This is a genomic window from Fibrella aestuarina BUZ 2 (assembly GCF_000331105.1).
In the GTDB taxonomy this organism is placed as follows: domain Bacteria; phylum Bacteroidota; class Bacteroidia; order Cytophagales; family Spirosomataceae; genus Fibrella; species Fibrella aestuarina.
The window spans coordinates 3,205,480-3,262,440 of sequence record NC_020054.1; the positions used below are offsets into that span (position 1 = coordinate 3,205,480).

Sequence of the window (56,961 nt, forward strand, 5' to 3'; positions counted from 1 at the left end):
CCCATCCTGACGCTGTTTGTGCAGGGCAAAAGCTACCCCCACGCCACCCGCGACGAACTGCTGGACCAACTGAGCATGCTGCGGGCCCGCTTCACCACCTACGATAGCTACGCCAACGCCACGCTGACCGACGTCTTTACCGCCGACGAACTACGCGACGCCGGACGACTGACCGCCAACGAGTTGAGAACGATCTGCCTGATGAGTTCGCCCGGCGCGAAGTGGCAGGAAAAACCACTGCCAACGGCTGCGCAACTGGCCCCGGTCTATACGATCACCCCGCTCGACTACGACCACGACGGCCACCGCGATTTGCTGCTGTGCGGCAATACCACACAGGCCCGCCTGCGCTTTGGTCGGGCCGATGCCAACTATGGCGTGTTGTTGCGTAACGACGGAAAAGGAAACTTCACAGCCATTCCGCAGAAACAGTCGGGCTTTCGGCTCACGGGCGACGTGCGCAGTGTCGTTGCCGTTGGCAATCAACTGTTGTTTGGCATCAACGGGCAGCCGGTACGGGCATATGGCAGTCGGTAAGGGTGCGTTTAGGCTACTTTTTCTACCGCGTCAGGTACGTATTCGAGCAGGTCGCCGGGCTGGCAGTCGAGGGCCTGGCAGAGCGCTTCGAGGGTGCTGAACCGCACGGCTTTGGCCTTGCCGGTTTTCAGAATCGACAGGTTGGCCAGCGTCAGGTCGACTTTCTCGGCCAGTTCGGTGAGCGACATCTTGCGCCGCGCCATCATCACATCAACGTTCACAATGATCGGCATAGTGTCAGATGGTTAGTTCGCTTTCCTGTTGCAGTTGCGTGCCGTAGCGGAATACCTGTGCGAACGCGAGAAGAATCAGGCCTGCCCACAGCCACGACCAATAATCGGGCCCCGACCAAAGCCAGCCCTGATATGATACAAACCCCTGCGTTTGCAAATAACGCAGGGCGAGAATCGGCTGAAAAATATCAACCCCGTTTTTGAGTACGAAAGCACCGATGAACAACCAACCACTCTGTTGCACGCGCCGGGCTGTTCGTTCGCCAAAAAACTCCTCGTTAAGCAAATCGGCAAAGATTTCCCGGAACCACTGCGTAATGAGCATCAGCATGGCCAAATAGAAGATTCCCCATATATGACTAATCAGGAGCAACGGCCCAACAAACGAATTTAGATCAGACCAGCGGTGAATGGAAGCCCGCAATACGTAAGGGAGGCGCTTGTCGAGATTCGGCTCCAGGTACGTATACGGTTGGTAGGTGAGGTTACGTCGCCACTGTTGGGGTGATTCGGGTAGGTAATGGCCTTTGGGCCAGACATCCCCATAAAGCGGCACGTTGACGCTTAAGGCAAACCCCGATGCGGTGACCGGCTGTAACAGCCAGCGGTCAGGCATGCGGATAATTGCCGCATCCGGGTTAACGGCCAGAGCCGAGTCGATTTGCCGGGTCATTCGCTGCTGGTAAAGTAAGGCTTGCTGATGAGCCTCGTTAGGTATGTGGTCGGTCAGTGTGGGATGAAGTAGCCGCTGTAAGCTATCTAGTTGTAATCGGTCTACCAGCTGCAAATCGCCATCATAGTAACTCAGGAAGACACTGTCACGCGTGATTCGATGGATCAGCCCACCCTTCGAACTGATAACAGGAGTAGAAGACTCACTGCTCATGACAAACGGGTTAAGGGTCGTGTCGTAACGAACTCGCTGCTTATCGGGCGTGGCGTAGGTCTGCGCCGTGATCGTTAGCGGACCGGCGATGAAGGAAATAAAAAGAAGGGCGCCTTCCAGGTAAAGAAAAAACGTGCTGAGCAGGTAAAGCCAGCGTATAAGTCGGAGGTTTTTCATGTAGGCTATGAACGCTGAGGACTGATCAGATGGTTAGTTCGCTCTCCTGTCGCAATTGAGTGCCGTAGCGGAACACCTGCGCTAGCGCCAGGATGCATAGCCCCATCAGCGCGATTAGGCTCTCCAACGGTGGCGTGCCAATGTTCAGGTTGTAATTATCGGGCTGGCTTAGCCGATACCCGTACTGGTGCAGGTAAATGATGGCCCCTTTTTCGGTCAGCCACTTAGCTACCAGTACGCACACTGTATACACCAACATACACTGCCCAATGCGGATCAGGCGGGTGACCTGGACCTGATCAAAAATCTGGTTGCTGGCTATGTGCCGAAACAGTTTCATGAACAGGTAACTCAGGGTGAGGCTGAACAAGAGCGTGAGCAGCATACTGAGCCCGGAACACCACAACAGCGAGGGGAGCTTGGCCAGATCGGTGGGACCATTCAGCGAAAGATTCAGCCAGAGCGTATTCGTAGCGGGCTGGCTTCGACTCAGCGAGCCGGGTACGTCGAGCTTGAGGTCCAGCTTCGATGACTGCCAGTTGGTAAGCGCCCGGCTTTCCGAAGCGTCGGATACGTGGGTCGTTACGGGTTGGTTGAGCTGCGCCGAGATGTTCAGTTTGGCCGTTTCAGGCAAGCCTGTTACCAATACATAGGCCATGAAACCCAGGCAAAGGGTATACAGAAGGAGTTGTCCATAAAAAAGGCCCGTAAAAAGCCAGGACAGTAGGCGGGGGAGCGTTATCATTTTCATTGAGTTTAGTCTTTACTTCGGTAAACATCAGTAAATATTTATTGATAAACAATAAAAAATTATTGATAAGGGGAGACTTGAGGAGTTGTGAATCGCTTACCTAGTGTATGGATTTGTACTGCATTGGCATACGTGTAATTTTGACCAGCAAATTGTTTCTCTATGACTACGCAAACCCTCGACGCCACCACCCAACAACAGGTTGACCAATGGCTGTCTGGCCCTTACGATGCCGACACCAAAGCCGCCATTCAGCAACTGATCGACAGCGGCAACACCACCGAACTGACCGACTCGTTTTATCGCACTCTCGAATTTGGTACGGGTGGGCTGCGCGGCGTCATTGGCGTTGGCTCCAACCGCATGAACCGCTACACGGTGGGCGCCGCCACGCAGGGCTACGCTAACTACCTGAATAAGTCGTTCGCAGGCCAGGATATCAGCGTAGCCATTGCGCACGATAGCCGCCGGATGAGTCCCGAGTTTGCGCGCATCGCCGCCGACATTTTCTCGGCCAACAACATCAAGGTATACCTGTTCTCAGACCTGCGCCCCACGCCCGAACTCTCGTTTGCGATTCGGCAACTGGGTTGTCAGGGTGGCGTCGTCGTGACGGCCTCGCACAATCCGCCCGAATACAACGGCTATAAAGTATACTGGAACGACGGTTCGCAGGTGGTAGCCCCGCACGACAAAAACATTGTGGACGAGGTGAGCGCCATCAGCAGCGTCGACGACATTAAGTTTGAGGGCGTAGCCGACAAGATCAAGCTGATCGACGAAGAGATCGACGCACCGTACATCGAGCGGATCAAATCGAATGCGGTGAATCCCGACGTAATTGCCCGGCAGGCTAACCTGAACATTGTCTTCACGCCCATTCACGGTACGGGGATTACGCTGGTGCCGCGCGCGCTGGAAGCCATCGGCTTTACCAACGTGAGCGTGGTGGAAGCACAGGCCACCCCCGATGGTAACTTCCCGACGGTGAAGTCGCCGAACCCAGAGGAAAAAGCCGCCATGCAGATGGCGCTCGATCAGGCCAAATACCAGAATGCCGACCTGATTATCGCCACCGACCCCGACGCCGACCGCGTGGGTGCGGGGGCGCGGAACCACCACGGCGAGTTTGAGTTGCTCAACGGCAACCAGATGGCCAGTCTGATTATCTATTACCTGCTGCGCGCCTGGAAAGAAACCGGCAAGCTGACCGGCAACGAATTCGTCGCCAAAACCATCGTCACGACGGACCTGATCGACCGGCTGTGCGAGCAGTATGGCGTTACCTGCTACAATACCTTGACGGGCTTCAAATACATCGCGCAGGTGATTCGCGAACTAGAAGGCAAGGAGCAGTTTATTGGTGGCGGCGAAGAAAGCTACGGCTACCTGATCGGTGATTTTGTCCGCGACAAAGACGCCATCGCGTCGTGCGCCATGATCGCCGAACTGACGGCCTACGCCAAAGATCAGGGCCTGAGCCTGTTCGATCTGCTGATGGAGATGTACCAGCAAACGGGCTTCTTCTACGAAGCGCTGGTGTCGTTGACTAAAAAAGGCAAAGCCGGTGCCGAAGAAATTCAGCAGATGATGGCCGATTTTCGGGCCAACCCGCCGAAGGAAATCGCCGGTTCGCCGGTCGTGCGCGTCGATGACTACAAAGCCCTGACCACGCTCGACATGGCGTCGGGACAGACCACCGCCATCGAAGCGGGTAAGATGGGTATTGAAGCCTCGAACGTGCTGCAATTCTTCACTGCCGACGGTACGAAGGTATCGGCCCGCCCATCGGGCACCGAGCCGAAAATCAAATTCTACGTCAGTGTGAACGAGCCACTGCCAAGTGCCGAGGCCTTTGACGATACCTACGCCGCCCTGAAAGCAAAAGTGCAGCGCGTAACCGACGAACTGAACCTGAAATAGCCGAAGGTTCTCAATGAATCAGAAAGGGCAGCTCCTCGGGGTTGCCCTTTCTGGTTGATCAGGTACGTACCCCCGCCAGCATGCTCCCTTTAGGTGGTCCGGCATTCCGGCGGGGGAAACCCGCAACCAACATAACTGTACGCTATTATGACGTCGCTCTATATCATGGCTGCCATTTACATCGTAGCTGGCCTGCTGCATTTTATTCGGCCCAGAACGTACCTGGCGATCATGCCGCCGTACCTGCCTGCGCATAAGGCGCTGGTGTTCTGGAGCGGCGTGGCCGAACTGGCGCTGGGGCTGGCCCTGCTGCTGCCCGCGCTACGTACCTGGGCGGCGTGGGGCATCATTGCGTTGCTGATTGCGGTTTTTCCCGCTAATGTCTACATGGCAACGGGCGAAAAATTCCAGAAAATACCGGCCTGGGTACGTTGGGGCCGGCTTCCGTTGCAGGCCGTGTTGATCTGGTGGGCGTATCAGTATACCTGAGGCGCGCCAACATTCCGGCCCGATGGCAGTTAGTTGGTTGATAAACAATCCCTTCATGAGCTACCTACGAATGGCCCTATGCACCCTGGCAGCAACGTTGGCCGGGCGAGCAACCCACGCACAAACCCCCACGGCGCTCCCCGCCGATCGGCTGGCGTTTAGTCAGCAACGCTACAATCACACGCGCACGTTGGGACTCTCGCTGGGCGGCTACGCGCTGGCTAACATGGCCGTGAGTGGCCTCGCGATCGGGCAGGCCGAGGGTGAAGCGAAGTATTTTCATCAGATGAATCTGTACTGGAATGCCGTGAATCTGGGTATCGCCGGGGTGGGGCTGCTGGGCTTGCGTAAGCAACACCCCGACACCGAAACGCTGGGCAAGGCGGTGCAGAAACACGAGGCCATGAAACGCACCCTGCTCTTCAACGCGGGGCTCGACGTGGCCTATATCGCGGGTGGGCTGTACCTGACCGAGCGGGCCAATTCGCGCCCCGACCAGGCCGATAAGCTGCGGGGCTACGGAAAAGCCGTGATGGTGCAGGGGGCGTTCCTGCTGGCTTTCGACGTGGTCAACTACTTCATTTTCAAGAAACGTGGCGATCCTCAGCAGATTCAGCTCATCGGGCAGTCGCCGCTCGGAATGGGGGTCGTGGTTCCGATTCGGTAATCCGGCTGTTAACTTCGCCCCAAATTCTAGCTACCTCCTTCATCAATGCCGCAACCCAAACGCGCCAGTGAATCGCACACCATCATGACCGAGATGGTGCTGCCCAACGATACCAATACGCTCAACAACCTGATGGGTGGCCGACTGCTTCATTTTATGGACATTGTCGCCGCCATCGCCGCCCAGAAGCACTCCAACCGGATCGTCGTTACGGCCTCGGTCGATAATGTGTCCTTTGCCGAACCCATCAAACTGGGCAACATCGTGACGATGAAAGCGCAGGTGACGCGGGCCTTCAACTCATCGATGGAGGTATTTATCGAAGTGTGGGCCGAAGACATTCCGGCGGGCATCCGGGTGAGTACCAACAGCGCGTATTACACCTTTGTGGCCGTCGATCAGAGTGGGCGGCCTATCGAAGTGCCTCCCGTCATTGCCGAAACCGACGACGAAAAAGCTCGGTATGAATCGGCCCTCCGCCGCCGCCAACTGCGCCTCGTGCTGGCCGGCCGCATGAAACCCCAGGAAGCCACCGAACTGCGTGCGCTACTAGTAGGGGAATAGAGTCTGGAAAGTTGAAGCGAAAAGAAGTCCAGAGTCTGGAAAGTAGTTCTGGTGTTGCTGACGCATGACACGTAACAGAAACAGACTTTCCAGACTATACCGTAAATCCATCCCCCAGTTTGAAAATGGCTTTGAGGCATTGGGCCGTCAGGACGGCGTCTTCAAGGGCGTTGTGGAACGAATCTTCGCGCTCGAAACCGAAATGGGCGGCGATGGCTTTCAGGCTCAGGCCCTTGGGGGTGGGTTTGCCGTTCTTGCGCAGCACCCGGAACACAAAGTAACTCAGCGTGTGCAGATCGACGAGGGTGCGTGAAAACGGCCACTTCATCTTCTCGTTGAGGTAGGCCTCCTTCAGGAAATTGATGTCGTGCATGACGCTTTGGCCGCAGATCACTACGTCGCGCAGGAAGGGCGTCTTGTCGAGTTGATTGGGCGGCACGCGGATGTTGAGTTGTTCGCATATCCAGTTTTCCAGCGCGGGCAACACGTCGTAGATCATGGGCGCATCGTCGAGGTCGGCGAGCGAGAGGTTGTGCACCTGCTCGGCCGAGGCCGTGAACGCCTCCTCATTTTCGGGGTAAACGTTGGTGAGGTATTGACCCTTCTCGCGCCAATCGTCGTCGAATAGCACGGCCCCCAACTGGATAATCTCATTGTAGCCCGGATCGGGCCCCGACATTTCAAGGTCTAATACTAGAAAAGGCATTGGTTAATGGGTTGGCTACAGCCTTGGTGCTGAGCAAATAGAGAGAATGCTTATCTAACAAAAATAAGCGAAGCACGGAGTTATGCGAACTTTTCGACTTTACAATTCATTTGTATGTACAAGTATAGTCGACCAACAAACCATAGTTAACCATGCATTACGTAGTTACCGGCTCTCTGGGCCACACGGGCAAACCCATTACTGAAGGGCTGTTAAAAGCAGGCCACACCGTTACGGTGATCACGAGCAAAGCCGAAACGGCGGCTAAAATCGAGGCGCTGGGCGCTACGGCGGCCGTTGGCAACCTGGAAGACGACGCCTTCGTGACCGGCGCGTTCGCCAACGCCGACGCCGTTTACCTGATGATTCCGCCGAAGTGGGACATGCCCAACTGGCGCGCTTACCAGAACAAAGTGGCCGATCATTACATCGCCGCGATCCGGGCCAACGACATCCGGTTTGTCGTGTTGCTGAGCAGCGTGGGTGCCCACAAAGGCAGCGGTACCGGCCCCGTCGACGGGCTGTATGACATGGAGCAAAAGCTCAAAACCGTCGAGGGGCTGAACGTGAAAGTGCTGCGCCCGTCGTATTTCATGCAGAACCTGTTCAGCATGGCGGGGATGGTGAAAGGCATGGGCATTATGGGTAGCAATTTTGGCGACGGTCCCGTTGTACTCGTGCATACCGACGACATCGCCGAAGCCGCCTTGCAGGAACTGCTGAACCTTGACTTCACCGGCATTCAGGTACGTTACGTAGCGGGCGACGAACGCACAGGCGCCGAGATTGCCCGCGTGCTGGGCGAAGCCGTCGGGAAGCCCGAAACCCCCTGGGTGGTGTTCAGCGATGAGCAGAACAAGCAGGGTATGTTGCAGGCTGGCCTCAGCGAGGAAGTGGCGACCAACTACACCGAAATGGGCGCGTCGATGCGGGATGGCTCGATGCAGGCCGATTACCTGGCTAACCGCCCTGCCCTGAGCAAAACCAAGCTGGAAGACTTCGCCAAAAACGAGTTCGCGCCTGCTTTCAACGCCTGATAAATACGGCTCTTCTGGTTGTCAGGTACGTACCGGACGGGTGGAAACCACCAGCTTTTTTTTGCGCCTGATCAGACCCCTGACATACTGTTGTCAAGGTGGTAAAAGACTTTTGTCGGGTAATCAACTAGATTGACTCATGACAACAGAACAGGTTGCAAAACGGTATTATGAACTGATACAACAGCATCAGTACGAACAAATTCAGAACGAGCTTTATGCGCCAGATGCCGTCAGTATTGAACCTGAAAACGCCAGTGGTTTGCCACTGGTTGTTACTGGTATCGAGGCTCTACGGCAAAAGGAGGGGCTTTTCTTCACTCAGGTTGACGAATTATTTGGCAGTTACATGAGTGAATTAGTCGTATCAACGTTTTTCTTTTCTATGATGACCGGAATGGATGTCAAGATGAAGGGCAAAGAACGAAAGAAGAAAGAGCAGATCTGTGTTTTTGAAGTTCGTGACGGAAAAATTGTTAAAGAACAGTTTTTCTATGATGATTTCGCCTAATGTATGTGCACTGCCTTAGACAAAAATGGCTAACTCCAAGAGTTAGCCATTTTTGTTGCCAAACGTTTTTATAAGATACTGCTCAAAGGTCAGTTTATGCGGCTCGAACGACTCATTTGTACTGGTTAAGGTGTCAATATTTATGAGTGAGAAGGATCTAAAATCGTGTCTTAATCGGCAAAAAGCGACGAGTACCCATTCATTTTTCTGGTTGGCATACAAGGCAAATGGTTCCACGTCGCGGATTGATTGTTCACCTTTTTTGTTGGTATACTTGATTTGAATAACTGAATGTTCGAGCAGGGGCGTTTGAAGTTGAAGAAGTAGGTTACTTTTTGGTGATTCACTGATGTACGTATTGGTCACGCCCATCTGTTTCTCCAGTTTCTCCGTTTTAGTCTTTAAGGCATTAGGCAGTATAGCTTTGATTTTCGCGGTCACCGAGGCAAACTCAGCGATCAGCGATGTGTCATTGCTCGACTGAATGATAAGCTCGGCCGTCAGGAGTGCATTGGCCTCAGTTTCGGTGAGCATAATGGGTGGTACTTTGTACCCGTCTACAAGGCTGTACCCTTTACCCTCCTCCGTGACGATGGGCACACCGGCCCGTTCCAGCGTTTTGATGTCCCGATAGATCGTTCTAACACTGACGCCAAACTTAGCTGCCAGTGTTGTTGAATTAACCAGTCGTCTCGATAAAAATTGAATAAGGATAGCCGTTAGTCGAGCCAACCGTTTTATGTCATTGTCCATACTGAGCGAGCGAGTTTATAGGAATCAGTAATAAATACAAATAACAGAAGGAAAACCGCTAGCTGTTCATCGTTACTAAATAGACTATTGAATTAGCTATTCATCATGTACTTACTACTATAAGATAAATTATAGTCGAATGTCTAATTATTTTGCGGCGAAAGGCAAAACAATCAATCGAGTTAACTTCTTGTGCGAGTGAGACGGCGCAGTATGTTAAATAAGCATTATGAAATTTCTAAAAACCCATCTGACTTTGGCTGTACTTCTTATATCTATAATAGGTACAGTATTGACTACTAACTTCACTAATATTGTTTTCTCTTTGGAGAATTTTGTTGCACTTTGCTTGGTCATACTTATCTATGTCAGCGCGCTGATTGGCAGAAAGGTTGAGATTATAGTAACCGCCATCACATTGATTATCGGTATATTAAATTTTGCGATTTTTATACCGTACGATATTTATGGTTCGATAAAGTTGAACTTTGGCGGCGTAAGGACTGGGCCAACTATTCAATTATACTCATCTCTTATAACTTTATTCTGGCTATTTCGTGAGGTTGACTCGACACTCTTTGTGAAAAAATAATGCGGACAACGCTAATTAACAACGTACCATACGAGAAAGGACGTGAGAGACTAAATGGTTGGCTTAACTTACTGACGGCGACAGCTAGGACAACGGTTTTACAGACGGTTATTTCGGTCGGCTCTGCACCGTGAATACGGTTCGCTGATAGCCTGCGGCTCCGTCTGTTGAGAGGCCGTTGACCTCGATCAGGTACGTGCCGGTCTGGTCAGACGTGAAGAAGTCGGTGCGGGCGTTGCCGTTGACATCAACGGATAGGTTTGGCTGCCAGTAGAGCAGGGTGCGTTTGTCGGGCAGGCGGTTTTCGAACTGCCGGGCCGTCTCGTAACGGGGCGCGTAGAACTCACGCTGAAGTTGCAGCCCCTCGTAATCCAGCTTCACGACGTTAGCTGGCAGCGGAAAGCCAGACAGATCACCTCTGTACGTCATGAAACTGACAATGCCGTTGAACATGGCAGGCCCCATGCCATAGTTGTTGGAAACCACATCGATCTGCTGCACTTTCAGCGGGCTGAATTCCATTACCTTATCCATATCAAAAACCGGTACGCCATCCACCAGAACCAGCGAATTGTCGGTGAACAGCTCATTGAAGGGCAGGTTTACGACATTGAGTTGAAAACGCCCCTGCTTCTTTCGGGGCATCACCCCCCGCACATACTCCCGGAGCACTTCTTCCATGCGTGGAAACCGCGTATAGGCATCCAACTGGTAGCGTTCGCTTGGTCGTACGTAGAACGGCAGGCTGTCGACAATGGGCGCCTGGTAGCGCAGTAGCTGGTCGCCCCAGTAGGTTTGCTGCACCTGCATCGCCACCGACCGGCTAAGCAACGTCTCCTGCTGCGACTCGCTGACGGCGGGTTCGGGTAACGGTAACGGCCCAGAAACGGGCGCATAGGGCGGGCGGATCGTTAGTTTGTGCAGGCTGTCGGCGGGGTTGGTCTGCGCCAGAACGGTTTGGGCCCCCCAGAAATCACGCAGCTCGAAATAGACGCGCCCGGTGGTATCGCTGCGGGATACGTAGAGCCGGGTTGGCTTGCCGGGGGCTGAGAGGTACGTGAGCACGCCGGGAACGGGCTTGCCGGTTTGAGGGTCGGTCAACTGCCCTTCGACGAGTTGGCCATTGTACTCGGGCAGGTACCGAAAACCGGGCCGGGCTGGCGTCAGAATGTCGTTCCAGCGGAAGCGCCGCCAGCCCTGGGTGAGCATCAGCAGATCGGTGGCTTCCCGGAGTTGGGGTGAATCAGTTTGCCAATACGATTCGGGTGATTCGATCGGGCCGGGCAGATCGGAGGACAGCCAGAGATAGCTCAACAGGTGTTCCGACGGAGACGTGGCCAGTGAATCGAGTCGGTAGACGGCCATTGAGAGCGTAGTCGAACCAGCCTTTGCCGCCTCTGACCCCTGCACAGAGGCCGTGAGGGTGACTTTGAACCGGGTAGCATACGCCGCCTGATCTGTTTTCAGCGTAATGGCTAACGGATTGGTTGGTCTTTTGAAATAAAGTCGCTCGCCGATTGGCTGGTGCTTGGCGTCGAAAAGCGTCAGGTGCGATATGCCGTCGCCCAGCTTCGCTTTATCGATCCGAAAGGACGTTTCACGCTGGATTGGCCGGGCCTCAGCGAAATCAATAACTTGCCGGGTATGCGCAAACAGGTATACCACCGAGGCATTGGGTACGTTGGCTGTCACCGTGATCTGTAACTGATCGGCGCTGATGTCCTCCAGCCGCATCACGTACCCCTGGGGTTGTATGCTGGGTAGCGGTTGACTGAAGGTGCGGCCTTTTTCGTCCACAAACATGGCCCGGTAGGCCACGTTCCCACCCGGTGTTAGCGTAAAGCTCCCCTTGCCCAGATGCTGTGTTGTCAGTTGAGCCAAGGTGTCATTTTTCGCGTTCAACAGCCAGCCCCGGGCGTTAATACCCCGCCCTGTTTCGTCGGCCACCCTGAACGCAACCCGGCTGGTGAGCCCCTGCACCAGATAACCCCCCTCCGGGAAAAACTGAACATCGTAGCGCACCGTTTCGCGGGGGAGTTTCAGCCCCAGCCGCCGGAATGGATTGACAATCGTCAGGTTTTTCTCGAAAAAGTAAGCGGCATCGCCATTCTTCATCCAGTTGGTATAGCCCCGCAACCGGTACGTACCTGAGGGCAGCGTCGTCGGCAGCGATAACGCGCCGTTACCACCGGCAGCCGAAAGCGCAACCGCCGTTCGCAGCACCGACGTACCTGACCCGTCGAGCAGCTCGAGGTAGGCTACTTTGCTCAGGTCGAGCGGTTTGTGGTACGTACCATCGACGTAATACAGCTTGAACCACATCGACTCACCCGTCAGGTAAAAGGCCTGATCAGTATGGACGAACAGTTTTTCGGTCAGGGCCTGCCGCCGGTACGTATCAAACGACCGGAACAGCCAATCCGCGGAAGGAGTCGTTTGACCGACCGCTGCCAGGCGAACCAGCAGTAGTAGCGCCAGTATAGCGCCATTACGCCATGAGGTTATCTTGGTAGTCAGTGCGTTACGTGTGTCGCCGTATGGCCTGCCGATGATGCGCTTACTCATCCCAAAAATCGGGTTTTTTATTGATGCCCCCCTGCAGCCGGCAGTCGATGCATTCGAAGGTGGTGGTCAGATAGAGTGGTCCTGGCAAGCCCGATTCGGCCATGATTCCGGGCTGCGACTGCCGAATCTGTGATAACGTCAGCGTATCCACATCGCACAGCTCGTAGCCCGTGGTGGTGCGCCAGTTGGGCAGTTGGGCGCGTCCGATGAAAATCCGTTTCGTTGTTACATCGCCCGCCCAGAAAAAGCCCAGCACCAGGTCGGCGGGGTTACTGGTTGAGCGCATGTTGCCGGTAAGCTGTGACGGTTGCGGGTCGAACAGCGAACCAACGTTCTGGGTGAGTTTCGCGAGCTGATCGTAATAGTTGTACCCCGCCTGGGTAAGGGCGTACTGCCGGACCAGCAGGCTGTACCGCCGCTGAAATTTCATGGACCGGCCGTCAACGAAGTTGAGCGGAAACCGGTTGACGACAGCCTGACTTAACCGGGCGGTCGACGTCGTCAGGATGTTTTTAGAACCCGTCGTGCTCCAGCAGGTAAAGATATTGTCCTGCCGTAGCTCGACGTCTTTCGTCTTGTCATTGTAGATGTAGCCAGAGTAGTAGGCCGATGTATAGGCCCAGGTTTCGTCGAATTCCCAGCGGTAATACCGGGTGCGATTGGTCGGGTCGTGGGTCGATACGTTGAACTGAACGCCGTCGTTCTCCACCGTCCAGTGCAGGCTGTCGATGGGAGGCGTTTTCACTACAGGTACGTAATCGGAGACATAGTCGCCCCCGGCAGCCGTTCGGATGTGCAGCCGGTAGGTTTCGCCCGAGATGGGGGGTATGCCCGCCAGCGAATAAACGCCGCCGGGGCTTTCCTGCAACCTATAGATGGTGTTACCGGCGCTCTCGATCGTGACGGTTGCGCCGCTCTCGGCCGTGGGGGCGTTTTTGTCGCTTAGGTTCTGACTCCGGCTCAGCCGGATGGACGTGGTGGCACCGGGTGTGCTGTCGAAAAAGCCGTTGACAACCAGGTAGCTGGCAGGCGCGGCGATCTCAGGCGGGCGGTACGGATCTACGCAACTCGCCGCCAGCAGCACGAGCAACCCGCCCAAAACCCGTTGATATAGGCTGTTTTTCATCCGTAGCGCTTCGTTTTAGAATCGTCTCAGAATCTGAAGTTATACGTTATCGACGGAATGGGTTGCCCAAAAATCGACAGCTGATAGCCGTTGATGCTCCCGTTTTCCGACTTGAAATAGACCGAATAGGCATTGCGGCGACCGGTCAGGTTATACACGGCGATGGTCCACGAGCTGTGCGCCAGCTTCCGGACCTTATGATTGCCCTCGATGTTCATGGCAAAATCGGCCCGGTAATAATCAGGAATCCGATGCTGGTTTCGCTCCGAATAGAGTAACCGCAGCGCGTTGTCGACGGTGTATTTGGCGATGGGCAGCGTGATGGGTCGCCCCGTGCTGTAGGTGACATTCAGCGACAGGCTAAACCGGCGGTTGATCTTGTAGTTGCTGATAAGCGTAACGTCGTGGGGCTTGTCGAAACTGCTCGGGTAATACTGGCCCTGGTTGATCACGTCGGGCTCCGCCTGCCCGGTCGTGCGCAGAAACGTGCGGGCGTAGGTGTAGCTCAGCCAGCCATTCAGCTTGCCGGTCATCTTTTTTACCAGCACTTCCACGCCATAGGCTTTCCCTTCGGCAGCTACGACGTCGGTTTCGATGTGGGGATTGAGCAACAGCGTTGCCCCGTTCCGAAAATCGATGAGGTTCCGCATGGTTTTGTAATACGCCTCCACCGACAGTTCGATCGTATTGGTCCGGTTGTTTTTGTACACCCCCACGGCGAACTGATCGCCTACCTGCGGTTTGATGTTGGCGTCGCTTAATTTCCAGATGTCGGTGGGCGAAATGACCGTCGTGTTTGATAGCATCTGAATGTACTGGCGCGTCCGGTTAAAACTGGCTTTCACCGAGGCCGACGACGAGAGCGCGTAGCGGAGCGCGAGCCGATATTCGGGGCCACCGTAATTGTTGATCACCTGATTCCGCCCGTAGGCAATCGTGTCCGTGATGTTGTCAATGGTGCGGGGCTCTCCAGGTACGTATTGGAACCCGTTCCGCGGGCCCAGGTACTGAAAAAACGAGTACCGAAGCCCACCACTGACCGACAGGCGCGGGCTGATGTCGAACCGATCGCCGACGTACACGGCACTTTCCAGGCCCTGTTCGGTGCCAACGCTCATCGGTACGATCAGCGACTCGGCGCCCTGCGGCTGGAACGTACCCGGCCGGAGTTTGTAAAAGATGCTGCTGATACCGAAGTCGACCGCGTGCTGATTGGTTGGGTAAAGATTGAAATCCGCTTTTACCTGCGACTGATTGATGCCAAAATCGAGCTGGTAGGCGTTCACCGGATTCAGCACGCTCGACACCCGGTATTCATAACCGCTGTGGCTCGCCGTATACACGCTGTAGAATTTCTGGCTGAAAACGTGCTTCCATTTTAAGGTCGCCACTTTGTTCTGGTAGCTGTAAGCCGTATCGCTGCCCAGCGTAAACCGGTCGCGGCTCAGGTAGCCGGTCAGGTAAATTGTGTTTTTCTCGTCGATTTCGTGCGTAATGTGTGCGTTCAGATCGTAGAACTGAGCGTCGCTCTTCCGGAAGGCCGCATTCTGCAACTGCTTCAGCAGCCAGTCTGAATAGGTCGTTCGGATACCGGCGATGAACGACGTTTTGTCTTTCAGAATCGGGCCTTCCACGGTCAGGCGGCCCGTCAGCAGCCCGATACCGCCCGAGCCAATGAACTTCTTTTTGTTGCCGTCGCGGGTCTGCACGTCCAGCACCGACGACAGCCGGCCGCCGTAGCGCGAGGGCATGGCACTTTTATACAATTCGGCGCTTTTGATCAGGTCAGGGTTGAAGGCCGAGAAAAAGCCGAACAGGTGCGATGAGTTGTAGATGGGGGCGTCGTTGTAGAGGATCAGGTTCTGGTCGGTGGCTCCGCCGCGCACGTTCAGCCCGGTTGAGCTTTCCCCCACCGTTTTGACGCCCGGCAAGGTTTGGATAACCCGTAGCAGATCGGCTTCGCCCAACGCCGTAGGAATCTGCTTGACGCTCTTGATGTCGACGCGTTCCTGCCCCATTTGCAGGCCCGAAATATTCACGTCTTTTTCCGCCTCGATGACCACCTCCTTCAGGGCAATCACGTCGTCTTCCAGGTCAATGTCGAATTTACCGTCGGCGTACAGCACGATCCGGCGGTGGGTGTCTTTCAGTCCCGTACTTCGAATTTTTAACTCGTGCCTTCCCCGGGGCAGCGTCAGCGAGTAATAGCCAAACTGATCGGAGGCGGTACCGACGCGCGGATTGTCGATGTAAATGGCCGCCCCGACAATTGGCTCACCCGATGCTACGTTGCGGACGTACCCAGCCAGCGTAGCCCGACCGGGCCGGATGGGGTTGGTTCGTTTGCCGATCTCGTACAACCGGCTTTCAGGTTCGGCTCGTTGTTTCGGCCCTGCTGTCAGGTACGTAGCGCCCGTCGTATCGTCGTCGGTAGCCCCTCGCACGAAGAACCCGATGGGCAACTGCGTTCGGATGGGCCGGCCGGCGGTGATGTACACCTGCTGCTGGTTGTCGATCGCATAACTGAATTTCGTGCCGGCAACTAGTTGCGTCAGCAGGGCCTGTAGCGGTTGTTTGTCGGCGCGCAGGTTAACGATCAGGCTGTCGGTATCGGCCGGATTGTAAAAAAAGCGGTACGACGTCTGGGCCTCAACCGTTTGAACGAACTGGCTGAAACGTACCTGACTGAAATCACCGCTGATGAGCGATTCGGTTTTGGTCTGGGCAACCCCCGTGTTGGCGAGCCAGCTGATCAGGTACCCAACAAGAAAGAATCGGTAGAGTGGCGTCATAACCCGCGCGTTAATTCGTCATACCGTTGCGTTGTTCGGGCAATGGCCTGTTCCCGCCCTTCGTCTTTAAACCGAAGGTTGTTTTTTCGCATGAACCGGCGCAACTCCCTGGCCTGATCGGGGAACAGTTTCAAGAGGCTTCGCTTGGTTTTTACCTCGAAAAAGGCGTTCTGCTTCTGAACGATGAATCGGTCTTTGATCAGGTACGTCCCCTTATAGCTGCCGTCGTAAAGGTCTTCCTGAATGGTCTTTATGCGCTTGACCAACGCTTTGACCCGACCGTTGTAAATGACTTCATAAAAACCCGTGCGAACGCCCGCCAGGCTATCGCCATTGATCCAGGTAAACTGGCTGTTGCCCAGGGAGAAATGGCCCACTTTTTCCATGGGTACCTGTAGCCGGTAGCCACTCCCGGTGGGCTGAATCACCACCTGATCCCGGACGACATCGTACTGCAGTTGCAGATCGCGGTAGCGAACGCCATTGAGTTGCACCGTGCCCCGCTGTACACTATCCGTCCGGAAATAGGGGTGTATTTTAAGGCGCGGGTCATGCCCCACGTACAGATGGCCTTCGTTGGCGTGCGCCTGAACGGATAGGCGCTGCTCGTAGGTGCGAATGGCTTGATCCTGCGCCTGCTGAACGAACGTCGGCTGGGCCCGAGCGCCATGGATCAGAACGAACAAAGGGAATAGTAGCCACAGGGTAAGCCTACCGAGCGGCGAACAGCAGGAAGCAATCATAACGTCTGAGCAAACGATGAAACCGTATCCGGTTTGTACAGCACTAAAGAGCAGGAGCGGCGTTCCCTACTTTGAAGCTATCAGTGGCCAGGTAGCCCAACGTTCTGTTGATCGATGCGTTGCCGCCTGCTCGGTTGCTTGACGCTTACCGACCTGTTGTCGACGCATCGATCAATCGTGGAGCCTTCGCCAGGTACGAACCGGCGGCTCGATTGCTTTGCCTGCCTGTCAAAGTGTGTTTAGCGGCTATCCTGTCGATAGCCACCAGTTGCCAAGGGGCTATGAATGAGCGCCCACTGGAGGTAGTGCACCTATACGTATAGCCGGTAACCAAGTCGTTAAAAATCGAGGTGGCAGTTGGTCCAACCGTCGTCGAAGCGGGTGCCGAATTGCTTGTAGAAACCAATGGCAGGTTTGTTCCAGTCGAGGACCTGCCACATCATGCCCGTGCAATTGGTGGCTTTGGCCTGCTCGATGGTGGCGTCGAGCAACTCCTTGCCCAGGCCTTGCCCGCGGTGGCTTTCGGTCACGATGATGTCTTCCAGGTACAGCCGCTTGCCTTTCCAGGTCGAGTACCGATAGTAGTACAGCGCGATGCCGACGAGTTTGCGAGTCTGTTGATCTTCGGCCACCAGCAGGCCAAACAGCGGATTGGGGCCGAAGCCATCATCGAGCAGTTGCTCGGCGGTATTGGTTACCTCGTCGGCGGCTTCTTCATAGACGGCCAGTTCGCGGATGAGGTCGAACACCTGTGGAACATCAGCCTTCGTGCCGGTGCGGATTGTGATCATGAGTAGAGGAAGGGTGAAAAAGAATGAATAATGGACAATGGATAATGTATGATGAATAATGAACGATGGCGCTACAAAGCTATAGGTTGTGGGGCACGCTTACACATTGTCCATTATGCATTGTTCATCGTTCATTATTCATCATACATTATCCATTATACATTATTCATTCTCCCCCGCCATTTGTCCAGCGCGGCCTGGAAGTCGGCGGGGAGGGGGGAATCGAACTGAAGCCGCTCGCCGGTTCTGGGGTGGGTGAAGCCCAGCGAGCGGGCGTGCAGCGCCTGCCGGGGCAACAAGGCAAAGGCATTGCCGACAAACGCCTTGAACGACCCGTTGACGCTGCCGCGCAGAATGCGGTCGCCGCCATACATGGCATCGTTGAAGAGCGGGTGGCCGATGTGCCGGAAATGTGCCCGAATCTGGTGGGTACGTCCGGTTTCGAGGTTGCACTGCACCAGCGACACGAAATTCAGCGGCTCCAGGGTGCGGTAGTGCGTCACCGACCATTTGCCTTTTGTCTCGTCGTCGTAGATGGTCATCACCTTGCGGTCGGCAGCCGAGCGGCCAATGTAGCCCGTAATGGTGCCGTCGGCGGGGTCGGGTTGGCCCCACACCAGCGCCACGTAGGTACGTTCGATGCTGTGGTCGAAAAACTGCCGGGCCAGGTGGCTCATGGCGTATTCGGTCTTGGCGATCACCATCAGGCCCGACGTGTCTTTGTCGATGCGGTGCACCAGTCCCGGTCGGCCCTCGCCATTGCGGCCCGTGGGCAGGTTCTGCATGTGGTAAACGAGCGCGTTGACCAGCGTGCCGTCCCAGTTGCCGTGGGCCGGGTGCACGACCATGCCCGCCGGTTTGTTGACCACCAGCAGCTCGTTGTCTTCGTAGACAATATCGAGCGGAATGTCCTGTGGAATGACGGTGGTTTCGCGCGGGGGATGCGGCAGCGAGAGCACAATCAGGTCGCCGGGCTTTACTTTGTAGCTGGCTTTGGTGGGCTTGCCGTTCACCTGAATGCCGCCCGCGTCGATAGCCGCCTGCAGCTTGGTGCGGGTGGCGTTGGCCAGCTTTGAATCTAAAAACCGATCAATCCGCAGCATCGTCTGACCCGGATCCACCACAATGCGGTGGTGTTCGTAGAGGTCGTCGTTGTCTTCGGTTTCGTCGAGTTGTGTGTCTAGCATAGTGTCATTGGCACGCAGATGACGCAGATTGAACGTCTTTTCCAAATGGGTTTACGGAAGAATCGCTTCGATACCTATCAGGAAATCCATGTAAATCCGCCTGATCCGCGGGCTATAGCAAACCCAAAATTACATGCCTCTGCCTGATTTAGCGGCGCACCTCAACCAGATTGTCGGGCATTCGGCGCTCGACTACCTGCCCGACCCGTTTCCCGAACCTGTTCCCATCCGGCTCTTTCTGAAGCGCGACGATCAACTGCACCCGCTGGTGTCGGGCAATAAATGGCGTAAACTCAAGTACAACCTGCTGGCGGCGCGCGAACAGGGCCTGTCGACCATACTTACGTTTGGCGGGGCGTTTTCCAACCACCTCCACGCGACCGCTGCCGCGGGTAAGCTCTTCGGTTTCCAGACGATCGGGGTTGTACGCGGCGATGAACTCGCCCACCGACCCCTCAACCCGACGCTGACATTTTGCCGGGAGCAGGGGATGCACCTGCATTTCGTGAGCCGAACCGACTACCGGCGAGCCACCGACCCAACGTACCTGGTGGCGTTACAGGCGCAGTTTGGACCCTGTTACCTCGTGCCGGAAGGCGGCACCAATGCGTTGGCCATTCGCGGCACGGCCGAGATCATGCCTGAGATTGAACAGCAATGGCGCGACATAGAGTTACCGGAGGCGGCTTCAGCAGGTACGTTGCCGCATACGGTGGCGTGTGCCGTGGGCACGGCAGGTACGTTGGCCGGGCTGATCGCGTCGGCGCCTGAATCGGTGCGGGTGCTGGGTGTTTCGGCGTTGAAAGGGGCCGTCAATTTTGCCGCCCTGCCCAGTCCGTTGCCAGCCACCGTGCAGCTTAGCAATCAGTATGACTTTGGCGGCTACGCCCGGACAACACCCGAGTTGGATCGGTTTATTGAGGTCTTTGAGGAACGGACGGGCGTGCGGCTCGAACCGACCTACACCGGCAAGTTGCTCTACGCACTGTATGACCTGGCCCGGCAAGGCTATTTCCCCGAACAGGCCGGGGTTGTCGCCGTGCACACCGGTGGGTTGCAGATAAGGGGGTGACTGAAGCGGCTTTCAGCGAGAATCAGTCGTTATGACTTGATGAGTCAATGAGGCTATATGTTTTCTATAACGAAAAAAGATAAACATTTTATTTCAACTAGTTCCGTATTGAACACACCAGTTCGTTCGATCAAGCGACTTGCTTATCTTGCTGACTCAACGTGTAGACCATGACTTTAAAGCGGACCAATCTGTTAATTGCGACGGCTTTTCTATCCATTATTTTACTACTCAGCCTGACCACTTACCTATCCTGGCGGAGTAATCAGCGGGAGCAGCAGGTCAATGAACAAGTCCGGGATACATACGAAGTAATCGCCCAGATTGAACAGCTAACCAACGCGTCGCGTGATTTGCAAACCGACGCCCGGAGCTATGAATTGACGGGTAAACGGGAGTTTTTGCAGTCCTTTCGGGTGGCTAGTCAGAAACTGCCCCAACAACTAACCCAACTCGATCGGCTGCTGCGGCAACAACCACAGGCGCAGGCCCAGGTCAGGTTGCTGGGGCAACTGATCAATCAGCGACAGGGAGTTAGTCAGCAACTAATCAATCAACGGCAGGCGGCTGTTCCCCCCCAAACCGATGACTTACTGAAGCAGGGGCGGCAGTTGCTGTTTCAGATGCGCCCCATTGCCAAGGCTCTGACCGATCAGCAGCGGGCGCTGGTGGAGGCGCGGCTGCAACAGGCGCAGGCGGCTTACCAGACTACACAACAGCGCATTGGCCTGGCGACTGGCTCGGCCTTGGCCGTGATGGCCTTCATGCTCTGGGTGCTGTATGGCCAACTGCGGCGGCGGATGCGCAACGAAGCCAAACTGGCGCAACTCGACGTTGAACTGCAACACCAGCTGCAGCAGGAACAGGCGCATAATCAGGCGTTGGACCAGCTCAATCAGCAGTTGCGGCAGTCGAACGAAAACCTGCAGCAGTTTGCCTACATCGCCTCCCACGATCTACAGGAGCCCCTGCGCAAAATTCAGCAGTTCGGCGATCTGCTCAAGGCGCACTACAACGCGCTGGGCGATGCCGATCTCGAGCGCGATTACCTCAATCGGATGCAGACAGCCGCGCAGCGTATGTCGTTGCTGATCAGGGATTTGTTAGCTTTTTCGCGCATTTCGGTACAACCCGTAGCCGACACGGAGGTCGATCTGACAACGGTGCTTGAGCAGACGCTGGACAACCTGTCGGTAGCCATACAGGAAACCAACGCCCAGCTCACGGTCGGCCCACTGCCCAGGGTAATAGGGGAGACGTTTCAACTTGGGCAGCTCTTCCAGAATTTGCTATCAAACGCGTTGAAGTTTCACCCGCCGGGCAACGTACCCCATGTGCAGGTTCGGGCAAGTGAGCTTGCCGATTCGCAACTGCCCGCCACGGTAAAACCGGCTCAGGCTGCGGCGCGTTACTACCAAATCGACATCGTGGACGATGGCATTGGTTTCGACGAAAAATACCTGCACCAGATCTTTCAGGTGTTTCAGCGGCTGCATGGCAAGAGTCAGTTTGCGGGTACGGGTATCGGGCTGGCGATCTGCCAGAAGGTGGTGGTGAACCACGGCGGGGCCATCACCGCGACGAGCCAACCGGGTGGTGGCTCCTGTTTCAGCATCTATCTGCCCGTTCAGGCGTCGAAAGTCGACCGGCAACCGGCCTAATAAGCGTTACGCTATCGGAATAACGCTCAGCGTGCCGCTCCCTTCCATGTAGCACTGTTTAACCTCGTCGATGCGCTCAATGCCCTGTTGGCGCAGCAATCCCATAAACTCGTCTTCCGTGAGGAATTCGCGTCGGAGGTTTTGCTTCATCAGCACCCCATTTTTAATGAGCAGCGTCGGCTCCGGGTTGCTCAGGCGTTCAAACAGCGGCGAGCGAATGCCCATCCAGTTGATGAAAAAATCCCAGCCGACGAGCGTGCCCACGAGCGCGGCGCCTTCGGTAATGGATTCGTAGGTGCCCGCCATGGCGTTCTGGGCGGCGTCGGAGATGAGCGTGATCAGCAGAATGTCGGTGATGTTGAGCTGGCCGCTGCTCCGCCGCACAAAGCGCATGTAAACGAAGACGATCCAGTACGTAATCGTACCGCGGATAATCATCTCAAGGACCGAGCTGCTTGGCGTAAACATGCGCTCCCAATCAATCGAAATTAGTTTTTCCATGCCAGCCGGGTTACTAAACGTGCCATTAGTGCCATTAATCGTAACTGATTGACCAACTTTGGGGTTTAGAATTCTTAGTCAACACCATGCCTGCTCTACCACTCGACCGTTCACGGGAGCCCCGCTTACGATACCTCATCGACCATAAAACCAAGCCCCTGGGGGCCTTGGGGCAACTCGAAGCCCTGGCCTTGCAGATTGGCCTGATTCAACAAACCGAAACGCCCGCGCTTACGCAGCCGCATCTGCTGGTGTTCGCCGCAGACCACGGCATAGCGGCCGAAGGGGTGAGCGCTTACCCCGCCGAAGTCACCTATCAGATGGTGCAGAACTTCATCAACGGCGGGGCGGCCATCAATGTGTTTTGCCGTCAGCAGGGGCTTAGCCTGGTGGTTTGCGACGTGGGGGTGCGGGGTACGTTCGAGCACAACACGCCCGAGTTTGTCAAGTTTAAGGTGCAGCCCGGTACCCGCAACATGTGCCATGAACCCGCCCTGTCGATCGACGACTGCGAGGCCGCGATGGATGCCGGTCGGATGCTGGTGGATGGGGTGCAACACCGGGGCTGCAACACGGTCGGTTTTGGTGAAATGGGCATTGGCAACACCTCGTCGGCCGCGCTGCTGATGCATCGGCTGCTCAACCTGCCGCTGGCGCAATGCGTGGGGCGTGGTACCGGCCTGACTGATGCGCAACTGGCCCACAAACTCACGGTGCTACAGGCCGTTGCTGACCGATATGCTCACTTCACCAAACCAATGGAGCTACTCTGCGCGATGGGCGGGCTGGAAATCGCCGCTATCGCCGGTGGAATGTTGCGCGCGGCGGAGAATCAGATGGTGATTCTGGTCGACGGGTTTATTGCCACGGCGGCGTTGCTGGTCGCCCGTGCGCTGGACCCCGCCGTGCTGGACTACTGCGTTTTTTCGCACCAATCGGCTGAACAGGGCCACCGGCTAATGCTGGACGCCCTCAACGCGCGGCCCCTGCTTCACCTCGACCTGCGCCTGGGTGAGGGTACGGGCTGCGCCCTGGCTTACCCACTGCTTCAATCGGCCGTGGCGATGCTCAATGAGATGGCCTCGTTTGAGCAAGCTGGCATAAGTGAGAAACCGTAAACGGAAGGATGCGGTATGAATGATGAATTGGCTGACGCGCCAGCAATGTCCATGCGTCAGTCAATTCATCATTCATACCGCATCCTTCATCAATTGCTGTCCATGAAGACGCTGTTCTTTACTGCTCTGATGTTTTACACGCGGCTGCCCGTGCCCAAAGGCATCGACCATTCAGACGATAAGCTCAATCGGTCAACGGTATTCTTTCCGCTCATTGGCTGGATCATCGGAGGGATCGGGGTCGGGGCTTATTGGGTGGGTAGCGTATTGTTTCCGCCCGAACTGGCGGTGCTGTTGAGTATGATCGCGACGGTCTGGGCCACGGGGGCGTTCCACGAAGATGGCTTCGCCGATGTCTGCGACGGCTTCGGTGGGGGCTGGTCGAAGGCGCAGATCCTGACGATCATGAAAGATAGCCGGCTGGGTACGTATGGGACGATCGGGCTGGGGCTGCTGTTGGCCGTGAAGTTTTTTGCGCTGATGAAACTGCTGCCCGGCGAGCCGTTTGGCTGGCCGGTCGCGCTGAAATACATCTCGGCCCATAGCCTCAGTCGCTGGATCGCCACTACGGTCATTGCCGCCATGCCCTACGCCCGCGACGACGAGCAGTCGAAAGCCAAACCCATTGCCAAAGGCGGCATCCGGGGCTGGCCGCTGGTAATGGCTACGGTCTTTGGCCTGTTGCCCACGGCGGTGTTGTGTGTGCTGTCGGGCCTCTGGATTTACGCCCTGTTTCTGGTGCCGTTGTTTCTGGTGCGCTGGCGGCTCATGCACTTCTTCCAAAAATGGCTAGACGGCTACACCGGCGATTGCCTCGGGGCCACGCAGCAACTGACCGAAGTGATCACGTACCTGTCGTATGTCTCGCTGGTGTGGGTCAGCCTATAAACTACTTACTGTAATGACTATTTACCTTATTCGCCATACCGAAGTGGCCGTGGGCCGGTCGATCTGCTACGGTGGGTCCGACGTGGCGCTGGCCGATAATTATGCCGAACAACTGGCCCACATTCAGACGAATCTGGCGACCCCACCCAACGTCATCTGGGCAAGCCCGTTGAGCCGGTGTCGGCAGCTTGCTCAGGACCTCGCGCTGGCGAGCGAAGTCGCTGATGTTGTGGAAGTAAACTTCGACGATCGCCTGCGCGAGTACCACTTTGGCGACTGGGAGATGTTGCCCTGGTCGGACATACCGCGCGACGCCCTCGATCAGTGGATGAGTGATTTTGTCCAGTTGGCCCCGCCCAACGGCGAAACGTTTCAGGCACTGGCCGATCGGGTAGGTGCCTTTTGGCAGGAGAAAATCGAACCAATGGTCGAAAAGCATCCGAACGGAACTATATACGTTGTGAGTCACGGCGGTGTAATCCGAACTTTGCTCTGTCTGTTCCTCGACCTATCTTTGCGCAACGCTTACCGGCTCAATCTGGATTACGGGGCCGTCTGCAAGCTTACCTTAACTGGGTCTACCTACCAGATAGGGTACATCAACCGTTAAACAAAACAGCCGTTTCGAGCTAGAAACGCTTAACACTATACGTCACGTTCGTCAATGAAACCAATCCATATTCGCCTGACTACTGCCGCTTCTCTGGTCCTGCTCGTTGCCCTGTCGCGCACCATTCCTCACCCGCCCAACTTCACGCCCGTGATGGCGATGGCCCTCTTTGGTGGAGCCATGTTCGAGCGTAAATGGATCGGACTGGTGGTACCCGTGCTGGCCATGCTGCTAAGTGACACCTTGATCGGATTCCACGGTACGATGGGCGCCGTTTATGGCTCACTAGCGCTGGCCTGGGTGATCGGGGTGGTTGCACTGCGCAAGCCTACGTTCGGTCGGGTGGTTCTCAGTTCGCTGTCGGCATCGATTCTCTTTTTCCTGATAACCAATTTTGCCGTTTGGTACGGTAGCACCTTCTACCCGAAAACGCCGGGTGGGTTGCTCGCCTGCTACACGGCCGGTCTGGCCTTTTACAACAATCAGTCATTCTTCCTGAACGGTGTGTTTGGTGATCTGGCCTTCAGTGGGCTGCTCTTCGGTGGGTATGCGTTGCTGCAACGCCGTTTCCCGGTGCTGCGCCCGGCAACGGTCTAACCACCCATCGGTTCGCCTCAGTAACGCCCCGGCCTTAAGGTCGGGGCTTTTTTTGTGTCTAAAAAGTTACTAAATTTTAGTTAAGTATTTTTTTTAGTATATAGCAGGTGTACAAGTGCCGTAAGCTGTTGATTGGCTAGTATTTATGGCTACTTTAGGCGATGCAGTAGCTTCCTAAACTATTCATAAATACTTAATTGATATGGCATCCACGTTGAACCTGCGCCCTGCGCTTACCTCTGCCCGGATCGTTCTTTTGCTCACAGTTGGCAACGTCCTCATTCTTCTCTTGCGCAACTGGATTCTGGGCGGGTCTAATGAGTTTAATTTTCTCTTTCATAATCTGTTTTCCGGCTTCGAGCCGTTGCTGATCGCGTACGTGCTGCTGATCGTCAATCAGCGCATCGGTACCGTCGTTTTCTGGATTGGGACGTCGCTTTGGGTGCTGTTTTACCCCAATAGCCCCTATATGATCAGCGACCTTATCCACGTGACCCTGCGTACCAACGTACCCACCGACTCCAGCAGCATCCCGGATGAAATCGTCGACCGCGTCGTGTTCAATGTGCTCATCGTCTTTTCGTTCGCCATGCTGTCGGTGTTCTACGGCTTTGTGTCGCTCAAAATCATGTACTCCCTCTTCCGGGTACGTTACAGCGCCAGCGTCGCCAAAACGCTGATCGGCGTGGCGGTGGCGCTGAGCTGCGTTGGCTTTTACATCGGGCGTACGATCAAGGCGGAGGCCATCAGCACGAAGGAAAACCTGTATTCGGCTGATTTCCTGTTTCATCCGATCGAAGCAATCGGCAGCATCTGGCCGAAGCTGTTTCCGTCGGCTGAACACGAATACCCATACTACATGATGATCCTGTTCGGTATCGTGCAGTGTTCGCTGCTGCTGATGATGCGCAACGTGCGCAACATTGAATCAAACGAACTGGTGGCTTCGCCGCGCCATGGGTCGGGCCGCATCTTGACAAACTAGCCCGTTCTATTCACACCTCACTTTTTATGACTACGCTCCGAAAGACCACGTACCTGTTGCTGGCCATCCTAGCCATCTTTGTCTTGCCCTGGGTAGGCGCCAGTATCCAGTATCAAGACCAGTTTCCGCCCGATTTCTTCGCATATCCTATGTTGTCATCCCCTCAGCAGGAGGCCTTCAGCTGGCCCATATTTCTGCTGTTTGCGGGGTTGTCGGTGGCGGTGATCGTGCTGTATCTGTTTCCCCGGCTGTTCGGGTTCCGGGCGGTCCCGCAACCCGACTATCGCCCTGCCAAACGAGTCGGCTTCCCCCTCTGGTTCTGGCTTGGGCTGGTGTCGTGGGGCGGGGTGGCGGTGCTGCTCTGGACCAAAGCGACGGGCCCCGCCTGGCTGCTGCACTGGTCTGATATGCCGCTATTCTGGGGGTTTGCGCTCATGATCGACGGCTGGGTGTATGTGCGGCAGGAGGGCCGGTCGCTGATCAGCCGGGTGCCGCAGGAAGTAATCGGGATCGGGGTGTCGTCGGTGATGGGCTGGATGCTCTTCGAATACCTTAATTTCTTTGTCGAAGACAACTGGTTCTATCCCAAAGGCGACATCATCGACCGCGAGGAGTTTCTGCTCTATGCGGCCGTTATCTCGTCGGGCCTGCTGCCGCTGGCGTTCGAGTGGTACAGCCTCTTCAAGAGCATACCCGCCCTCCGCGAGCGGTTTTCGCTGGGGCCGAAGATCGTATTGCCCGAGTGGCTAAAGACCACCGCGCTCTGGTTATCGGTGGTATTGCTGGTGTTGGCGGGGCTCTTCCCTGCGCAACTGTTCTTCACGCTTTGGCTCACGCCGGCCATCCTGTTGGCTACCGTACTCGACAAAATCGGCGTCTGGACGCCCCTGCGCCCCATCGGGCAGGGCAACTGGACACCCGCTCTGCTGATTGCCCTGAGCTACCTGATCGAGGGATTTTTCATCGAAGGGCAGAATTATTTCAGCGCGACGCACGGGCCCAACCGCGAGATTCTTTACACCATGGCCCCCGCCTACTGGCAGTACAACCTCCCCTACGTGAATGCGTATCACCTGTTTGAAATGCCGCTCATCGGGTACTCGGGTTACCTGCCCTTTGGTGTCTATTGCTGGCTGTGGTGGATCGCCTTCGCCACCCTGCAGGGAATTCCATCCCGCTTTTTTCAGGAAGCCCCGTTTCAGCCGCATAAGCCCGAGCCCGCATGAGCCTACGTCTCGTACTGCTGCTGCTGTTCGTCGGCTGTCCGGTCTGGTCACTGGCTCAGCCGATTGTCTGGACCGGACAAGCTGACTTCCTGACGATTGGCGACCGGGTCTCGATCCTGACCGACACGACGGGGAACCTGACCATCGGGCAGGTCACGTCGCCTGCCTTTCAGGGGCGATTCAGGCCTTCTAGGCAGGTGATTATCAACGTGGGCTTCTCTGACCGAATTCATTGGCTGCGGTTTTCGGTTGACAACCCCACGCCGGACAAGCTGTTGCTGGAAGTGGCGCAGGCCTTCCTGCCCATCACGGAACTCTACTACCAGAATGAGGCCGGGAAAACCGTCAGGCTGACGGCTGGGTTCCGCATTCCGGTCGACCAGAAAATCCGGAAACACCACTATCAGGTCTTTCCCATCCCGCCCGGCCGGCATACCTATTTTGTTCGGTTGCTGGCTCATTCGCAGCCAGTACCCATCAGCCTCTGGGAGGAGTCGGCTCACGAAATCAAAACCTACCGGCAACGCCTGATTTATGGCTTCTACCTGGGCTTCATGTTTTTCGTGTTGCTGAGTAACCTGTTCTTCTTTTTCTCGCTGCGCAACCGGATGTACCTGTTCTACGCGGTCGTGGTGCTGATTTACGTCTCGTACTCCATGGCCGTGCTCGACGGCTTCATTGTGTACTTCGTCGATGGGCTGGACCTGACGTTCTGGTTCATCACCATCCCGACAATTGGCGTAACGGTGCAGACCACCTACTGCCTGCTGTTTCTGGAAGCCGGGCGCTACGTACCCAGAATCAGCCGGGTTGTGTGGGGTGTCGTCATCTACTTTGCGGCCTATGCCGTCCTGAAATACCTGCTGCCCATGCCGCTGATTCTGGCCATCAACACGGCCAATGCGCTGCTGTCGTTTTTCCTGATGGGCTTTGTGGGGATAAAGACCGGGCAGAAAGGAAACCGGCTGGGTTATTATTTTGCCCTGGCTTACTGCATCTATTTCCTGCTGGTGCTGACGGAGGCCACCTATGTTCAGACGGGCAAACCCGCCTACTTCGCCGAACTGAGCCACGTGACGCTGGCCACGCTGATCGAGAGTTTTATTCTTTCCTTCTTGCTGTCGAAACGGTTTGAATGGGAGCGGGCCGATATCGAGAAGGCCAAGGCCGAAGCCCAGCAGCAGTTGCTGGCGAAAACGCTTGAAAACGAGCAATTGCTGCTGTCGCAAAACGAGCTGCTGGAACTGGAAGTCGCCCAACGTACCCGCGACATCGAGCAGAAGTCGACGCAGCTTCAGCAATCGCTTCATGAGCTGAAAACGGCACAGGCGCAACTGATTCAGCACGAAAAAATGGCGTCGTTGGGTGAGCTCACGGCCGGTATCGCCCATGAGATCCAGAATCCGCTCAACTTCGTGAATAACTTTTCGGAGGTGTCGATTGAACTCGTCGACGAACTTCGGGTGGAACTGATGGCCGGTCGCCTCACCGACGCTGTAGCCCTTAGCCACGATCTGGCGGGGAATCTGCAACGGATTAGCCAGAACGGCAATCGGGCGGCGGGTATCGTGCGGGGTATGCTGGAGCACGCCCGGACCGGCAGCGGCGACCGGCAACCTACCGACCTGAACAGCGTTGCCGACGAATACCTGCGGATGGCCTACCGGGACCTGCGGACGAAAGATCCGTCGGTAGCCTTTGTGCTTCACACGAGCTTCGATCCGCAGCTTGAACCGGTGAGTGTGGTGGCGCAGGATGTGGCGCGGGTCATGCTCAACCTATACACCAATGCCTTCTACGCCCTGCGCGACCGGCAACGGCAGAGCGACCCCGCCACTTACCAGCCAACGCTTTGGGTGAGTACCGAGCGCACCGCCGATAGCATGCTGTTTCGGGTAAAGGACAATGGCCTGGGTATTCCGAACGAAGCGCTCAACAAAGTGTTTCTGCCGTTTTTTACCACAAAGCCAACCGGTCAGGGGGTTGGGCTCGGCCTGAGTCTGAGCTACGACATCATCAAGAAAGGGCTGGGCGGCGACATCCGCATCAACACCGAAGTTGGTCAGTACACAGAGGTGGTGTTCACGATTCCACTACCCTGACCCAACGTACCTGACTGATCAGGTACGTTCTGAGCAAAGCGAACGGGTATTAAGCAACAAAAGGCCCGGACAATCGCTGTCCGGGCCTCTGTTTGATGGTCACTTGGTAGTAGCCCGCGATACAATTACTTCGGCAGAAGTACGCTATCAACTACGTGGATTACACCATTGGACTGATTGACGTCGGCGATGGTCACCGTTGCGGTGCCGCCCTTCTCATCCATCAGTTCGATTTTCTTGCCTTTCTGCATGGCGGTCAGTGTGCCACCGGCTACCGTTTTCAGCGTGGCTTTGCCACCATCGGCCTTGATTTTGTTCATCAGGTCCATGGCGCTCATTTTGCCAGCCACTACGTGGTAGGTCAGCACACCCGTCAGCATGGCTTTGTTTTCGGGCTTCAAAAGCGTCTCAACGGTGCCCTTGGGCAGTTTGTCGAAAGCTTTGTTGGTTGGTGCGAATACGGTAAACGGACCGGGACCAGACAGGGTCTCGACCAGACCGGCGGCTTTCACGGCGGCTACCAGCGTGGTGTGATCCTTCGAGTTAACGGCGTTTTCGACGATATTTTTCGACGGATACATGGGCGCACCGCCAACGGTTACTGTTTTTTCCTGTGCATTGGCTACGTGGCCGAGGGTCAAAAAGGCCAGCGCACCCAGCCATACTTTTAGTGAAGTCATGATGTTTGTCGGCAGAATTACCTGCCTGTTTTTTTGTGAAAAGAATTAACGTTGGTCGACTAACAACAGACTTACGCTTAGGTATAAGGAGTTGGATTTACGGACGCTGAAAAAAATTAAGAATAGATACGTAGAGCCGACAACCCGCCCCGTCAACTGCCTGACTCTGACCAGCCCTAACGCAACGGACCCGCCCCGCCTGACCTACGGATGTGCAGAAAGCACAGCCAGGTGTCGGCGGGGCGGGCCCATCGGGATGGATCGTAACCCTTATCGGCCGCCCGGTGGGCAGTGGGTTTTCAGAAAGCTGGTGTACAGGCTGCTCAGGTGCTGCCGCGTACCGGCGCCTTCCGAAATGCCGTGCGACCGGTTGGGATAGGCCATCATCTGAAACGACTTGTTGTATTTGATCAGCTCATTGATAAGCATCTCGGCATTGGCGTAGTGCACGTTGTCGTCGCCCGTGCCGTGAATGTAGAGCAGGTTACCGCGCAGGTTTTTGGCGTGGCTAATGGGCGACCCCGACACGAAATCGTCCCGGTTTTCCTGCGGCAAACCCATGTATCGCTCCTGGTAGATGTTGTCGTAGGTCAACTGGTTGGCCACAGCCGCCACGGCGATGCCCGTTTTGTAGATGGCCGGGTACTGAAACAGCAGGTTCAGCGTGGTTGATCCACCGCCGCTCCAGCCCCAGACCGCTACCCGGCTGGTGTCGATGAAGCTATGCTGCTTAAACAGCGCCTGGGCGCCCTGCGCCTGATCGCGGATGTTGATGCGGCCAATCTGCCGGTAGATGCTCTTGCGCCAGGCGGCCCCTTTCAGGGTGGGCGTGCCCCGGTTGTCGAGCGCGGCGTAGATGTAGCCTTCCTTGGCCATATCGCCCGCAAACAGATCGTTTTGTCCTGCCGAGAACACGTCGTTGGTCGTGGTACCGGCCGGTTCGCCATACACGTAGAAAACGATGGGGTAGCGTTTGGTGCTGTCGAAATCCGTAGGCAGGGCCATCCAGCCGTCGAGGGTCACGTTCTCGGCGGTCGTCACCGTGAAGAAGCGGACGTTCTTACCTTTGGCGGTGTTGGCTTTGGGCGCATTGCCCCGCACAATGGCGTGGTCGGGCAGGCTCACCCACGCGCGCGTCGAGGGCGTCGAGCGGTTGGTGAAAGTATGCATGGCGAGGGTGCCGTTGGGCGAGATGTCGTAACCGTGCGTGCCAGCCAGGGTCGTGGGCGATAGCCGCTCCGCCGGGCGCGGGCCCGTTTCCTGCCCTTTCCCGTTCAGCGGTACACGGTACAGATACCGTTGGGTGGCGTTGTCGGGCGAGGCGGTAAAGTACACGTAGCCGCCACGTTCGTCGATGCGCTCCAGTTCACTCATGTCGTAGTTGCCGGGCGTGAGCAGCGTCTGTTGTTTGCCGTCGCTGCTGAGCTGGTAAATGTGCCGCCAGCCGTCTTTCTCCGAGACCCACAAAAACGCATTGCCGTTCTGCGTCCATTCCCAGCCGGTCGGGTCATCGCGATCCCAGCGGGCTTTGATGTCGATCCAGGCGTTGTCGGTTTCCGTGAAAATGGGCGTTGCCGTGTTTTTGGCCGTTTGGCAAACAAATAGCGTGCTTTGGTTCTGCTTCCGGTTCAATTGCTGCACGATCACGCGCCCGGCGGATTCGCGCCCGGCGGGGTCACTCGCGCTGCTGGGGAACCACTCGGCCCGCACCAGGTAGTGCTGCGCTGGATCGCCCGGGATGGGCAGCCACCGGGTAGGACCACCCGTGGCGCTCACCACGCCCAGCCGCGTCGGCGAGGGGGCTTCACCCACTTTGGGGTATTCGACCGGGATGGTGAAGGAGTAGATCGAGTCGGTGTTGTTGATCATCAGGAAATCGCGGATGCCGCTCGCGTCGACCTGCCAGTACAGAATCTGCTTGCTGTCGGGGCTCCAGCGGAACCCGTCGCGGCAGCCAAATTCTTCTTCGTAGGCCCAGTCGAACGTACCGTTGATGCGCTTGCGGGTACCGTCGGTAGTGAGCTGAGTTACCTTGCCTGTGGCGACCTCTTCCGAATACAGGTTGTTTTTGCTGACATACGCTACACGCTTGCCGTCGGGCGATAGTTTGGCGTAGAGCAGCGATTGGGCGGGCTGTTTTGCTCCGATCTGCCGGAGTTGGCCCGGGCGGCCCCCCGCGGTTTGGCGGCTGAGCAGGTAGTAATCGCCGCGGGTATTATAGCGCCAGACGCGGGCCGTGTTGGTAAAGATCAGCACCTGCGACGAATCGCGGCTGAAGGCGAAATCGGCCACCGTAATAGGGGCTTTGGCACCGTCGGGCGTGAGCTGCGCCGTGGTAATCAGGGGTGTTTCCTGCCCGCTGCGTACGTCGGTGCGGGTGATGGCCCCGTTGGCGATGTTAACCACGGCATTGCCATCGGCCGACCACCGAAGGGCCCGCGACCGGAATTGGGCCGAAGCCGATGAACCTGCGAGTAACGACGTACCCAGCAGAACAGCGGCGAGACGAATACGGAATAAATGCATCGAGATGAGTGTGTTGCACGGAATTGACTGGCAAAATACGACCGGAGCCGACTACTTTGCACGTTACGATGCCCGCCACCCCAAACACAACTGAACTTTTCCGGCTGCTAACCGCCATCGGGCAGGGTGATGAGGCGGCGTTTCGGCAGTTTTACGACCAAACCAAGGGGCGGGTGTTCAACACGGCGCTGGGGTACGTACCCAACCGCGAAGATGCCGAAGAGATCACGCAGGATGTGTTCGTGGCGGTATTTCGCTCGGCAGGTACGTTCCGGGGCGAGGCCAGCCCAACCACCTGGCTCTACCGCCTGACGGTCAGCAAGGCCCTTGACTGGGTCAAACACCGCCGGCGGCAAAAACGAGTTGCGTTGCTGACCAGCCTCTTCGGTACCGATACCGGCGACCTACCGTATGAGCCCCCCGACCCCGTCCATCCGGGCGTGTTACTCGATCAGCAGGAGAACGCCGCCGCCTTGTTTCGGGCCATCGACAAGCTGGCCGACAAGCAGAAAACGGCCTATATTCTGGCGCGGGTCGAGGGCTTGTCGAACGTCGAAACGGCCGATGTGATGCAGGTGAGCGTGGGGGCGGTTGAGTCGCTGCTGGCGCGGGCTACGGAGAACCTCAAAAAACAACTGACTTCTTTTTACAAATCATTCCGGGAGCCGTAGGAACCGGCCCCGTTTATCGTCTATCTGTGTATGGAACCGAAGCAGCAACAATGGATCAACGACGTACTGGGCAGCCTCGACGGCCTGCAACGTGCCGAACCCAGTCCGTTTTTGTACGCTAAAATCAGGAACCGCCTCAACGGCCAACCGGTGGCCTATGCGCCAAAAAAGCTGGTTTGGCTGGTGGCAGCCTCGTTTGCGCTCCTGGCCCTGCTGAATTGGCGGCTGGTTGCGTCGTCAACGGTGCCTACCAACGTACCCAGTGAGTCGGCCAGTCTGCGGGCGCTGGCTTCGGAATGGCAACTCTATCCCACCCACCAACTCTACGGCGAATGAACCAGACGCGCTTGCTGACCTGGGCCGTTGCGGGCCTGCTGCTGCTCAACCTGGGTACGTTGGGGTACCTGGCGCTCCGCCCGCGTGGCCTGCACCCGCCCAGACCCGGTACCCCCGGCGGACCCCCGCCTGATGGCCCTGCCACACTGATTATCGACCGGCTTCAGTTCGACGAAGGGCAACAGGCGCGCTACCGAACGCTCGTCCGTCAACACCAGCAGGCGTCGGCGCGGCTGGCTGAGGCGTCGACCAACCTGTATCAACGCTATTACAAGCTACTCAGCCAGGCCCAGCCCGATACTGCCGCCGCGCAGGCGTTGAGTAGCCAGATTGCGGCCAATCAGCGCGCCGTTGCCGAACTGAATTTTGCCCACTTCGCCCAGATTCGGGCCTTGTGCCGCCCTGACCAACTCCCGGCTTTCGTGCGCCTGCTTGACGATCTCACGCACCTGTTTCGCAATCCGCCGGGGCGTGGGCGGGTGGGTAGGAGAGAAGGCCCCCGCCGATGCCGTGACGTAGCGAAAAAACAGCGAAAAAAGGGACAGGGCCGTAGGAATGCCGTTGGCCTGTCGTCTAAGGCCGTACGAAGCAAACAGGCTTCGCGATGAACCACCAAACACGATGAAACGAAAAGGACTAATCATGGCCGCCGGGGGCCTGCTAACGGGCCTGCTGATCGCGGCCGCCTGCCAGAAAATGAGTGATGCCGTTGCCCCAACCAGCACGACGCCCACCACCTCAACCTCGGTAACCGTGGGAACGGGCGTGCCGGAGGTTTACAAAAAGTTGTATGGCGCCACGTCGATCTACGTGGAAGGCAGCAACATCGTGATCAAAACCAGCGGTCGGCCCGATCACAAGAGCCCGTATTACAAAGGCACCGCCTGGGAAAGCACCCTGTACGAAGCGTATAACGGCACCAACGCCCGCTACGCTCAGAACCCGAACATCATTGCCGAAACGAGCCTGACCTACAAGATTCCGATGAATCCGGCTGAAGACCCAACGCACGCGGCCACGCCATTGGGGTCGACGGGTGTGGCGCTCAACGGCGTCGCTTTTTTCAACCAATATGCGGCACAGAACGCGCCCCTGACCAACGAGGTGAATGGCTTCGACCAGTATGGCGGGCATCCGCAACAGCAGGGGCAATACCATTACCACGTCGAACCAACGTACCTGACGAACAGCAAAGGTAAAGACGCGCTAATGGGCTTTCTGCTCGATGGCTTCCCGGTGTATGGCCCCGTCGAAAACGGGAAAACCATCACCAATGCCGATCTGGACAAGTACCACGGCCACGTGGGCAAAACCGCTGACTACCCCAACGGCATTTACCACTACCACATCACGGCCGAAGACCCCTACATCAGCGGCAGCGGATTTTATGGCAAGGCAGGCACCGTTACGCGCTAGCTGGCTGGCTGGCCTGCTGGCCTGCTGGCTAGTCAACTGCGGGTCGGAGCCCGCTATTCCGATGATTTACGTGAACAGCGCTGCTACGGGCTGGCAATGGCGCGACGGGCAATTGTGGCTCAACAACCACCCGTTCAGTGGCTGGCAATACACCCTGCACCCCGCGGGCGATACGGCTTTTGTGGGGGCGTTCTGGGAAGGGAAAGCCGAGGGCATTCACCGAAAGCACTATGCCAACGGGCAACTGCGCGAACGGCGCCACTACCATCACGGCTGGCAGGAAGGCGAGCAACGGGGCTGGTACGCCGACGGAAAGCCGGAGTTCACGGTCCAATGCCAGCACGATGTCTACGAAGGCCGGTTGGTGGAGTGGTTTCCCAACGGGCGGCTGGCCCGGCGCGGCACCTACCATGAAGGGCACGAAAACGGCCCGCAGCAACTCTGGTTTGACAACGGCACGCTAAAGGCCAATTACGAAGCCCGCGCCGGCCGACTGTATGGCTTCACGGGCGTAAAAAACTGCAAAAATGCACGGGACTCGATTCGCGTGGCTTTCTAAGACCATCGCCCGGCTGGCCGTACTGGCGTGGCTGGGTACGTTGCTGGGTTGCGGATCGGGCCCGGCTACGACCGCCACTGGTGTTCCCTATTACAACACCCCCGATTTTACGCCGCTCTGGCTCGCCGACTCCGCCGCCGTGGCCCGCACCGTCACGCACTGGATCGACCCGTTTGCCTTCCGTGACCAGACCAACGCGCTCGTGACGCCAAGGACTATCGCGGGTAAGGTACACGTGGCTAATTTTTTCTTTACAGCCTGCCCCAGCATCTGCCCCAAAATGACGGGCCTCATGCGGGCCGTGCAGGATACATTTCGCGACGACCCGCGTGTGTTGTTGCTGTCCTACAGCGTGACACCCTGGGTTGACTCGGTAGCCCGGTTGAAGCAATACGCTGATCAGGAGGGAATTAAAGCCGATAAATGGCACCTGCTGACCGGCGATCGGGGACAATTGTATACCCTGGCTCGTCGGTCGTATTTTGCCGAAGAACGCATCGGGTTCACCCGCGACTCAACCGAGTTTTTGCATACCGAACACCTGATTCTGGTGGACGAAACCCGCCGCATTCGGGGCATTTACAACGGCACCCAACCGCAGGAAATCGACCATCTGATCGCCGACATCCGGGCATTGCTGGGTAGGTAGTACCTTTAAGTGGTAGTTTAGCGCCCATGCACCTGTTTTATCATCCTGCCCTGTTGCCCACCGATTCGCTGGGTACGTTGCCCGACGAAGACGCCCGCCACGCCGTAAAAACCTTGCGGCTCGGTGTTGGCGATCCCATTGCCGTTACCGACGGGCGCGGAAATCGGTTTCTGTGCGTTATTACGAAGGCGGACGCGAAGCAGTGTACGTTTCGGGTCGAACGGGTCGAACAAACGCCGGCCCGGCCGTTTGCGGTGCGTATTTGTGTAGCGCCGACCAAAAACATGGATCGGATTGAGTGGTTTGTGGAGAAGGCGGTTGAGGTGGGGATTGAGCGGATCAGCTTCTTTTTTGGCCAACACTCCGAACGGCGGGTGCTAAAACTGGAACGGATCGAAAAAATTGCCATCGCCGCCATGAAACAGTCGCTGCAATCGTGGTTACCCCAACTCGACGAGGCCGTGCCGTTTACTCAACTAGTACCTGCCATCACGGAGGTGCAACGGTTTATCGCGCATCTGCCTGACGGCGAAGTGGTGCCGCATCTGGCTCGGCAGGCGTTGCCAGGTACGTCGTGTGCGGTGCTGATTGGCCCCGAAGGCGATTTTTCGGCACAAGAAGTGCAGCAGGCTCTGGCGGCGGGTTTTCTGATGGCTACGCTCGGTACTAACCGGCTCCGCACCGAAACCGCCGCGCTGACGGCCTGTCAGGTAGTCAATTTGATTAACGCGTAGTTAGTTAACCAAACCTATAAGGTTTCAAAAACCTTATAGGTTTACAAGTCCGTTACCTCGTATGAACCGCTTTCTGCTCTTCGTTCTTATCGTTTGCTGTTCCTCGTTCAGCGCTGTACAGGCGCAGCCGTACGCGTACCGCATTGCCAAGCTGAAATACAATGGCGGGGGCGACTGGTATTCCAACAAAACGTCGCTGCCCAACCTCATTAAGTTTGCCAACCAGCAGTTGCGGATGAATATCTTCCCCGAAGAAGACATCGTCGACGCGGGTAGCCCCGATTTGTTCTCGTACCCGTTTGTGCACATGACCGGCCACGGCAACGTGCTGTTTTCGGAAGGCGACGTGCAGAACATGCGGCGGTACCTGATGTCGGGTGGTTTTCTGCACGTTGATGACAACTACGGGCTCGATAAATTTATCCGACGCGAGATGAAGCGGGTTTTCCCGGAATTGTCGTTCGTGGAACTGCCCTTTACGCACCCTATTTACAATCAGAAGTTCAAGTTTCCCAACGGATTGCCCAAGGTGCATGAGCACGACGGAAAAGCGCCGCAGGGATTTGGGCTGATCTATCAGGGACGATTGGTGTGCTTTTATAGTTATGAATGTGATCTGGGCAACGGCTGGGAGGATCAGGCGGTGTATAACGACCCCGAATCGGCCCGGCAGGCCGCGTTGCGCATGGGGGCCAACCTGCTGCAATACGCGACGACGGTGGTCAATTAGGCGTGGCCCCACCGTTACGGGACGTGGGTATTCTTTTCCGCTTAATGATTTATCTCCAATCTAACCGGCTTAAATTTCGTATATACAGTATATGGGCTCGGAAAAATCGTATTTTTGTCAAGTCGAGTTCTTTTTCATTCTTAAACTACCAACATCGTGATTGTTGTAGCTGCTTTTGCCGCACACTGGTATCTGTCTCTGTTCTGCCAGACCTTCTTTTTGCACCGTTACTCGGCGCATAAGATGTTCTCGATGAGCAAGTTCTGGGAGCGGTTTTTCTACGCCCTCACCTATGTGTCGCAGGGCTCTTCGTATTTAAGTCCCCGTGCCTACGCCGTGTTGCACCGGATGCACCACGCCTTCAGCGACACACCGAAAGACCCGCACTCGCCGCACCATACCAAGAACATCTTCACGATGATGTGGCAGACGAAAAACATTTACAATGCCGTTTTGCACCGCAAGCAGGCCATCGAACGGCAGTTTGACCGCAATTACCCCGAGTGGAACCTGATGGAAAAGATCGGTGATTCGTGGGTATCACGGGCCGGTTGGGGCATTGCCTATAGCCTGTTCTACGTCTTTGCGTTCATCTACCTGGACATGCACTGGGCGTTTTTCTTCCTGCTGCCGGTACACTTCGTGATGGGTCCCGTTCACGGTGCCATCATCAACTGGAGTGGCCACAAGTATGGGTATGCCAACTTTGATAACCACGACAAGTCGAAAAACTCGCTGGTGCTCGACGTGGTGATGATGGGCGAACTGTTCCAGAACAACCACCACAAACGGCCCAACGCCGCCAACTTCGGTGCCAAATGGTTTGAGTTCGACCCCACGTATCCGATGATCAAAATGCTGTCGGCCCTGCGCATCATCAAAATGCGCCCCGCCAAAGCGACCGCCGAATTTGAAACTGGTCACGAGCGCCGCGTGGAGGTACAATAGTCAACACCAGGAAGCTGGCAAAAGCCCCGCAACAGACTGTTGCGGGGCTTTCTGTTTTGTTGGGATGCTTCCAAACGTGGCGATCCGTTGGCTAACTCGTTCGGTATCAATTTGTAATTGGTTGTAAATTCGACAATACGCTGAACCCGACTACCACCATGATGACTCTACGCTGGCTCACGCCTTCATCCCGTTCGTGTTGGTTGCTCATTGGCTGGCTGGTCTGGTCCCGATTTGGCGTAGCGCAAACCCTGCCGCCCAATTTTGGGCTCGCCACGGTAGCGAGTGGCTTGAGCACACCGACGGTTGTTGTGTCGGCTCCCGATGGGCGGCTGTTCATAACCGAGCAAAACGGCCGGCTGCGGGTGGTCAGGAACGGCAATCTGCTACCGACGCCATTTGCGCAGCTAACCGTCGATGCCAGCGGCGAACGTGGCCTGATCGGTCTGGCACTTGACCCCGACTTTGCGACGACTGCATACCTGTATGTGTACTACACGGTACCGGCCAACGGCCCCACGCCGCCCCACAATCGGATCAGTCGGCTGACGGCCGCTGGCGACGTAATGCTGGCTGGTAGCGAAGTGGTCGTGCTTGATCTTGACCCATTGAGTGGGGCCACCAACCACAACGGGGGCTCGATGGTCTTCGGCGCCGACCGAAAGCTCTATGTGGGTGTCGGCGACAACGCCTTCGGGAGCAACGCGCAGAACCTGGATACGTACCTGGGCAAAGTCTTACGCATCAACCCCGATGGCAGTGCGCCCGCCGATAACCCGTTTCCCACGGGCTCGGCCGCTCGGCGGCGCGTGTGGGCCTACGGGGTTCGTAATCCATACACGCTGACGGTACAGCCGCGCACGGGACGGCTGTTTGTCAACGACGTGGGGCAGGAGACCTGGGAGGAAATCAACGATGCCACAACGGGCGGGTTGAATTTTGGCTGGCCCAATGCCGAAGGCATGAGCAGCAATCCGGCGTATACCAATCCGGTGTATGCCTACGCCCACGGCGGTGGCGATGGAGTTGGGTGCGCCATTACGGGCGGGGCCTTTTATAGCCCGGCCTTAGCCGTCTATCCGGCGACTTACGTGGGCCGCTATGTCTACCAGGATTTCTGTAACAACTGGCTCAACACACTCGATCTGTCAGGAACCACGGCGATACGATCCGCCTTCGCGACGGGCTTAAACGGCTACGGCGTTGGCCTGACGCTCGGTACCGATGGATACCTGTATTTCCTGAGTTGGGGTACCGGTGCGTTGCTTCGACTCACCTACACGGGCGATGTGGCTTGCCGGACCAATCAGGCGGGCGACTGGCAAACGGCCGGGCTGTGGTCGTGCGGGCAGGCGCCGGTAAGCGGTGTTCGGTCGGTAGTGCGGCATGCCGTCACCCTCGGTGCGGGGCCACCCAGGCAGGCTGCGCAGGTGAACCTGGAAGCAGGAGGGAAGCTCAGCTTCGCCGTCGGTAGCCAACTACGGCTTGGCTTTTAAAGCAGCTATGTAACAAAGAAGGCCCCACCTGCTCAGGTGGGGCCTTCTTTTAGTGGCCCAAAAAAGGGTGCGCTGCTGGGTTAGAGTTTGCAGCCTTCCAGAATGGTCTCGTTGTTTTTGATGTAGGCGTCGTCGTTGGCCTTTTTGGCCATATCGAGCGACATCTGCGCGTCGGCGCGGGCCGCTTTGCAGTTGCCCAGTTTGGCTTCGATCTTGGCCCGCAAGTGGTATGTCCAGTATTCCTGTGATTTCTCAACCACTTTGTTGGCCCAGCTCAGCGCCTGATTCAGATCCCGGTTGGTATCCAAGTAATAATTGGCCGCCGCAAAATACGTATCGGTTGAGGCCTTGGGGTCGGCCGTTTTTTGTTTGATCTGCGCCATCACGTGCGAGTCGGCATCGTCGGTAATGGTCAGCTGAGCCGCCATCGTCTCCCAGCGCATTTGCAGCGTGGCCGAGGTTGGGGTGATGCTGACAAACTCGAACGTAAGGGTTTCGGTCTTCTGCCGATTGTTCAGGCGCTCGGGCTTCACCACCAGCCGCACTACGTCATTGGCTTCTTTGTAATCGTAGGCCCCCCAGGCGTTGGCGTCTTTGTTAATGATGAACGTAAACGAATCCTGATCCGGGATTGAATACAAACCATACGTACCCGTTTCCAGCGCCTTCCCATTGATCGTCATGGGCTCCGATAGTTGCAGGGTCGTGATTTTATTGGCACCGGTGCGCCATACTTTGCCATAGGGCACGCGGTCGCCAAACATGGTACGACCTTTCAGCGAAGGGCGGCTATACGAGACCGTGACGGTACCCAGGCCGATCTGCTGGCTGATGGTCGCCGCAGGGCTGGCCGCAGGTACGTCGATTTGGGCATAACCGGCTGTCAAACAAGCCGATAAGCATGCGGTAATGATGAGTTTAAACATCGGTAGTCTTATAGAATATGGAGCAAGTTTACGACGTAATTAGCAAAAAACAGCCCGGCTGGCTATCCGGGCTGTTTGATTAGTCTATCGACTAATGGTTTAATGAATAATTACTAAAAAATTCGATCAGGGTTCAATGAGCAGGGGCCCCCGTGGCTAGCGCATTCCGTACTTGCGCCAGCCACGGGGGCCCCTGCTCATTGAACCCGAACGGCTAAACCTTACTTCGTTTTTGGCTCATCGGGGTTACTGGCGGCTTTGGCAGCACCGCCTTTGTTGGCCGGAGACAATGAGTTGATCCAGGCCGCAATCTTCAGCGCATCGGCTTTGGGCACCTGCGGCATGGGCGGCATCTCGGTCGAGTAGTCGGGCCAGTTGGCGGGTTTCGGGTTGTAGATCAGCTCTACGAGTTGATCGTTGGTGTACCCGCGCTTCGCCACGTCTTTGTAGGCCGGGCCCACCTGCCGTTTCTCGGCGTTGTGGCAGGCCAGGCAGGTGTGCCGCGACAGCAACCCTTTTACTTCGTCGTAGGTAGGCGCTTTCGCCATGCTGACCGCCTGCCCCAGTTGGAGAGCTGGTTTGCCTTTGGCTGCCGGTTTGGTGGCGGTTGCTTTACCAGTTGCGGGCTTCGCCGTGGCTGGCGCCGCTTCTTTGGCGGCCGTCACCGCCGCTGAATTTTTCGTGCTAACCTCCGTCAGGGCCAGTTTGGTGCCATCGGGAATGTTGTTGAGCGTGTAGTAGGCGATCGGGTGCACCAGCGAATAAGTGCCGTCCTGCGAACGTACCCCGTCGAGGGTAAGCTGATGGATGTAGCTTTTGCGCAGGTTATCGACCAGAATGCGTGCCCGCAGGCCATCGTCGGATACTTTCACACCCTTGATGGCGTGTTTTTCCTTGTTGATCGTGGGGCTACCATAAACCGGGTGATACTTGTAGATGAAGCTTTCCACCGAGTATGAGGCCAGATCTTCAGCCGACGCCTTGGTGACGGGTTGGGTAAACTCAACCTCGAAGCCATCAGGCATGGCGCGTACCGTGCGCATCTCGAAAGGCGTGTTGCCGTTATACACCAGGCGTTGCAGCCCTTCGTTGGCATCACCCGCCGAGCCCCAGCCCCGGTTGGTTTCACCCACGAACAGCGAACCATCGGGCGCAAAGGCCAGGCGCATCACGCCCGACCGGAATCCCGACCGGAATTCGATGGCTGCACCCTGATACTCGCCGTTTACTTTTTCGAGCATCACCCGCGAGATCTTGCTCATGCCCTGATCGCCTACCAGCAGCTGCCCGCTGAAGGGACCAAACACCCCCTGCGGAATGGGCAGGATTTCGGAGTTGGAGATCCCCAACACCCCGTGCGGCAACCAGACGGCGGGCGTCTGGATCTCGGGGAATGTCTCTTTCACCTTAAAGAGCAGATCGGGCGTTTCGTTGACCACGTTTTCGGGCTTGATCATCCGGCCGTTGGCGTCGCGTTTCTGCCGAATGTCGATTTTGGCATAAAACTGCTCGGCCGTTAGTTTGAGCGGTGAGTTGGGCATGCCCGTCCAGCGCAGACCCGCCGGGTGACCGGTGAAGGCCCCTTTCTTGACGTGCACGACGCCCCCCGATCCCTGCCAGTCGCCCTGGTTGTCGGCGTAGAAGAGTTCGCCGTCGATCATGCCCAGGCCTGCGGGTGAGCGCATCCCCGTCGCCCAGGGTTGCATCTGCCCGTTTTCGCTGATCTTCATCGTCCAGCCGCGCCAGGGGACCCGGCTTTCGCCCCGCCACCACTCTTCGTCGCCGAAGGCCACGTTGCCTGTCACGAAGAAGGTGCCGTCCGGCGCGATTTTAGGCCCGAAGCTATACTCGTGGTAGTGACCCGACAGCGGCCAGGCGTAAACCGTCTCGAACAGATCGGCCTTGCCATCCTGGTTGGTGTCGGTCATTTTGGTGAGTTCACCGCGTTGGGCGCAGTAGAGCGACCCATCTTTGTAGGCCAGGCCCAGCACCTCGTGCAACCCCGACGCAAACTTGCGGAAGAAGGGCCGTCGGCTGGTGGGGTTCTGCACAATGAAGATATCGCCCCGGCGGGTGGCCACACCCAGATCACCGTTGGGCAACATGGTGAGGCCGCCCACTTCGAGCAACGTACCCTCGGGGGCCGAAACCCGCGTAATCTTGAAGAAATCCTCCTCTTTGGGCGATTCCTGCGCCTTGGCCAGCGGGCTTGCCAGCAGGGCTGCCGCCAGGAGGGAATAATGGATGAGTTTCATGAGTAAACTGTGGCTGGGCGGTTGATGGGCACCGTCGGCGGCGTTTCGGCCAGACAAACCAGCACGCATCAATCGGCAACGGTCATTTAGAAAAGAATCGAATACGTGAGTTTGTCGGCAATCGGGACGATCAGTTCCTGCCGACCATTGCTGCTGCGCACAACGGGCTTCGCGGTCTTGTCATTGAGCTGAATGAAGTAAGACTTACCGTCGATCAGGTACGTGTTGTTGGGCATCGCCTCGATGGTTTGGGCATCAGCCAGGCGGGCATAAAGGCTTTTGCCACCCTGGGCCACCGTCAGTTCGCGTTGCAGACCATGACCGTCGGGCAATACCCGGATCTGATCGTTGACCATCGCGTCGGCAACCACGTACCTGAACGTAGGACGGTCGCTGTTGTCGAGCGCGTAGCCTTTAGGGCGGAATCCGCTGTTGGCGGTGTCGGCGGGCCAGGGGGCCTGCGCTGACGCCAGGCGAGCCACCGTCAGTTGCGGTTTGGCACCAAGGTAGCTGACCGCGCCCATTGGCCGCGATGAGCCATCGCCCCGGTTTTCCCACATGGGGGTCGCGTCGAGGAACATGCCGCGCCACACCTGCACAATGGCCCCGTTATCGGCATCGTAGGTGTAGTGTACCTGTTCGGGGCTACCCACCGAAATGCCGTGCGTAACGCGGTAGGTACGTCCCTGCGCGTTTTTCGTTTTCGGCAGGTCCATGAAGCTGCGGAGTAGTGTATTCGTTTCGGCCGATACCAGAATCGGGTCCGATTCGTCCTGCGAGGTACCAGCGGGCGTCAACAGGAAGCGGCGGATACCCGGCCCGGTTACGGCAAGTTCCAGATTTGGCCCGGCCCAGTCGGCAAATTTGCTGTAGAGCAGTTCAAACGGCAGGTCGCCTTTGGGCAGCGTCACTTTGCCGCTGCTATTGTTTTCGCGCCAGTTGCCAACGGGTTGGTTATTGATGGTCAGCCGGCCCGAGCCGCCACTAGTGGCCGTGTTGAAAGTGTAATCACCCTCCTGATCGACGTGCAGCGTGCCGGTGTAGCGAATGACGAAATCGTTGGGAATCCGGCTAACGGCAGCCGACAGAATCGGCGACGTGCCCTTCGATTCGGGCGCCAAGCCACCAAACGATGGCTCAGTGCGGAAGTTGCCTTTGTAGATGCTGTAGCTGAGCTCGCTCAGGCGGGGGCGAGCGGCGTCGTAAGGGGTGATGGTGATGTTGCGAAACGCCACCGCGCCATGATCGCCCTGGAACATAAGCGGACCACGGGCTTTTTCATCATCGGCCAGCGGGCCGCGCGTGGGGCCGCTCACCTCCACGTTGTCGTGGATCAGGATGCCGTTGAGTTCAACCCGCAGGAAGCGAGCGTTTTCGGTCTTCTTGCCACTCGCATCGAAACGGGGGGCCTGAAACGAGATGCGCAGGTGCTGCCACAGGCCGGGGGCTTTGCCGGCATTCTGGCGGGCCGGGTGGCCTTCGTAGCCTTTCTGGCCTTCGGGGCGGCGTTCGTCCCAGCGTTCGTAGATCGAGCCTACATCCGACGCTTTCGGCGTTGCGACACCCCAGCTATCGAGCAATTGAAGTTCGTAGCGCCCCTGCAGGTAGATGCCCGAGTTGGCGCCTTTAGCCATCATAAAGTCGAGTTCGATGTCGGCATCGCCGTGATCGGCCGCGGTAAGCAGGTTAAACTGTGAGCCATACTTACCCGATGGCTGGCAGACCAGAATGCCCGTTCCGGGCTTCACGGTCAACGTGTTGGGTTTAGACAGGTCTGCGTTGAGATCAGACGCAAGGCTCCAGTTGGCCGGGACGGGCTGCCGGAAGCCACTCAGATCGGTCAGGGGAAGGGGTTTGCCCGACTGGCCAAACACGACTTGGGTTCCTAGCCAACCGCTGGCTGTAACAAGAACCGGTAAAAGAAACTTCTGCATAAATGAGCTTGGTAATTGCAAAAAACCAGAACAAAAGTACAGTAAATGCCCGCTCGGGGACCACTTATAACAAGTAATCTATTTGCCTGACTATCCCCATGCGGCCAATAGATTCTGGCCTTATCTTTGACCGATTCTCTATTTTTCGCTTACACATGAAACAAGTAACCTCGACCCTTGCGGTAGTGCTGGCTACGGCTGGCTTTTCATTTGCGCAGGTGCAACCCAACAAGCAAACGCCTGAGTCATCCGAAATCTGGGAGCCCGTGCCCCCCGTTGTAACGCCCGGTGTGTACTCGGCCAACACGGCTGGCACCACGGCGCCCTCCGATGCGGTTGTGCTGTTCGATGGTAAGAACGCCGATAACTGGTACGCCAACAAAGGCTACGCCCCCACCGCCAGCACCGATCCGCTGCAATGGCCCGTGCAAAACGGCGTGCTGTACTCGTCGAAAACCTCGTCGGCCCGCTCGAAGCAGGAGTTTGGCGACATGCAGCTTCACCTCGAATTCCAGACGCCCTCTAAAGTAGAAGGCAACGGGCAGGGCCGCGGCAACAGTGGTGTGTTCCTGCAGGGGCGCTACGAAGTGCAGGTGCTCGACAACTACCAGAACCCCACTTATGTGAACGGGATGGTCGGCTCGATCTACAAGCAAGCGATTCCGCTCGTGAACCCCAGCCGTAAACCCGGCGAGTGGCAATCGTACGACATCATCTTCATCGCTCCGCGCTTCAACAAAGCGGGCCTGATGCTCGAACCCGCCTACGTCACGGTGCTGCTCAACGGCATTCTGGTGCAGAACCACGTAGCCGTAAAAGGCACGACCGAGTACATCGGGGTTCCTAAAGTGCAGGCCCACGGCAAAGGCCCCATCGTTCTGCAAGATCACGGCAACCCCGTTGGCTTCCGGAACATCTGGGTGCGGGAGCTTTAATAATGTATAATGAATAATGTACGATGTAACTGAACAGTGTACCATGAGCAGCAGGCCGGGCGGTGTAGCCATCTGTATCTGCCAACCTTTCATTGTTCATTCTACATCGTACATTATTCATTCCTAATCATGAAACGTATCCTTTACATTGTTCGCCATGCGAAGGCTGAAGATCGGGCGGCTTTTCTGAGCGATCACGACCGCGAACTGGTACCGGAGGGTATCATGGCGGCAGCGCGCATCGGCAAGTACCTGCGGGAGAAGAGCATCATGGCTACGCAGCTAGTCAGCAGCACGGCTCCCCGCGCCCGCGATACGGCCAAAGTGGTGGCCGAGCAACTCGGCATCGACCCCGAAACGATCCGGCTCGACGAGAAACTGTATGATGGTGGCCCCAAAGCCTACATGGCGGTCGTCAATGCCCTGCCCGCTGATTGCGAGGCGGCAATGATCTTCGGGCATAACCCCGATGTGTCGTATTTCACCGAATACCTGACGCACCAGAACATCGGGTCCATGAGTAAGGGAAGCGTAGCCGCCATTACGTTCGACAACATGCACTGGAGCGAGGTGTCGGGCCGAACCGGGTTCCTGTCGTTCTACGTTACGCCGAAGGAACTCCTTAAGTCATGAACCGGAACCGCCGTATCTTCATCATCATCTTTCTGGCATTCACCCTGCTCGTCATTCTGCTCACGATCGACATGGCGAGCCGCACCACCGCCCCCTGGAACCGAAAAAAGCAGGCTGTTCGCGCCCTGCCCGGCCAACAAGTCGACAGCAAGACCATGCAACTCGATACCACCGGACTGGATTCCCTACGATAACGCTCAGGTACGTCAGGTAAAGCGGTGGTAGTTGTTTAGCCAATAACTATGTAAGAATAGCCCTGGAATTCTGTAAAGAAAGCAGGCGAAGGTGGACTTAACTTTGTCCAGATGAAGCAGCGCACCGCTTGCCTTATCAACTACATCGATTCGTTCACGTGTTAACCAAAAGCGCTATGACTACGAATGAAGGGGCCTGCCAATGCAATGAAACCTGCACCTGCACGCCCGACTGCTGCGCCAGCGGTCAATGCACCTGCGCCTGTTGCAAAGACAACTGCTGCGGGTCTAACTAACTCACGCCTTTACTTTAGAACAGGCCCCATCTGCAAAAGGTGGGGCCTGTTTTTTTGCTGTCTACGCGAAGCATCAACAACGTACTAGCGCAACGCCTCAACCAGTGCCTGCACATCGGCGGGCGTGTTATAGACGTGCGGCGAGACCCGAATGGCGCGACCCCGGGCCGACACCGACACATTACGGGCCAACAGGGTCTTCGTGACCGCCATGGCGTCGAGGTGGGGCGGCACCCACACACCCAGCAGGTGGTGGCCCCGGCCCGTTTCGGGTTCAAGCTGGTAGCCCAGGCTTTCGAGTTCGGGCAGGGCGTCGGCCATCAGCTCGCGGCAATAAGTTTGAATGCGCTCGGGCTGGTAGTCGAGTAATTGGCGCAGGGCGGCTTCGAGCATCGGCATCTGCGTAAAGTGCGTATGTTCGCCCACGTTGTAACGGTACGCGCCGGGGCGGTACTGCGGCTGATAGTCCATCAATCGGTGAAACTGATTGCTGTCGAGCCGGTTCATCCACGCTTCTTCCAGCGGAATACCCTCGTCGAACGCCGGGCCGTAGCAGGCCAGGCCCATTGAGTAAGGGCCCATCAGCCATTTGTAGCCCGCACAAACCAGCGCGTCGGGCTGAATCCGCTGCCAGTCGAATGGCAGGGCACCCACGCTCTGCGTGCCGTCTACGGCCAGCCAGGCCCCCACCGCGCGGCAACGTACCCCCACGGCTTCCAGGTCGAACCGGGTGCCGTACATCCAGTGAATCATGGGGCAGACCACCAGCGATGTGTCGGGCGTGATGGCGGCCAGCAGTGCTTCGTTCCAGGCGTCGGCAGCGGGCAGTGTGTCGGGCATCGTGACCGTGTGGATGGTTAGGTCCAGTTCGGCGCTCACCCGATCCCAGGCGTAGACATCCGACGGAAATTCGCTACCGACCAGCACAATGCGCTGCCCGGCCTGCAAACCGGGCTTGTTGGGCAGGTTGCGGGCTACCACCGCCATGCCATACGAAATAGCCGGAATGACGGCAATGCGCGATGGGTCAGGCAGGTTGATGAGTTGACTAAACAGCTCGCGCACCGCTACGGCACCCGTAAAAAAATCGTCGGGCGTCAGGCCCATCGGGTTCAATTGCCGGTTGATGGCGTCGAGCCCCGCCTGCGCGACCGTCTGGCTGAGCGGTGCCCGCGTGGCACAATTGAGGTAATGGGCATCGGCGGGGTACGTGTACTGGGTACGTTGGCAGGTAAGCGGCGTCTGTTGCTGAATCATGCTGTAAAGATGGGAACGCGAATGCAACGGATGGTGCGGATCCGCTTGGATTTACCGTAAGTTGATACCGAGGTAAACATGACTTTGTAATCGTCTCTGGTCGTTCTCATCAATCAGCGCCCATCCGCCCCATCCGGTTCAGCCGCGTTCGGTCCTTTTTCTCGATCGCGGGTGGAAATCCGTCAGCGTCTGCTGGAGGTAATCGCGGTCGAGGTGGGTATAGATTTCGGTCGTCGTGATCGACTCGTGGCCCAGCATCTGCTGCACAGCGCGGAGGTCGGCCCCGCCTTCGATCAGGTGCGTCGCAAACGAATGCCGGAAGGTGTGCGGGCTGATGGTCTTGTGAATACCGACCGCCGCCGCCAGTGCTTTAATGGTCGTGAACACCGTGACGCGCGACAGTTTGGTGCCGCGCCGGTTCAGGAAGAGCGTGTCTTCGTCGCCCTTCTGGATGTCGATCTGGCTGCGGCTGTGTTCCACGTATTGCCGGGTGTATTTGATGGCGTCGCCGCCGATGGGCACAAACCGGGCCTTGTTGCCTTTCCCGATCACCCGTACGAATCCCGAATCGAAATAGCAGTCGGTCAGGCGCAGGTCGAGCAGTTCCGACACCCGCAGGCCCGAGCTGTAGAGCACTTCCAGAATGGCGCGGTCGCGTGGCCCGGCCGGCGCTGAGAGGTCGATGGCCCCCAGCATCTGGTCGATTTCCGGGAAGCTAAGCGTATCGGGTAGCTTTCGGCCCAGCTTCGGTCCGCCAATGCGCTGCGCTGGATCGTGTTGAATCAGGTTGTCGAGCAGCAGGTATTTGAAAAACGCTTTCAGCCCCGACAGCATCCGCGCCTGACTCTGCGCCGACAGCCCCAACTCGCCCACGTATTGCAAAAAGCCCATGATGTGCCGTTCCTGCACGGTCTGTGGCTGCACGTCGGGCTGGGTTAGTTGCAGGTACTGGTGCAGGTACGTTACGTCGTGCAGGTACGCGTCGATGGAGTGCTCCGACAGCGAGCGTTCGAGGCGGAGGTAATTCTTGAAAGCGGTGCTGTAGCGTTCCCACATGGGTCAAAAATAAGCGCCAAACGGCCTGATCAGGCATCCGTTCGGTCGAGCCCTTCGCGCAGGAGCTGCCGGATAGCCTCGTGCGGGCGCAGGTCGTTACGGGCCGGCGTGGGCAGTCGCGAGGCCGAGGGGTAGCGCTGTGGCACCGCCGCGTCAGGTACGTTGCCATCGGTTTCACCTTTGGTATACCCATCGTTGTATTGCGCAATGCGCCGGTCGGTGATGGCGAGGCGGTGTTCGTTGCCCAGTTCCGTCAACGTACCCAGCAGTTGCTGCCGTTGGGCGCGCAGATCGGTTTCGCTGGGCAGCCGGTCGAGTTGCTCATCGAGCACCTGTTTCTGCATGGCATGTTCGTTGAGGGTCTGCTCCAGCGGGGCTAGCTCGGCCACTAGCGGGCGCTCACGGCGACGCAGGCGAGCCAGTTTCCAGTCGACCTGCAACCAGCGGAACCAGTAAGCCGACAGCACCGGTAGGCCAATACCGAGACACACTGCACCGGCCAGCGCAAACAGCAGGCCGCTCAGCACAAACGACAGCATCGCCCATGGGCTGCTCACCAGCGCCACGTTCAGCTCGCCCGACTGCGCCAGTTGCTGCTCAATTTTGGTGAGCACGGCGGGGTCAATGGCGGTCGAACTGCCGTCGAGGGGTGTGGCGTTCTGCTGCAACTGCCGGATACTGCGGTTGATGGCTGCTTTCAACTGATCGGTGCGGTAGGCCTCGTACCGAAACCAGCCCAACACGGCCAGCGTCAGCAGGGCGAAGACGGCCAGGGTCACTTTGAAGCGCTCATACCGCGTTTTGTTCTGCGCCGGATTTTCCTGGTACGGCCGTTCGATGAGCCGGTCGTAAGCCGGTTTGAGCAGCACCGTCACCATTGCCAGCCCCACGGCAAACGCCCAGGCCTCTACGTTGTCGCGGATGTTGAGCGCGTAAGCCACAATCTCGTGAGAGATAATGAGGTCGCCAAATAGAAACGACAACCCGGCAGCTATGAAAAACAGCCCGCCCAGCAACGAATATTCGGGTACCGCAGCCGCCCGGCGGGCCAACAGTGACATACGCTCGTCGACGATGGCGCTTACCTGATTGCGCAGCCGGTCGATGCGCGCCGTCAGCGGACTCATGGCCACCAACTGCGTTTGGCGTTGTTCGTTCAGGGCGTCGCGCTGGGCGGCGGTGCGGTCGAGCTGTGCGTCGAGCCGGGCCAGGTCCTGCTCGTAACGGGCAACTTGCGTGGCGAGAAACGCCTCGTTTTCCTGGCTCGATACGTAACTCTCAAAGTGGTCGCGGTTGTTGCCGTCGCGCCCACTGTCATAGCCATGTCTAAAGTCGGTCGGTTGCATATTGGGTGTCTTTTAATGTATAATGCACGATGAACAATGCACAATGAATGATGCACAATGGGTTTGATGCGGTCCGCCGCTACGGTGCATTGGCCGGTATTTCAACAGGCGCGCCAGCCCATTGTACATTGTTCATCGTACAGTATACATTCTTTTCCTACTCCGAATAGAGCAGGTTCTCGTTGACGCGGTCGCGAACGCTGCGGGCCAGATTATACTCACTCTCGAAGAGGCGCAGCAGCCGGTCGCGGGTGGCATTGAGTTGGGTCAGCCGGGCCTCGGCGGCATACAGGTTCGCTACCTGTCGGCTCTTTTCGGCCTGCCAGCTACTGAGTTGTTGCCGAAGCGTTTTGATCGTTGCGGCCTGCGAGGTAGTGCGGTGTTGGTGCTGTACCAATTGTGCTCGGTGGTGTGCAACTGCCAGCAGCAACGTACCTATGCAGCCACTCACCGCCAGCACGCCCGCTAGTATAATCGTCAGGAGCGTCAGGTTGGGGAGTTGTTGTTGCAGCAGAATCGCCAGCGCTACGCTACCGCCAACCGATAGGCCGAGGCCCAGCAGTGCCCAACCGATGGGTGGGCGGGGGAGGGTATCGGCCTGTTGAGTCAGTTGAGCCAACTCGTGCGTCGCTTTGTCGAGCGAACCATTCAGGTCGCCAACGGTTTCGTGGCCCTGTTCCAACTGCTTTTCCAGCGACGCCGTTTGCGCGGCAAAGGCCAGCCGGATGGCCGCCAGCTTTTCGTCGGGCCGGGCATCCGATAGGCCAAACAGCACCGCTTCGTCGCGAAGCAGGCTTTCGTTGGCAATCCAGTCGGGGAGGGCCGTGTTTATGGGGATGTTGTTCATGGTTGCTTACTGTCGGAAGACGTCAGTCGTTGGGCAAAACGCGGCATTGGCATCGTGTCAATGACGAAAACCAAATGGGGAAAAGCCCGACGATTAATGGCGTTCTGCTTCGCCGAGTGTGGTGAGGTGGACGTTGATGCGCTGACGGCCAAAGCGCCAGAACAAGCCCAGCGAGATGGCGCCCAACCCCACGAATAACAAACTCAGCAGCAGATTAAAGTAGACGATAGCAAGTAAGCAAATTAGGGCTAAAACCAGTGATACTGCTGGCATGACCGGGTAGAACGGCGTTCGGAACGGGCGCTCCAACTGGGGCTCGTTGCGCCGTAACGCAAACAGGCTCAGCAGACTAACGATGTACATGACTAACGCTCCTAGAACCGAAAAAATGATAATTTGATCCGTCGTGCCCGAAAAAAGTGCCCCTAAACCGATCAAACCACCCACGATGGACGCCCAGTGCGGCGTTCGGAACCGCTCGTTGACCTGCCCCAGAAAGGCGGGCAGATACCCGTTTCGGGCCAGCACGTAGAGTTGCCGCGAATAGCCGAGTGTGTTGCAATGGAACGACGCCACCAGCCCAAACAGGCCAATGCTGGCGAAGAGGCTGGTCCAGACGCTACCCTTGCCCAGCACCATCGCCAGCGTTTCGGGGAGGGGGTAATCGATCGTGGCCAGTTGCCGCCAGTCGCCCGCCCCGGCGCACAACAGCATCGTGCCGATGGCCAGCACTACGAGCGTGCCGATGCTGAGCAGGTAGGCGCGGGGAATGCTGCGCCTGGGGTCTTTCACCTCTTCGGCCACCATCGCCACGCCTTCAATAGCCAGGTAAAACCAGATAGCAAAGGGCAGTGCGGCAAACACCCCCGACCAGCCAAACGAGTCGGTATGGGCTACGACGTTTTTGAGCTGGAAGCCCGGCGCCACCAGGGCCATGAACACCAGCAGTTCAGCCACGGCCAATATGGTTACGACAAGCGAGAAATTGGCCGAATCGCGCACGCCGAGCAGGTTGATGCTCACAAAGACCACGTAGGCAACGGCCCCCACCCACTGGGGCGACAGGTCGGGATTTAGGAAGTGGGCGTAGGCCCCGAGCGCTGCGGCGATAGCAGGTGGTGCCAGCAAAAAATCGACCAATGTGGCGAAACCGGCACTGAAACCACCCATCGGCCCAAAGGCGCGGTAGGCGTAGGCGAAGGGCCCGCCCGCATCGGGAATGGCGGCGGTGAGTTCGGTATAGCTGAAAATGAAGGTGATGTAAAAGATCGTCACCAGCACCGTGGCGGCGGCAAACCCCACCGTACCGGCTACCGCCCAGCCGTAGTTCCAGCCAAAATATTCACCCGAAATGACCAGCCCAACGGCGATGCCCCAGAGCTGGGGAACGGTCAGAACGCGGTGCAGAGCGGGGGAGGCGGATGCAGGTTTCAGGAGGAGTTTTGAGTTTGTAAGTTGTCTGTTCACCGTCCACTATCTTCTGTTGGCTGGCGCAAGCGTACTCCGCTACCAGCCAACAGAAGACAGTGGACGGTGAACAGAAGACAATCGTTCATCGCCAGAGGAAAATCTTCTTCAGCGCTTCCCAGAGTTTCTTTTTCAGGGCCACGTCGGCCTCGATAACGGGCAAGGGATCGGCCATCAGGAACGTAATGCCATCGAAGCGCACGGGCTGGTAACGATCCATCAGGATATCAAGGTTCAGCCGGGTAAACGGTACGCCAAACGTGAAGAAATGATGGATGTACTTGCCCGACAGCATTTCCGTAAAGTCGATGTTCTTCGTGCCGTGAATGTTCAGCAGGTCGACACCGGCGATATCGAGATTAACCGCCTTCAGGATTTTTTCCAGGAAAAGCAGATCGCTCGGTAGCAGGTCTTCATCCACCAGAATGAGCACTTTCTGGCTCAGCATCGGTGTGGCTGGCCGACGAACAATCGGTTCCTGTTGCGACGCAGAAACCACGGGCTGGGTTGGCTGCGCGATGGGCTCGGGCACTGGAGCAGGCGCGGGCGCCGGTTCGTTCGGGACCGTCTCAATCACGGCGACAGGCTCATCATCAACAGTGTCGGCCAGCGGCTCGGGCTGCTGATCGACAGGGAATTGGGCGGGCAGCACCGGGTCGCCAATAACGGGCGGCTCAACCGGCGGCGGTGGGGCAGGGGCCTCGACCTCGGCAACCAGCACCGGCGCATCACCCATCGGCGGAAACGCCAACGCGTCGTCGGCCCGGCGAAAGAGTTGCTCGGTCTGGTAAAATGTCTGGTAAAAAGCCTTGTTTGCCATGCGTAAATCGGGTCGATACGTTAGCGGCTCTGATGCCAGCGAACGCCTTTCAGGGGTAATCGGCGCCCATCGAACGGTTTGTCTTCGGGGCCATAATGTTTGGTGAGGTAATCGAGCACAGCGGGTTCGGCTTCCCCCAGGTCCCAGAGTTTCTGGGTACGTTGCATCCAGCGGATTTTTTGCTTCCAGCCGTCGCGAGTAAACCGGTTTTGCAAGATCAGCTTCGTGGAGTGGCAACCCGTGCAATGGGCCCGCACCAGCGTCAGGTTGTTGTCGATGGCCAGCCCGGTTTCGGGGTCGGCTTTGGTGGTATCGGCTACCACGACTGTGAGTACGTTGCCGCCAACCGATGGCGCGTCGAAACTGCACAGCGCCAACGTACCTGTGGTCAACAGCAGGGCGGCAAATGCGTGAAGTCGGATGAAGTGGCTCATCGTGGCGTGTTTAGGGTTAGCCCACCTTGACGGCGATCCGGTGGCACGAGTTGTTACAGTAGCCTTCGGGGTTCCACTGCGGCATCACCATTGGCTGCGACACCCCGGCGCTGTCGGTTGCCCGCGCCCAGATTTCGTAGTAACCCGACTGCGGCAACGGCACTTCGGCCGACCACTGCTGCCAGGCCAGCCGGTTACGCGGGGCGGCGAGTTTGGCGGGTTGCCAGGTGGCGCCAAAATCGTGCGATAACTGCATCTCCCGCACGGCCCGGTCGCCCGCCCAGGCATGCCCGCGAACGGCCAGCGTACCGGGTTTGGGCAGCAACAGGCCCGACTGCGGAAACGTGATGAGCGACTTGACGGGCATCGACTCGATGATTTTGAACTGATCTTCGGGCGGGTCAACACCGGGCTCGACGGGCGCAATGGGCACCTTGTAGCTTTTACCGGTCATCTTGGTGCCGTCGTGCACCTTGTTGCGCACCGAAATCGTATGCAGCCACTTGCCCGACACCGAAGCGGGCCAGCCGCCCACCACCAGCCGCAACGGCGCACCGTGGGCCATCGGGATGGGTTGCCCGTTCATAGCCCAGGCCACCAGCGTTTCGTCTTCCAGCGCTTTCCGCATGGGCACGCCCCGCGAAATGGGCGATTTGGCCGGGTCGAGGCTCAGGTGCAGGTCTTTACCGTAGTAGCCAATGTACACGGCGTCGGTTTTCAGGCCCACATCCTCCAGAATGTCGCGGAGCCGAACGCCCGTCCACTCCGCGCAGCTAACGGCGCCGTCGCTCCACTGGTTACCAGCCGTTTTGGGGAAATAACCCGCCCGGCCATTGCCGGCGCATTCCAGCACGAGTTGGTAGGTGTATGTTTTGAATCGTTTTTGCAGATCGGCCAGCTTGTACGTCTTCGGTGCTTTCACCGACTCACCGTTGATGGTCAGCGTCCAGGAAGCGGCGTCGACCTTGTCGGGCATCAGGCCATTATTTCGCACAAACATGTTGGCGGCGGGCGTGATGGCGTCGTCGAGCAGGTGCGGCGGGCTTTCGATGTTCCAGGGCTTGTCATTCAGCACCAGCATCGATTTGTGCTTGTCGAGCAGCGGGTTGGGTTCTGTGCTGAATACCAGCGGCAGGTAATGCGCCGGTAAGGTATCGGCGTGAACGATGCGCGTGCCGAGCAACGTACCCAGCGTAGCCAGTGCCGATTGGGTCAGAAAACCACGACGAGAAAACGGAGAAGCCATAGCCAAAGATACAGCCTCCCAACCAAAAACGCCCCGCTTTCAAGGCTGAAAGCGGGGCGTTTTGCGCATTTTGGGGCTTTAGGGCTCGGTGCGTTGGCGCGTGTTGCGGCCGATGGCACTGTAAAGCGGGCAAAAACCCGTGAGGCCTGTGTAGATGAAGTAGCCAGCCAGCAGGCAAAGTGGAATGGTGAAGAGGCTACCAGTGAGGGTGATGAAACAAACCGCCAACAAATCGACGGCAATCAGGCCCCGGACCAGGCGGTCCAGAAAGCCTACGTTTTTAGTCGTATTGGTCATCTCGTGTAGGTAGGAAAGGAGCACCAATATATTGTTTAAACGGCGCAAGTTGCCTGCCTAAGTAGCGAGATAGTTACTAAAAGGATGATTTGGTTTTTACTTGTATACATTCATATGTACACGGTATCAAAAAATAACTAACTAATTGGTGGGTGAGATCGATGCATAATCGCTGTTTGTGGGATTAATGCTAAACAACCTCGTGACCTAGTCGCTGTCTGACGGCTACCGTTGGGCGCTCAGGTTACTGGCCGGTTCGACCCGCTGCGACATATGGGGATTTGTGTCGCGCACCCGGGCAACCCGTAGCCCCGACAGATTCCGGTTGTTGGCGAGGTAGTCGGCGATGGGTTGGCGCGAAATCGTGACCCGGTGGTTATCCGACGAGGCGTGGAGCAGGTAAAGCTTGCCATTGCGCCAGGTTGCGTAGCCCACGTGCCGCATGTCGAGGCCGGGTTTGGCCGCCGTGAACATCAGGATATC

At 57.2% G+C, this 56,961-nt stretch carries 56 protein-coding genes (2 of these 56 cut by a window edge); 29 read left to right on the plus strand and 27 right to left on the minus strand.

Annotated elements, in window-relative coordinates; all coding sequences use genetic code 11:
• Positions 1-537 carry the 3' end of a VCBS repeat-containing protein gene (locus tag FAES_RS13030; protein WP_015331685.1) on the plus strand. It extends 2,841 nt beyond the left edge of the window, so 537 of the gene's 3,378 nt are visible here — the last part of the coding sequence; the start codon falls outside the window, past its left edge; it ends in the stop codon at positions 535-537.
• Positions 538-545: 8 nt separating this feature from the next.
• Here the strand turns inward: FAES_RS13030 and FAES_RS13035 are convergent, their stop codons facing one another.
• The 3 genes from FAES_RS13035 to FAES_RS13045 are packed head-to-tail and all read right to left on the minus strand — an operon-like array spanning position 546 to position 2,491.
• Positions 546-770, minus strand: a complete 225-nt coding sequence (locus FAES_RS13035) for a helix-turn-helix domain-containing protein (protein ID WP_015331686.1) — start codon at positions 768-770, stop codon at positions 546-548.
• 4 nt (positions 771-774) lie between these two features.
• On the minus strand, positions 775-1,833 hold the full coding sequence (locus FAES_RS13040; RefSeq protein ID WP_015331687.1) for a DUF2975 domain-containing protein: 1,059 nt from the start codon (positions 1,831-1,833) through the stop codon (positions 775-777).
• Between the two features lie 25 nt (positions 1,834-1,858).
• Complete coding sequence (locus FAES_RS13045; RefSeq protein WP_158408779.1) at positions 1,859-2,491, minus strand: DUF2975 domain-containing protein; 633 nt, start codon at positions 2,489-2,491, stop codon at positions 1,859-1,861.
• 255 nt (positions 2,492-2,746) lie between these two features.
• Between FAES_RS13045 and FAES_RS13050 the strand changes: the two genes are divergently transcribed.
• From FAES_RS13050 to FAES_RS13065, 4 genes are all read left to right on the plus strand, one after another.
• Entirely contained in the window at positions 2,747-4,507 is a 1,761-nt protein-coding gene (locus FAES_RS13050; RefSeq protein WP_015331689.1) for a phospho-sugar mutase, read from the plus strand.
• 147 nt (positions 4,508-4,654) lie between these two features.
• Positions 4,655-4,996, plus strand: coding sequence for a DoxX family protein (locus FAES_RS13055; protein WP_015331690.1), 342 nt, complete (start codon positions 4,655-4,657; stop codon positions 4,994-4,996).
• A gap of 55 nt (positions 4,997-5,051) precedes the next feature.
• Positions 5,052-5,663, plus strand: a complete 612-nt coding sequence (locus tag FAES_RS13060; protein WP_229364473.1) for a DUF6992 family protein — start codon at positions 5,052-5,054, stop codon at positions 5,661-5,663.
• Positions 5,664-5,708: 45 nt separating this feature from the next.
• A complete protein-coding gene (locus tag FAES_RS13065) occupies positions 5,709-6,227 on the plus strand; it encodes an acyl-CoA thioesterase (RefSeq protein WP_015331692.1) in 519 nt (172 codons plus the stop codon).
• 94 nt (positions 6,228-6,321) lie between these two features.
• Here FAES_RS13065 and FAES_RS13070 read toward each other — a convergent pair whose 3' ends face one another.
• On the minus strand, positions 6,322-6,933 hold the full coding sequence (locus FAES_RS13070) for a 3'-5' exonuclease (protein WP_015331693.1): 612 nt from the start codon (positions 6,931-6,933) through the stop codon (positions 6,322-6,324).
• A 152-nt stretch (positions 6,934-7,085) separates the two neighbouring features.
• Between FAES_RS13070 and FAES_RS13075 the strand changes: the two genes are divergently transcribed.
• Together FAES_RS13075 and FAES_RS13080 are read left to right on the plus strand one after the other, a co-directional pair.
• Positions 7,086-7,970 (plus strand): NmrA family NAD(P)-binding protein, encoded by an 885-nt coding sequence (locus FAES_RS13075; RefSeq protein WP_015331694.1) that lies wholly within the window; start codon positions 7,086-7,088, stop codon positions 7,968-7,970.
• Positions 7,971-8,109: 139 nt separating this feature from the next.
• Entirely contained in the window at positions 8,110-8,481 is a 372-nt protein-coding gene (locus tag FAES_RS13080; protein ID WP_015331695.1) for a nuclear transport factor 2 family protein, read from the plus strand.
• Positions 8,482-8,523: 42 nt separating this feature from the next.
• Here FAES_RS13080 and FAES_RS13085 read toward each other — a convergent pair whose 3' ends face one another.
• The 7 genes from FAES_RS13085 to FAES_RS13120 form a co-directional block, all read right to left on the minus strand.
• Positions 8,524-9,234, minus strand: a complete 711-nt coding sequence (locus FAES_RS13085) for a helix-turn-helix transcriptional regulator (RefSeq protein WP_015331696.1) — start codon at positions 9,232-9,234, stop codon at positions 8,524-8,526.
• 700 nt (positions 9,235-9,934) lie between these two features.
• On the minus strand, positions 9,935-12,391 hold the full coding sequence (locus FAES_RS13095; protein WP_015331697.1) for a hypothetical protein: 2,457 nt from the start codon (positions 12,389-12,391) through the stop codon (positions 9,935-9,937).
• Positions 12,384-13,517: a DUF4249 domain-containing protein gene (locus tag FAES_RS13100; protein WP_015331698.1), complete on the minus strand. Its 1,134-nt coding sequence runs from the start codon at positions 13,515-13,517 to the stop codon at positions 12,384-12,386. Before FAES_RS13100 ends, FAES_RS13095 begins: the two co-directional genes overlap by 8 nt.
• Before the next feature lie 26 nt (positions 13,518-13,543).
• Entirely contained in the window at positions 13,544-16,309 is a 2,766-nt protein-coding gene (locus FAES_RS13105) for a TonB-dependent receptor (protein ID WP_015331699.1), read from the minus strand.
• The gene (locus FAES_RS13110; protein ID WP_148289357.1) at positions 16,306-16,995 is read right to left on the minus strand and encodes a hypothetical protein; all 690 of its coding nucleotides are present in this window, start codon (positions 16,993-16,995) and stop codon (positions 16,306-16,308) included. Before FAES_RS13110 ends, FAES_RS13105 begins: the two co-directional genes overlap by 4 nt.
• A 395-nt stretch (positions 16,996-17,390) precedes the next feature.
• Positions 17,391-17,843: a GNAT family N-acetyltransferase gene (locus FAES_RS13115; protein ID WP_015331701.1), complete on the minus strand. Its 453-nt coding sequence runs from the start codon at positions 17,841-17,843 to the stop codon at positions 17,391-17,393.
• 155 nt (positions 17,844-17,998) lie between these two features.
• Positions 17,999-19,030 (minus strand): RluA family pseudouridine synthase, encoded by a 1,032-nt coding sequence (locus FAES_RS13120; protein ID WP_015331702.1) that lies wholly within the window; start codon positions 19,028-19,030, stop codon positions 17,999-18,001.
• Between the two features lie 133 nt (positions 19,031-19,163).
• Here FAES_RS13120 and FAES_RS13125 point away from each other — a divergent pair, with 133 nt between their 5' ends.
• Both FAES_RS13125 and FAES_RS29000 read left to right on the plus strand, forming a co-directional pair.
• Positions 19,164-20,102, plus strand: a complete 939-nt coding sequence (locus FAES_RS13125; protein WP_015331703.1) for a 1-aminocyclopropane-1-carboxylate deaminase/D-cysteine desulfhydrase — start codon at positions 19,164-19,166, stop codon at positions 20,100-20,102.
• 170 nt (positions 20,103-20,272) lie between these two features.
• Complete coding sequence (locus tag FAES_RS29000) at positions 20,273-21,763, plus strand: sensor histidine kinase (RefSeq protein WP_015331704.1); 1,491 nt, start codon at positions 20,273-20,275, stop codon at positions 21,761-21,763.
• A gap of 6 nt (positions 21,764-21,769) precedes the next feature.
• Here the strand turns inward: FAES_RS29000 and FAES_RS13135 are convergent, their stop codons facing one another.
• Entirely contained in the window at positions 21,770-22,264 is a 495-nt protein-coding gene (locus tag FAES_RS13135; RefSeq protein ID WP_015331705.1) for a DUF421 domain-containing protein, read from the minus strand.
• A gap of 86 nt (positions 22,265-22,350) precedes the next feature.
• Between FAES_RS13135 and cobT the strand changes: the two genes are divergently transcribed.
• From cobT to FAES_RS29005, 7 genes are all read left to right on the plus strand, one after another.
• Positions 22,351-23,382, plus strand: a complete 1,032-nt coding sequence (cobT, locus tag FAES_RS13140; protein ID WP_015331706.1) for a nicotinate-nucleotide--dimethylbenzimidazole phosphoribosyltransferase — start codon at positions 22,351-22,353, stop codon at positions 23,380-23,382.
• Between the two features lie 102 nt (positions 23,383-23,484).
• Positions 23,485-24,270, plus strand: coding sequence for an adenosylcobinamide-GDP ribazoletransferase (locus FAES_RS13145; protein WP_041257843.1), 786 nt, complete (start codon positions 23,485-23,487; stop codon positions 24,268-24,270).
• Positions 24,271-24,283: 13 nt separating this feature from the next.
• A complete protein-coding gene (gene cobC, locus FAES_RS13150) occupies positions 24,284-24,880 on the plus strand; it encodes an alpha-ribazole phosphatase (protein ID WP_041257844.1) in 597 nt (198 codons plus the stop codon).
• Between the two features lie 54 nt (positions 24,881-24,934).
• Complete coding sequence (locus tag FAES_RS13155; RefSeq protein ID WP_015331709.1) at positions 24,935-25,477, plus strand: DUF6580 family putative transport protein; 543 nt, start codon at positions 24,935-24,937, stop codon at positions 25,475-25,477.
• Between the two features lie 202 nt (positions 25,478-25,679).
• Positions 25,680-26,462 carry a DUF1361 domain-containing protein gene (locus tag FAES_RS13160; RefSeq protein ID WP_015331710.1) on the plus strand — a complete coding sequence of 261 codons (783 nt, stop codon included), beginning with the start codon at positions 25,680-25,682 and terminating at the stop codon, positions 26,460-26,462.
• Positions 26,463-26,488: 26 nt separating this feature from the next.
• Positions 26,489-27,688 carry a hypothetical protein gene (locus FAES_RS13165; RefSeq protein WP_015331711.1) on the plus strand — a complete coding sequence of 400 codons (1,200 nt, stop codon included), beginning with the start codon at positions 26,489-26,491 and terminating at the stop codon, positions 27,686-27,688.
• Positions 27,685-29,790, plus strand: a complete 2,106-nt coding sequence (locus FAES_RS29005) for a sensor histidine kinase (RefSeq protein ID WP_015331712.1) — start codon at positions 27,685-27,687, stop codon at positions 29,788-29,790. The genes FAES_RS13165 and FAES_RS29005 overlap by 4 nt, the downstream gene beginning before the upstream one ends.
• Positions 29,791-29,915: 125 nt before the next feature.
• On the opposite strand, the gene FAES_RS13175 is transcribed toward FAES_RS29005, so the two are convergent.
• Together FAES_RS13175 and FAES_RS13180 are read right to left on the minus strand one after the other, a co-directional pair.
• Positions 29,916-30,470, minus strand: a complete 555-nt coding sequence (locus FAES_RS13175; RefSeq protein ID WP_015331713.1) for a fasciclin domain-containing protein — start codon at positions 30,468-30,470, stop codon at positions 29,916-29,918.
• A gap of 270 nt (positions 30,471-30,740) precedes the next feature.
• Positions 30,741-32,996, minus strand: coding sequence for a S9 family peptidase (locus FAES_RS13180; RefSeq protein ID WP_015331714.1), 2,256 nt, complete (start codon positions 32,994-32,996; stop codon positions 30,741-30,743).
• A gap of 68 nt (positions 32,997-33,064) precedes the next feature.
• Between FAES_RS13180 and FAES_RS13185 the strand changes: the two genes are divergently transcribed.
• The 10 genes from FAES_RS13185 (at position 33,065) to FAES_RS13230 (ending at position 40,535) form a co-directional block, all read left to right on the plus strand.
• Entirely contained in the window at positions 33,065-33,667 is a 603-nt protein-coding gene (locus FAES_RS13185; RefSeq protein WP_015331715.1) for an RNA polymerase sigma factor, read from the plus strand.
• 30 nt (positions 33,668-33,697) lie between these two features.
• Positions 33,698-34,003 (plus strand): hypothetical protein, encoded by a 306-nt coding sequence (locus tag FAES_RS13190; RefSeq protein WP_015331716.1) that lies wholly within the window; start codon positions 33,698-33,700, stop codon positions 34,001-34,003.
• Positions 34,000-34,611 carry a periplasmic heavy metal sensor gene (locus FAES_RS13195; RefSeq protein WP_051054130.1) on the plus strand — a complete coding sequence of 204 codons (612 nt, stop codon included), beginning with the start codon at positions 34,000-34,002 and terminating at the stop codon, positions 34,609-34,611. The genes FAES_RS13190 and FAES_RS13195 overlap by 4 nt, the downstream gene beginning before the upstream one ends.
• A gap of 13 nt (positions 34,612-34,624) precedes the next feature.
• Entirely contained in the window at positions 34,625-35,419 is a 795-nt protein-coding gene (locus FAES_RS13200; RefSeq protein ID WP_041257845.1) for a YHYH protein, read from the plus strand.
• Positions 35,391-35,978: a toxin-antitoxin system YwqK family antitoxin gene (locus FAES_RS13205; protein ID WP_015331719.1), complete on the plus strand. Its 588-nt coding sequence runs from the start codon at positions 35,391-35,393 to the stop codon at positions 35,976-35,978. Before FAES_RS13200 ends, FAES_RS13205 begins: the two co-directional genes overlap by 29 nt.
• Positions 35,947-36,627 (plus strand): SCO family protein, encoded by a 681-nt coding sequence (locus FAES_RS13210; protein ID WP_015331720.1) that lies wholly within the window; start codon positions 35,947-35,949, stop codon positions 36,625-36,627. Before FAES_RS13205 ends, FAES_RS13210 begins: the two co-directional genes overlap by 32 nt.
• Positions 36,628-36,653: 26 nt before the next feature.
• The gene (locus FAES_RS13215) at positions 36,654-37,361 is read left to right on the plus strand and encodes a 16S rRNA (uracil(1498)-N(3))-methyltransferase (protein WP_015331721.1); all 708 of its coding nucleotides are present in this window, start codon (positions 36,654-36,656) and stop codon (positions 37,359-37,361) included.
• A gap of 61 nt (positions 37,362-37,422) precedes the next feature.
• Positions 37,423-38,091, plus strand: coding sequence for a DUF4159 domain-containing protein (locus FAES_RS13220; protein WP_015331722.1), 669 nt, complete (start codon positions 37,423-37,425; stop codon positions 38,089-38,091).
• 156 nt (positions 38,092-38,247) lie between these two features.
• Positions 38,248-39,039: an acyl-CoA desaturase gene (locus FAES_RS13225; protein WP_015331723.1), complete on the plus strand. Its 792-nt coding sequence runs from the start codon at positions 38,248-38,250 to the stop codon at positions 39,037-39,039.
• A gap of 158 nt (positions 39,040-39,197) precedes the next feature.
• A complete protein-coding gene (locus FAES_RS13230) occupies positions 39,198-40,535 on the plus strand; it encodes a PQQ-dependent sugar dehydrogenase (protein ID WP_015331724.1) in 1,338 nt (445 codons plus the stop codon).
• 80 nt (positions 40,536-40,615) lie between these two features.
• Here FAES_RS13230 and FAES_RS13235 read toward each other — a convergent pair whose 3' ends face one another.
• The 3 genes from FAES_RS13235 to FAES_RS13245 form a co-directional block, all read right to left on the minus strand.
• Positions 40,616-41,461 carry a DUF2911 domain-containing protein gene (locus FAES_RS13235; protein ID WP_015331725.1) on the minus strand — a complete coding sequence of 282 codons (846 nt, stop codon included), beginning with the start codon at positions 41,459-41,461 and terminating at the stop codon, positions 40,616-40,618.
• Positions 41,462-41,682: 221 nt separating this feature from the next.
• Complete coding sequence (locus FAES_RS13240) at positions 41,683-43,716, minus strand: membrane protein (protein WP_041257846.1); 2,034 nt, start codon at positions 43,714-43,716, stop codon at positions 41,683-41,685.
• Positions 43,717-43,802: 86 nt separating this feature from the next.
• Complete coding sequence (locus tag FAES_RS13245; protein ID WP_015331727.1) at positions 43,803-45,650, minus strand: 3-keto-alpha-glucoside-1,2-lyase-like domain-containing protein; 1,848 nt, start codon at positions 45,648-45,650, stop codon at positions 43,803-43,805.
• Between the two features lie 155 nt (positions 45,651-45,805).
• Here FAES_RS13245 and FAES_RS13250 point away from each other — a divergent pair, with 155 nt between their 5' ends.
• From FAES_RS13250 to FAES_RS13260, 3 genes are all read left to right on the plus strand, one after another.
• Positions 45,806-46,585, plus strand: coding sequence for a 3-keto-disaccharide hydrolase (locus tag FAES_RS13250; protein ID WP_041257849.1), 780 nt, complete (start codon positions 45,806-45,808; stop codon positions 46,583-46,585).
• Positions 46,586-46,714: 129 nt separating this feature from the next.
• On the plus strand, positions 46,715-47,218 hold the full coding sequence (locus tag FAES_RS13255) for a SixA phosphatase family protein (protein WP_015331729.1): 504 nt from the start codon (positions 46,715-46,717) through the stop codon (positions 47,216-47,218).
• Positions 47,215-47,412 (plus strand): hypothetical protein, encoded by a 198-nt coding sequence (locus FAES_RS13260; RefSeq protein WP_015331730.1) that lies wholly within the window; start codon positions 47,215-47,217, stop codon positions 47,410-47,412. The genes FAES_RS13255 and FAES_RS13260 overlap by 4 nt, the downstream gene beginning before the upstream one ends.
• 380 nt (positions 47,413-47,792) lie before the next feature.
• Here the strand turns inward: FAES_RS13260 and FAES_RS13265 are convergent, their stop codons facing one another.
• The 10 genes from FAES_RS13265 to FAES_RS13310 all read right to left on the minus strand — a co-directional run.
• Complete coding sequence (locus FAES_RS13265) at positions 47,793-48,965, minus strand: aminotransferase class V-fold PLP-dependent enzyme (RefSeq protein ID WP_015331731.1); 1,173 nt, start codon at positions 48,963-48,965, stop codon at positions 47,793-47,795.
• 138 nt (positions 48,966-49,103) lie between these two features.
• Positions 49,104-50,021, minus strand: a complete 918-nt coding sequence (xerD, locus tag FAES_RS13270) for a site-specific tyrosine recombinase XerD (RefSeq protein ID WP_015331732.1) — start codon at positions 50,019-50,021, stop codon at positions 49,104-49,106.
• A 29-nt stretch (positions 50,022-50,050) separates the two neighbouring features.
• Entirely contained in the window at positions 50,051-51,367 is a 1,317-nt protein-coding gene (locus FAES_RS13275; RefSeq protein WP_015331733.1) for a hypothetical protein, read from the minus strand.
• A 157-nt stretch (positions 51,368-51,524) separates the two neighbouring features.
• On the minus strand, positions 51,525-52,214 hold the full coding sequence (locus FAES_RS13280; protein WP_015331734.1) for a hypothetical protein: 690 nt from the start codon (positions 52,212-52,214) through the stop codon (positions 51,525-51,527).
• A gap of 93 nt (positions 52,215-52,307) precedes the next feature.
• Positions 52,308-53,681 carry an ethanolamine permease gene (gene eat / locus FAES_RS13285; RefSeq protein ID WP_015331735.1) on the minus strand — a complete coding sequence of 458 codons (1,374 nt, stop codon included), beginning with the start codon at positions 53,679-53,681 and terminating at the stop codon, positions 52,308-52,310.
• 85 nt (positions 53,682-53,766) lie between these two features.
• Entirely contained in the window at positions 53,767-54,501 is a 735-nt protein-coding gene (locus FAES_RS13290) for a hypothetical protein (RefSeq protein ID WP_015331736.1), read from the minus strand.
• A 20-nt stretch (positions 54,502-54,521) separates the two neighbouring features.
• Positions 54,522-54,935 carry a hypothetical protein gene (locus FAES_RS13295; RefSeq protein ID WP_015331737.1) on the minus strand — a complete coding sequence of 138 codons (414 nt, stop codon included), beginning with the start codon at positions 54,933-54,935 and terminating at the stop codon, positions 54,522-54,524.
• A gap of 16 nt (positions 54,936-54,951) precedes the next feature.
• A complete protein-coding gene (locus FAES_RS13300; RefSeq protein ID WP_015331738.1) occupies positions 54,952-56,181 on the minus strand; it encodes a sulfite oxidase in 1,230 nt (409 codons plus the stop codon).
• Between the two features lie 78 nt (positions 56,182-56,259).
• Positions 56,260-56,478 (minus strand): YgaP family membrane protein, encoded by a 219-nt coding sequence (locus tag FAES_RS13305; protein ID WP_015331739.1) that lies wholly within the window; start codon positions 56,476-56,478, stop codon positions 56,260-56,262.
• Between the two features lie 225 nt (positions 56,479-56,703).
• Positions 56,704-56,961 carry the 3' end of an N-acetylmuramoyl-L-alanine amidase-like domain-containing protein gene (locus FAES_RS13310; RefSeq protein WP_015331740.1) on the minus strand. 627 nt of this gene lie beyond the right edge of the window, so the window shows 258 of its 885 coding nt (coding positions 628-885); its start codon lies beyond the right edge, outside the window; it ends in the stop codon at positions 56,704-56,706.

Bases quoted from the DNA above. Each gene is read 5' to 3' on its own strand.
- FAES_RS13035 (WP_015331686.1), bottom strand. From the start codon at position 770: ATGCCGATCATTGTGAACGTTGATGTGATGATGGCGCGGCGCAAGATG.
- FAES_RS13040 (WP_015331687.1), bottom strand. From the start codon at position 1,833: ATGAAAAACCTCCGACTTATACGCTGGCTTTACCTGCTCAGCACGTTT.
- FAES_RS13045 (WP_158408779.1), bottom strand. From the start codon at position 2,491: ATGGCCTATGTATTGGTAACAGGCTTGCCTGAAACGGCCAAACTGAAC.
- FAES_RS13050 (WP_015331689.1), top strand. From the start codon at position 2,747: ATGACTACGCAAACCCTCGACGCCACCACCCAACAACAGGTTGACCAA.
- FAES_RS13055 (WP_015331690.1), top strand. From the start codon at position 4,655: ATGACGTCGCTCTATATCATGGCTGCCATTTACATCGTAGCTGGCCTG.
- FAES_RS13060 (WP_229364473.1), top strand. From the start codon at position 5,052: ATGAGCTACCTACGAATGGCCCTATGCACCCTGGCAGCAACGTTGGCC.
- FAES_RS13065 (WP_015331692.1), top strand. From the start codon at position 5,709: ATGCCGCAACCCAAACGCGCCAGTGAATCGCACACCATCATGACCGAG.
- FAES_RS13070 (WP_015331693.1), bottom strand. From the start codon at position 6,933: ATGCCTTTTCTAGTATTAGACCTTGAAATGTCGGGGCCCGATCCGGGC.
- FAES_RS13075 (WP_015331694.1), top strand. From the start codon at position 7,086: ATGCATTACGTAGTTACCGGCTCTCTGGGCCACACGGGCAAACCCATT.
- FAES_RS13080 (WP_015331695.1), top strand. From the start codon at position 8,110: ATGACAACAGAACAGGTTGCAAAACGGTATTATGAACTGATACAACAG.
- FAES_RS13085 (WP_015331696.1), bottom strand. From the start codon at position 9,234: ATGGACAATGACATAAAACGGTTGGCTCGACTAACGGCTATCCTTATT.
- FAES_RS13095 (WP_015331697.1), bottom strand. From the start codon at position 12,391: ATGAGTAAGCGCATCATCGGCAGGCCATACGGCGACACACGTAACGCA.
- FAES_RS13100 (WP_015331698.1), bottom strand. From the start codon at position 13,517: ATGAAAAACAGCCTATATCAACGGGTTTTGGGCGGGTTGCTCGTGCTG.
- FAES_RS13105 (WP_015331699.1), bottom strand. From the start codon at position 16,309: ATGACGCCACTCTACCGATTCTTTCTTGTTGGGTACCTGATCAGCTGG.
- FAES_RS13115 (WP_015331701.1), bottom strand. From the start codon at position 17,843: ATGATCACAATCCGCACCGGCACGAAGGCTGATGTTCCACAGGTGTTC.
- FAES_RS13120 (WP_015331702.1), bottom strand. From the start codon at position 19,030: ATGCTAGACACACAACTCGACGAAACCGAAGACAACGACGACCTCTAC.
- FAES_RS13125 (WP_015331703.1), top strand. From the start codon at position 19,164: ATGCCTCTGCCTGATTTAGCGGCGCACCTCAACCAGATTGTCGGGCAT.
- FAES_RS29000 (WP_015331704.1), top strand. From the start codon at position 20,273: ATGACTTTAAAGCGGACCAATCTGTTAATTGCGACGGCTTTTCTATCC.
- FAES_RS13135 (WP_015331705.1), bottom strand. From the start codon at position 22,264: ATGGAAAAACTAATTTCGATTGATTGGGAGCGCATGTTTACGCCAAGC.
- cobT (WP_015331706.1), top strand. From the start codon at position 22,351: ATGCCTGCTCTACCACTCGACCGTTCACGGGAGCCCCGCTTACGATAC.
- FAES_RS13145 (WP_041257843.1), top strand. From the start codon at position 23,485: ATGAAGACGCTGTTCTTTACTGCTCTGATGTTTTACACGCGGCTGCCC.
- cobC (WP_041257844.1), top strand. From the start codon at position 24,284: ATGACTATTTACCTTATTCGCCATACCGAAGTGGCCGTGGGCCGGTCG.
- FAES_RS13155 (WP_015331709.1), top strand. From the start codon at position 24,935: ATGAAACCAATCCATATTCGCCTGACTACTGCCGCTTCTCTGGTCCTG.
- FAES_RS13160 (WP_015331710.1), top strand. From the start codon at position 25,680: ATGGCATCCACGTTGAACCTGCGCCCTGCGCTTACCTCTGCCCGGATC.
- FAES_RS13165 (WP_015331711.1), top strand. From the start codon at position 26,489: ATGACTACGCTCCGAAAGACCACGTACCTGTTGCTGGCCATCCTAGCC.
- FAES_RS29005 (WP_015331712.1), top strand. From the start codon at position 27,685: ATGAGCCTACGTCTCGTACTGCTGCTGCTGTTCGTCGGCTGTCCGGTC.
- FAES_RS13175 (WP_015331713.1), bottom strand. From the start codon at position 30,470: ATGACTTCACTAAAAGTATGGCTGGGTGCGCTGGCCTTTTTGACCCTC.
- FAES_RS13180 (WP_015331714.1), bottom strand. From the start codon at position 32,996: ATGCATTTATTCCGTATTCGTCTCGCCGCTGTTCTGCTGGGTACGTCG.
- FAES_RS13185 (WP_015331715.1), top strand. From the start codon at position 33,065: ATGCCCGCCACCCCAAACACAACTGAACTTTTCCGGCTGCTAACCGCC.
- FAES_RS13190 (WP_015331716.1), top strand. From the start codon at position 33,698: ATGGAACCGAAGCAGCAACAATGGATCAACGACGTACTGGGCAGCCTC.
- FAES_RS13195 (WP_051054130.1), top strand. From the start codon at position 34,000: ATGAACCAGACGCGCTTGCTGACCTGGGCCGTTGCGGGCCTGCTGCTG.
- FAES_RS13200 (WP_041257845.1), top strand. From the start codon at position 34,625: ATGAAACGAAAAGGACTAATCATGGCCGCCGGGGGCCTGCTAACGGGC.
- FAES_RS13205 (WP_015331719.1), top strand. From the start codon at position 35,391: ATGGCAAGGCAGGCACCGTTACGCGCTAGCTGGCTGGCTGGCCTGCTG.
- FAES_RS13210 (WP_015331720.1), top strand. From the start codon at position 35,947: ATGCACGGGACTCGATTCGCGTGGCTTTCTAAGACCATCGCCCGGCTG.
- FAES_RS13215 (WP_015331721.1), top strand. From the start codon at position 36,654: ATGCACCTGTTTTATCATCCTGCCCTGTTGCCCACCGATTCGCTGGGT.
- FAES_RS13220 (WP_015331722.1), top strand. From the start codon at position 37,423: ATGAACCGCTTTCTGCTCTTCGTTCTTATCGTTTGCTGTTCCTCGTTC.
- FAES_RS13230 (WP_015331724.1), top strand. From the start codon at position 39,198: ATGATGACTCTACGCTGGCTCACGCCTTCATCCCGTTCGTGTTGGTTG.
- FAES_RS13235 (WP_015331725.1), bottom strand. From the start codon at position 41,461: ATGTTTAAACTCATCATTACCGCATGCTTATCGGCTTGTTTGACAGCC.
- FAES_RS13240 (WP_041257846.1), bottom strand. From the start codon at position 43,716: ATGAAACTCATCCATTATTCCCTCCTGGCGGCAGCCCTGCTGGCAAGC.
- FAES_RS13245 (WP_015331727.1), bottom strand. From the start codon at position 45,650: ATGCAGAAGTTTCTTTTACCGGTTCTTGTTACAGCCAGCGGTTGGCTA.
- FAES_RS13250 (WP_041257849.1), top strand. From the start codon at position 45,806: ATGAAACAAGTAACCTCGACCCTTGCGGTAGTGCTGGCTACGGCTGGC.
- FAES_RS13255 (WP_015331729.1), top strand. From the start codon at position 46,715: ATGAAACGTATCCTTTACATTGTTCGCCATGCGAAGGCTGAAGATCGG.
- FAES_RS13260 (WP_015331730.1), top strand. From the start codon at position 47,215: ATGAACCGGAACCGCCGTATCTTCATCATCATCTTTCTGGCATTCACC.
- FAES_RS13265 (WP_015331731.1), bottom strand. From the start codon at position 48,965: ATGATTCAGCAACAGACGCCGCTTACCTGCCAACGTACCCAGTACACG.
- xerD (WP_015331732.1), bottom strand. From the start codon at position 50,021: ATGTGGGAACGCTACAGCACCGCTTTCAAGAATTACCTCCGCCTCGAA.
- FAES_RS13275 (WP_015331733.1), bottom strand. From the start codon at position 51,367: ATGCAACCGACCGACTTTAGACATGGCTATGACAGTGGGCGCGACGGC.
- FAES_RS13280 (WP_015331734.1), bottom strand. From the start codon at position 52,214: ATGAACAACATCCCCATAAACACGGCCCTCCCCGACTGGATTGCCAAC.
- FAES_RS13290 (WP_015331736.1), bottom strand. From the start codon at position 54,501: ATGGCAAACAAGGCTTTTTACCAGACATTTTACCAGACCGAGCAACTC.
- FAES_RS13295 (WP_015331737.1), bottom strand. From the start codon at position 54,935: ATGAGCCACTTCATCCGACTTCACGCATTTGCCGCCCTGCTGTTGACC.
- FAES_RS13300 (WP_015331738.1), bottom strand. From the start codon at position 56,181: ATGGCTTCTCCGTTTTCTCGTCGTGGTTTTCTGACCCAATCGGCACTG.
- FAES_RS13305 (WP_015331739.1), bottom strand. From the start codon at position 56,478: ATGACCAATACGACTAAAAACGTAGGCTTTCTGGACCGCCTGGTCCGG.